48 protein-coding genes and 11 pseudogenes are annotated in these 57,532 nt (G+C 59.6%); 25 read left to right on the forward strand and 34 right to left on the reverse strand.

Features of this window, described 5'->3' with window-relative positions:
• Positions 1–185 precede the first annotated feature (185 nt).
• Together IVA92_RS14790 and IVA92_RS14795 are read right to left on the reverse strand one after the other, a co-directional pair.
• Positions 186–368 (reverse strand): hypothetical protein, encoded by a 183-nt coding sequence (locus IVA92_RS14790; protein WP_247279078.1) that lies wholly within the window; start codon positions 366–368, stop codon positions 186–188.
• 134 nt (positions 369–502) lie between these two features.
• Positions 503–1,024, reverse strand: coding sequence for a thermonuclease family protein (locus IVA92_RS14795; protein WP_247279079.1), 522 nt, complete (start codon positions 1,022–1,024; stop codon positions 503–505).
• Positions 1,025–1,360: 336 nt separating this feature from the next.
• Here IVA92_RS14795 and IVA92_RS14800 point away from each other — a divergent pair, with 336 nt between their 5' ends.
• Positions 1,361–1,627 carry a hypothetical protein gene (locus IVA92_RS14800; RefSeq protein ID WP_247279080.1) on the forward strand — a complete coding sequence of 89 codons (267 nt, stop codon included), beginning with the start codon at positions 1,361–1,363 and terminating at the stop codon, positions 1,625–1,627.
• A 34-nt stretch (positions 1,628–1,661) separates the two neighbouring features.
• Here IVA92_RS14800 and IVA92_RS14805 read toward each other — a convergent pair whose 3' ends face one another.
• Positions 1,662–1,844 (reverse strand): DUF3606 domain-containing protein, encoded by a 183-nt coding sequence (locus IVA92_RS14805; protein ID WP_247279081.1) that lies wholly within the window; start codon positions 1,842–1,844, stop codon positions 1,662–1,664.
• A 108-nt stretch (positions 1,845–1,952) separates the two neighbouring features.
• Between IVA92_RS14805 and ligD (IVA92_RS14810) the strand changes: the two are divergent.
• Positions 1,953–2,864, forward strand: a pseudogene (ligD, locus tag IVA92_RS14810) (non-homologous end-joining DNA ligase).
• 484 nt (positions 2,865–3,348) lie between these two features.
• Here the strand turns inward: ligD (IVA92_RS14810) and IVA92_RS14815 are convergent.
• Positions 3,349–3,549 carry a hypothetical protein gene (locus tag IVA92_RS14815; RefSeq protein ID WP_247279082.1) on the reverse strand — a complete coding sequence of 67 codons (201 nt, stop codon included), beginning with the start codon at positions 3,547–3,549 and terminating at the stop codon, positions 3,349–3,351.
• An 86-nt stretch (positions 3,550–3,635) separates the two neighbouring features.
• Positions 3,636–3,836: pseudogene (locus tag IVA92_RS14820) on the reverse strand (cell envelope biogenesis protein TolA); the annotation flags it as partial.
• 135 nt (positions 3,837–3,971) lie between these two features.
• Between IVA92_RS14820 and ligD (IVA92_RS14825) the strand changes: the two are divergent.
• Positions 3,972–4,912: pseudogene (gene ligD, locus IVA92_RS14825) on the forward strand (non-homologous end-joining DNA ligase).
• 84 nt (positions 4,913–4,996) lie between these two features.
• On the opposite strand, the gene IVA92_RS14830 reads toward ligD (IVA92_RS14825), so the two are convergent.
• The 3 genes and pseudogenes from IVA92_RS14830 to IVA92_RS14840 all read right to left on the reverse strand — a co-directional run bounded on the left by IVA92_RS14830 (position 4,997) and on the right by IVA92_RS14840 (position 6,956).
• Positions 4,997–5,461: a metallophosphoesterase family protein gene (locus tag IVA92_RS14830; protein ID WP_247279083.1), complete on the reverse strand. Its 465-nt coding sequence runs from the start codon at positions 5,459–5,461 to the stop codon at positions 4,997–4,999.
• A pseudogene (locus tag IVA92_RS14835) lies at positions 5,458–5,960 on the reverse strand (NUDIX domain-containing protein). The gene IVA92_RS14830 and the pseudogene IVA92_RS14835 overlap by 4 nt, the downstream one beginning before the upstream one ends.
• Positions 5,961–6,023: 63 nt before the next feature.
• Positions 6,024–6,956 carry a Ku protein gene (locus IVA92_RS14840; protein WP_247279084.1) on the reverse strand — a complete coding sequence of 311 codons (933 nt, stop codon included), beginning with the start codon at positions 6,954–6,956 and terminating at the stop codon, positions 6,024–6,026.
• 141 nt (positions 6,957–7,097) lie between these two features.
• On the opposite strand from IVA92_RS14840, the gene IVA92_RS14845 reads away from it, so the two are divergent.
• Positions 7,098–7,493, forward strand: a complete 396-nt coding sequence (locus tag IVA92_RS14845; RefSeq protein WP_247279085.1) for a hypothetical protein — start codon at positions 7,098–7,100, stop codon at positions 7,491–7,493.
• 45 nt (positions 7,494–7,538) lie between these two features.
• A complete protein-coding gene (locus tag IVA92_RS14850; RefSeq protein ID WP_247279086.1) occupies positions 7,539–7,988 on the forward strand; it encodes a hypothetical protein in 450 nt (149 codons plus the stop codon).
• 251 nt (positions 7,989–8,239) lie between these two features.
• On the opposite strand, the gene IVA92_RS14855 is transcribed toward IVA92_RS14850, so the two are convergent.
• A complete protein-coding gene (locus tag IVA92_RS14855; protein WP_247279087.1) occupies positions 8,240–9,274 on the reverse strand; it encodes an IS110 family transposase in 1,035 nt (344 codons plus the stop codon).
• A 76-nt stretch (positions 9,275–9,350) separates the two neighbouring features.
• Between IVA92_RS14855 and IVA92_RS14860 the strand changes: the two are divergent.
• The 3 genes and pseudogenes from IVA92_RS14860 (at position 9,351) to IVA92_RS14870 (ending at position 11,222) form a co-directional block, all read left to right on the forward strand.
• A pseudogene (locus IVA92_RS14860) lies at positions 9,351–10,065 on the forward strand (SOS response-associated peptidase family protein).
• Positions 10,062–10,199 (forward strand): annotated as a pseudogene (locus tag IVA92_RS14865) (DNA polymerase IV); the annotation flags it as partial. The pseudogenes IVA92_RS14860 and IVA92_RS14865, both read left to right, overlap by 4 nt.
• A gap of 126 nt (positions 10,200–10,325) precedes the next feature.
• On the forward strand, positions 10,326–11,222 hold the full coding sequence (locus tag IVA92_RS14870) for a 3'-5' exonuclease (RefSeq protein WP_247279088.1): 897 nt from the start codon (positions 10,326–10,328) through the stop codon (positions 11,220–11,222).
• 53 nt (positions 11,223–11,275) lie between these two features.
• On the opposite strand, the gene IVA92_RS14875 is transcribed toward IVA92_RS14870, so the two are convergent.
• A complete protein-coding gene (locus IVA92_RS14875) occupies positions 11,276–11,605 on the reverse strand; it encodes a C-terminal helicase domain-containing protein (RefSeq protein ID WP_346658123.1) in 330 nt (109 codons plus the stop codon).
• 253 nt (positions 11,606–11,858) lie between these two features.
• Here IVA92_RS14875 and IVA92_RS14880 point away from each other — a divergent pair, with 253 nt between their 5' ends.
• On the forward strand, positions 11,859–12,056 hold the full coding sequence (locus IVA92_RS14880) for a hypothetical protein (protein ID WP_247279089.1): 198 nt from the start codon (positions 11,859–11,861) through the stop codon (positions 12,054–12,056).
• 740 nt (positions 12,057–12,796) lie between these two features.
• On the opposite strand, the gene IVA92_RS14885 is transcribed toward IVA92_RS14880, so the two are convergent.
• From IVA92_RS14885 to IVA92_RS14900, 4 genes and pseudogenes are all read right to left on the reverse strand, one after another.
• Entirely contained in the window at positions 12,797–14,725 is a 1,929-nt protein-coding gene (locus IVA92_RS14885; protein ID WP_247279090.1) for a hypothetical protein, read from the reverse strand.
• 38 nt (positions 14,726–14,763) lie between these two features.
• Complete coding sequence (locus IVA92_RS14890; protein ID WP_247279091.1) at positions 14,764–16,119, reverse strand: Shedu immune nuclease family protein; 1,356 nt, start codon at positions 16,117–16,119, stop codon at positions 14,764–14,766.
• Between the two features lie 88 nt (positions 16,120–16,207).
• A pseudogene (locus IVA92_RS14895) lies at positions 16,208–16,715 on the reverse strand (type II toxin-antitoxin system YhaV family toxin).
• The gene (locus IVA92_RS14900; RefSeq protein ID WP_247279092.1) at positions 16,712–17,053 is read right to left on the reverse strand and encodes a type II toxin-antitoxin system PrlF family antitoxin; all 342 of its coding nucleotides are present in this window, start codon (positions 17,051–17,053) and stop codon (positions 16,712–16,714) included. Before IVA92_RS14900 ends, IVA92_RS14895 begins: the two are co-directional and overlap by 4 nt.
• A 147-nt stretch (positions 17,054–17,200) precedes the next feature.
• Here IVA92_RS14900 and IVA92_RS14905 point away from each other — a divergent pair, with 147 nt between their 5' ends.
• Positions 17,201–18,919, forward strand: a complete 1,719-nt coding sequence (locus IVA92_RS14905) for an ATP-binding protein (RefSeq protein ID WP_247279093.1) — start codon at positions 17,201–17,203, stop codon at positions 18,917–18,919.
• Positions 18,906–20,324: a UvrD-helicase domain-containing protein gene (locus tag IVA92_RS14910; RefSeq protein WP_247279094.1), complete on the forward strand. Its 1,419-nt coding sequence runs from the start codon at positions 18,906–18,908 to the stop codon at positions 20,322–20,324. Before IVA92_RS14905 ends, IVA92_RS14910 begins: the two co-directional genes overlap by 14 nt.
• Before the next feature lie 6 nt (positions 20,325–20,330).
• Here IVA92_RS14910 and IVA92_RS36030 read toward each other — a convergent pair whose 3' ends face one another.
• The 3 genes from IVA92_RS36030 to IVA92_RS14925 form a co-directional block, all read right to left on the reverse strand.
• Positions 20,331–23,612 (reverse strand): UvrD-helicase domain-containing protein, encoded by a 3,282-nt coding sequence (locus IVA92_RS36030; RefSeq protein WP_247279095.1) that lies wholly within the window; start codon positions 23,610–23,612, stop codon positions 20,331–20,333.
• On the reverse strand, positions 23,609–26,176 hold the full coding sequence (locus IVA92_RS14920; protein ID WP_247279096.1) for a PD-(D/E)XK nuclease family protein: 2,568 nt from the start codon (positions 26,174–26,176) through the stop codon (positions 23,609–23,611). Before IVA92_RS14920 ends, IVA92_RS36030 begins: the two co-directional genes overlap by 4 nt.
• A gap of 480 nt (positions 26,177–26,656) precedes the next feature.
• Positions 26,657–27,190, reverse strand: coding sequence for a hypothetical protein (locus IVA92_RS14925; RefSeq protein ID WP_247279097.1), 534 nt, complete (start codon positions 27,188–27,190; stop codon positions 26,657–26,659).
• Positions 27,191–28,537: 1,347 nt separating this feature from the next.
• Here IVA92_RS14925 and IVA92_RS14930 point away from each other — a divergent pair.
• Together IVA92_RS14930 and IVA92_RS14935 are read left to right on the forward strand one after the other, a co-directional pair.
• Positions 28,538–29,425 carry a hypothetical protein gene (locus tag IVA92_RS14930; RefSeq protein ID WP_247279098.1) on the forward strand — a complete coding sequence of 296 codons (888 nt, stop codon included), beginning with the start codon at positions 28,538–28,540 and terminating at the stop codon, positions 29,423–29,425.
• 613 nt (positions 29,426–30,038) lie between these two features.
• Positions 30,039–30,413, forward strand: a complete 375-nt coding sequence (locus tag IVA92_RS14935) for a recombinase family protein (protein ID WP_247279099.1) — start codon at positions 30,039–30,041, stop codon at positions 30,411–30,413.
• A gap of 392 nt (positions 30,414–30,805) precedes the next feature.
• On the opposite strand, the gene IVA92_RS14940 is transcribed toward IVA92_RS14935, so the two are convergent.
• On the reverse strand, positions 30,806–31,975 hold the full coding sequence (locus IVA92_RS14940) for a recombinase family protein (protein WP_346015603.1): 1,170 nt from the start codon (positions 31,973–31,975) through the stop codon (positions 30,806–30,808).
• Positions 31,976–32,127: 152 nt separating this feature from the next.
• Here IVA92_RS14940 and IVA92_RS14945 point away from each other — a divergent pair, with 152 nt between their 5' ends.
• On the forward strand, positions 32,128–32,493 hold the full coding sequence (locus IVA92_RS14945; RefSeq protein WP_247534250.1) for a helix-turn-helix domain-containing protein: 366 nt from the start codon (positions 32,128–32,130) through the stop codon (positions 32,491–32,493).
• Positions 32,494–32,878: 385 nt separating this feature from the next.
• Positions 32,879–33,142: pseudogene (locus IVA92_RS14950) on the forward strand (hypothetical protein).
• Positions 33,143–33,247: 105 nt separating this feature from the next.
• Here IVA92_RS14950 and IVA92_RS14955 read toward each other — a convergent pair.
• From IVA92_RS14955 to IVA92_RS14975, 5 genes are all read right to left on the reverse strand, one after another.
• The gene (locus tag IVA92_RS14955) at positions 33,248–33,427 is read right to left on the reverse strand and encodes a hypothetical protein (RefSeq protein WP_247279102.1); all 180 of its coding nucleotides are present in this window, start codon (positions 33,425–33,427) and stop codon (positions 33,248–33,250) included.
• Positions 33,428–33,920: 493 nt separating this feature from the next.
• Entirely contained in the window at positions 33,921–35,219 is a 1,299-nt protein-coding gene (locus IVA92_RS14960) for a glycoside hydrolase family 130 protein (protein WP_247279103.1), read from the reverse strand.
• Between the two features lie 47 nt (positions 35,220–35,266).
• Entirely contained in the window at positions 35,267–37,543 is a 2,277-nt protein-coding gene (locus tag IVA92_RS14965; RefSeq protein WP_247279104.1) for a glycosyltransferase family 4 protein, read from the reverse strand.
• Positions 37,531–38,448 carry a class I mannose-6-phosphate isomerase gene (locus IVA92_RS14970; RefSeq protein WP_247279105.1) on the reverse strand — a complete coding sequence of 306 codons (918 nt, stop codon included), beginning with the start codon at positions 38,446–38,448 and terminating at the stop codon, positions 37,531–37,533. The genes IVA92_RS14965 and IVA92_RS14970 overlap by 13 nt, the downstream gene beginning before the upstream one ends.
• Positions 38,449–38,649: 201 nt before the next feature.
• The gene (locus IVA92_RS14975) at positions 38,650–39,588 is read right to left on the reverse strand and encodes a transglutaminase family protein (protein WP_247279106.1); all 939 of its coding nucleotides are present in this window, start codon (positions 39,586–39,588) and stop codon (positions 38,650–38,652) included.
• A gap of 768 nt (positions 39,589–40,356) precedes the next feature.
• Here IVA92_RS14975 and IVA92_RS14980 point away from each other — a divergent pair.
• The 4 genes from IVA92_RS14980 to IVA92_RS14995 all read left to right on the forward strand — a co-directional run bounded on the left by IVA92_RS14980 (position 40,357) and on the right by IVA92_RS14995 (position 41,435).
• Entirely contained in the window at positions 40,357–40,554 is a 198-nt protein-coding gene (locus IVA92_RS14980; protein WP_247279107.1) for a hypothetical protein, read from the forward strand.
• A 47-nt stretch (positions 40,555–40,601) separates the two neighbouring features.
• A complete protein-coding gene (locus IVA92_RS14985; protein WP_247279108.1) occupies positions 40,602–40,844 on the forward strand; it encodes a type VI secretion protein in 243 nt (80 codons plus the stop codon).
• Between the two features lie 106 nt (positions 40,845–40,950).
• A complete protein-coding gene (locus IVA92_RS14990) occupies positions 40,951–41,193 on the forward strand; it encodes a hypothetical protein (RefSeq protein WP_247279109.1) in 243 nt (80 codons plus the stop codon).
• Positions 41,194–41,234: 41 nt separating this feature from the next.
• Positions 41,235–41,435: a hypothetical protein gene (locus IVA92_RS14995; RefSeq protein WP_247279110.1), complete on the forward strand. Its 201-nt coding sequence runs from the start codon at positions 41,235–41,237 to the stop codon at positions 41,433–41,435.
• A gap of 41 nt (positions 41,436–41,476) precedes the next feature.
• Here the strand turns inward: IVA92_RS14995 and IVA92_RS15000 are convergent.
• From IVA92_RS15000 to IVA92_RS15025, 6 genes and pseudogenes are all read right to left on the reverse strand, one after another.
• Positions 41,477–41,596, reverse strand: a pseudogene (locus IVA92_RS15000) (SDR family oxidoreductase); the annotation flags it as partial.
• A gap of 486 nt (positions 41,597–42,082) precedes the next feature.
• Complete coding sequence (locus IVA92_RS15005; protein WP_247279111.1) at positions 42,083–42,454, reverse strand: hypothetical protein; 372 nt, start codon at positions 42,452–42,454, stop codon at positions 42,083–42,085.
• 392 nt (positions 42,455–42,846) lie between these two features.
• Positions 42,847–43,065: a 4-fold beta flower protein gene (locus IVA92_RS15010; protein WP_195785838.1), complete on the reverse strand. Its 219-nt coding sequence runs from the start codon at positions 43,063–43,065 to the stop codon at positions 42,847–42,849.
• A gap of 860 nt (positions 43,066–43,925) precedes the next feature.
• Complete coding sequence (locus IVA92_RS15015; RefSeq protein ID WP_247279123.1) at positions 43,926–44,105, reverse strand: hypothetical protein; 180 nt, start codon at positions 44,103–44,105, stop codon at positions 43,926–43,928.
• Between the two features lie 56 nt (positions 44,106–44,161).
• Positions 44,162–44,473, reverse strand: coding sequence for a hypothetical protein (locus IVA92_RS15020; RefSeq protein ID WP_346658124.1), 312 nt, complete (start codon positions 44,471–44,473; stop codon positions 44,162–44,164).
• Entirely contained in the window at positions 44,466–44,735 is a 270-nt protein-coding gene (locus tag IVA92_RS15025) for a hypothetical protein (RefSeq protein WP_247279112.1), read from the reverse strand. The genes IVA92_RS15020 and IVA92_RS15025 overlap by 8 nt, the downstream gene beginning before the upstream one ends.
• 192 nt (positions 44,736–44,927) lie before the next feature.
• Between IVA92_RS15025 and IVA92_RS15030 the strand changes: the two genes are divergently transcribed.
• A complete protein-coding gene (locus tag IVA92_RS15030) occupies positions 44,928–45,734 on the forward strand; it encodes a transglutaminase family protein (RefSeq protein ID WP_247279113.1) in 807 nt (268 codons plus the stop codon).
• Positions 45,735–46,099: 365 nt separating this feature from the next.
• On the opposite strand, the gene IVA92_RS15035 is transcribed toward IVA92_RS15030, so the two are convergent.
• Positions 46,100–47,296 (reverse strand): IS91 family transposase, encoded by a 1,197-nt coding sequence (locus IVA92_RS15035; RefSeq protein ID WP_247279114.1) that lies wholly within the window; start codon positions 47,294–47,296, stop codon positions 46,100–46,102.
• Positions 47,297–47,306: 10 nt separating this feature from the next.
• Positions 47,307–48,181, reverse strand: a pseudogene (locus tag IVA92_RS15040) (tyrosine-type recombinase/integrase).
• Between the two features lie 61 nt (positions 48,182–48,242).
• On the opposite strand from IVA92_RS15040, the gene IVA92_RS15045 reads away from it, so the two are divergent.
• Positions 48,243–48,668, forward strand: coding sequence for a hypothetical protein (locus tag IVA92_RS15045; RefSeq protein WP_247279115.1), 426 nt, complete (start codon positions 48,243–48,245; stop codon positions 48,666–48,668).
• Between the two features lie 372 nt (positions 48,669–49,040).
• On the opposite strand, the gene IVA92_RS15050 is transcribed toward IVA92_RS15045, so the two are convergent.
• Positions 49,041–49,439, reverse strand: coding sequence for a response regulator (locus IVA92_RS15050; protein ID WP_247279116.1), 399 nt, complete (start codon positions 49,437–49,439; stop codon positions 49,041–49,043).
• 102 nt (positions 49,440–49,541) lie between these two features.
• A pseudogene (locus IVA92_RS15055) lies at positions 49,542–49,788 on the reverse strand (hypothetical protein); the annotation flags it as partial.
• 620 nt (positions 49,789–50,408) lie between these two features.
• Here IVA92_RS15055 and IVA92_RS15060 point away from each other — a divergent pair.
• Positions 50,409–51,593 (forward strand): hypothetical protein, encoded by a 1,185-nt coding sequence (locus IVA92_RS15060; RefSeq protein WP_247279117.1) that lies wholly within the window; start codon positions 50,409–50,411, stop codon positions 51,591–51,593.
• Here IVA92_RS15060 and IVA92_RS15065 read toward each other — a convergent pair.
• Positions 51,571–51,837 (reverse strand): hypothetical protein, encoded by a 267-nt coding sequence (locus IVA92_RS15065; protein ID WP_247279118.1) that lies wholly within the window; start codon positions 51,835–51,837, stop codon positions 51,571–51,573. The genes IVA92_RS15060 and IVA92_RS15065 overlap by 23 nt on opposite strands.
• Before the next feature lie 813 nt (positions 51,838–52,650).
• Here IVA92_RS15065 and IVA92_RS15070 point away from each other — a divergent pair.
• The 3 genes from IVA92_RS15070 to IVA92_RS15080 all read left to right on the forward strand — a co-directional run bounded on the left by IVA92_RS15070 (position 52,651) and on the right by IVA92_RS15080 (position 57,376).
• Complete coding sequence (locus IVA92_RS15070) at positions 52,651–53,976, forward strand: adenylate/guanylate cyclase domain-containing protein (protein WP_247279119.1); 1,326 nt, start codon at positions 52,651–52,653, stop codon at positions 53,974–53,976.
• A gap of 186 nt (positions 53,977–54,162) precedes the next feature.
• Positions 54,163–54,558: a response regulator gene (locus IVA92_RS15075; RefSeq protein WP_346015566.1), complete on the forward strand. Its 396-nt coding sequence runs from the start codon at positions 54,163–54,165 to the stop codon at positions 54,556–54,558.
• 2,596 nt (positions 54,559–57,154) lie between these two features.
• Positions 57,155–57,376 carry a hypothetical protein gene (locus IVA92_RS15080; RefSeq protein WP_247279125.1) on the forward strand — a complete coding sequence of 74 codons (222 nt, stop codon included), beginning with the start codon at positions 57,155–57,157 and terminating at the stop codon, positions 57,374–57,376.
• Positions 57,377–57,532 lie beyond the last annotated feature (156 nt).

Here is a 57,532-nt window from a genome sequence, read left to right on the forward strand (position 1 = left end):
TATGGAAAGCCGTGTGCATTGAAAAGTGCCCGCACGGTTTGGGGGGAGGCGTAGGGACATCCTCGTCGAGGTGTCCCGCGCCTACCCTACCGAGACGCAAAGCGGCTCGGTTCCACGAGAGCCCGATGCGGCGAAAGCCGCACGCGCGCAAGCGGAAGAACTCCGCTTAGACTCGAACCGGCGATCTAGATTTCCTCGCGAGCATGCGTCTGCGCGTCGTAGATCCTGATCTGAAGCAACGGAAAACGCTTCTTTAGTTCTTCGCCAGCCGCCTTGGCGCCGTCTCTGGTTGTAAATTCGGCTTTGAACCGGCCGTCCACTTCAATCGCGTAACCAGAGGTCGGCAATTCACGGGTTGCTGCAACCATTTCATTCCCATTATGCAGTGAGGTGATTGGGAATGATGGGTAGCGTGAGTCGCCCAAACCGCGCCAGAGCCACCTGCCCAACCTGCGATGATAGGCCAATACACGTTGTGGATCGGCATCTCTCCGGAACCGCATCAAGGATGGGCATTTGTGTCATCCGAGCAGGTGGCCGGCTTCCCACTTGCCCGGATGCATGCACGATAGAGCCACGGCTCGACGTAGCTTCCCTTCCAGAGTCCCTGGCCGGTACGCTCAGCCTCGCGCTGAGCCTCGCGATATCTGCCCTTCGAGTATTGAGGCCAATCCAACGCAATGCCACTCCGTACAAGCCATTCAGCGAGATCCCTGCCTGCGACCGAGCAGGTCGCGACGGTCCGGCCATACGGGTCGAGGCTGACTGGAACACAATTGACGGGACGGCGGGCAATGAAGGCGTCAAGGTCGTTCGCCGCCTGCGCACCGCAACGAATTTGCAAGCTGTCTTCGCCGCGGCACAGCTGACTGCTCTCCGGTGCATCGATACCCCAAAGCCGGATACGCGCTCCATGTACTTCCAACGTATCGCCGTCGATCACGCTAGCCTGTCCGACAAAATCGTCGGCCAGCGCCACACCCGACAGAATGGTGAGAATCAAAGCGACAGAGGTTCGAAGCATTCCAATGACGTTGTAGCTATATCAAATCTCGCGGATTGGATTTGGCCAGTTCTCGAGTGGTTTCTGCGTCGGCAGGTTCTCGCCTTAGATGGTAGGCTGGTCAACCGGCGAAGAGGAAAGTTGTGTCCCAATGCGCCGCTTGGGATGAGGCAAAGGCGCTGCAGCACCCTTTGCCAGACGAGGCGCGACAAGGAAGACAAGCTTACAGCCTATGCACAGGGCGGCGGAACGCGTGGAAAAGCACCTGCCCCGACGATTTGGAATCCCTGCTCTGTGTTAGCAGCCGGAACGGATTGAGGGCCGCAAGGATTCGCCCCTCGCGCAGGAGCGATTTTGATGCTGATGACCAAGGAGAGGCGAACGGCGACCCGCACGGTACGCGGGCGGGCGGTGGCCGTGCTGGAGGAGGCAGGCGCGATCCGCGAGTGTGAGTACCACGGCTGGATGCAGGACCGCGCCGATCCATACGCCCGCGAGCGGGCGGTCGAAATCGCCCGCCAGGATCCGCCACCGGGCCTTTCGCCCGAGGCGGCTGCCGGCGCGCTAACCGAGGTCCTGGACTCGATCGGCGATACCTGCCCCGAATGCCCGCCCGAGGTCTAGGCAACGCGCTGGACATTTGAGGCGGGCAAAAAATTTATCGTCCGAGACGCTTCTCGACACGCTTCCGGTTGTTGCCGACCTTTTTGACAGCTTTCTTGACCGCTGACGCCGACCGTCCTGTCTTCTTGGATTCGTACCCCACTTCATACTTTTGGCCGCCGGCCACACGGGCCCGGTCCTGCTTGCGCCCGCGCCCCGTCTTCTTCGCTGCCGCCATCGGCTCCTCCTGTCGGATTGCTAGCAGACCAACGCAGCAAAGGATTCACGGGTTCCGGAACGATTCGACCTGTGTCAGTTTGAATCAGCTGTTGCGTGGAGTGCTTCAGTGGCGTTTCAGCGTCGAAAACCGGCGACCATCGGCGTGAAGGCCCCAATGCCCGGCTTCATCGAACCGTCCTTGGCCACCTCGATCGAGAGGGTGCCGTCCGGAGAACGCTGGATTCACGAAATCCAGTTCGGCGGCTACTGGGTCCAGATCCACTTGGCCAACGAGGCGGCGAAGGTCTTCACGCGCCGCGGCCATGACTGGACCCACCGCTTCAAGAAGGTCGCCCATCACGCGTGGCGGATCAGCGCGAGCTCAGCCGTCATCGACGGCGAGATCGTCGTCCCCGCCGCCGACGGCACCGCGGATTTCTCGGTGCTGCAGAACGAGCTCAAGGGCAAGTCAACGAGCATTGTGCTGGTGGTCTTTGATCTGCTCTACCTGAATGGCCGCGATCTCCGAAAGCTGCCGCTGATCCAGAGGAAAGCCGAGCTCAGGAAAATCGTCGATGGTACCGACGTCCAGTTCAGCGAAAGCTTCGAGATCGAGGGACGCGAGATGTTCGCGCATGCCTGCAAACTCGGTCTGGAAGGCGTCGTCTCGAAGGTGCGAGATGCTCCCTATCCGAAGGGGCGTACAGGCGATTGGGTGAAGAAAACCTGCATCCAGCGCGAGACACTGACGATCGCTGACTCGACGAGGGAAAATGGGACGGCATCGATGTCGATCGCCGCAACGGCGACGATCTGGTCTATGCGGGCAAGCTCGACCACGGATTTGACAAGACGTCCGCCGCTGACCTCCAGAAGAAACTGATGCCGCTGATCCGGAACGCAACCGTACACGAAGCGGATCGCACATAAGGGCATCTGGGTCGAACCAAAGCTGCTCGCCGAGACCGAGTATCGCGCGAAGTCGGCCGAGGGAAAGGTCCGGCACCCGTTCCACCGGGGCCTGCGGGAGGACCTGTGATGGATGCATTCGATCGCCTGGCAGTTTGCCAACAATCCCTTGGAAAGCCAACTGCACGATACCGGCCGAGCTACATCGGGCCGTCATGGAGCTCGCTCCTGAGAAGCGACGGGACCGCGCCGCCGTGAACCAAGCCGCAGTACGCGTACTAGGGTACTCACAGATCTGGGTCGATGTCCGGTCCGCCTCGACACCGCCCGCCTTTGTTCAACCGCATCAAATGCCGCGATGGGACAACAGAGGACGCGCTACAATAACGACGAGGTCGCCAACTGAGACGGTCTTACTTCATGTCGAAATTTGCCGGGGGGCGCCTCTTTAGGCGCCAATAGCCCACCAATGCGCGCCACTCAAATACGCTGATTAAGATGCCGACCAGTGCAGTCCCAATCCCGCACATTGTTAAAATCATTTGGAGCATCGAATCACCGCGTGCCGTGTCGATGTTCCTGAGAGTACCAAAGTGAACAGTCGTTCCGAAGCCTTATTTGGGTGGCTGCAATCCGGGCGACGTCAGCCAGTCGCTTAGATGCGCGCCGGTCTCGGCGATCCTGGCTCGCTTAAGTAAACTCTCACGTTCCGTACCAGCCGGTAACTGGCTCGCCCGTTCTTTAAGCTTATTGGCCTGTTCGGCCATTCGTTCTTCAAGCGAGCGGGTCTGCTTCACTCTGCGGCGCTCTCCCATGGGGCGCTCCCTAGTGTTGAATACGATTTCCAAGCCGCGAAAGGTAAGTTCGGTTCCGGTCGGGTCGTTGAAGATCTGTCGGATCAGGCCGGGCGCCTGAGAACGACGCCGGGCTTTGCCATGGTCGCGGCGACGACGTCCCGATCGTGGCTCTCCCTTGCCGCGCCCTGATGGAAGAGATTGCTATCTGCGCCCCGCGCTTCCAGAGCCGCTTTCATGCAGGGAGCGGCGATCGCCTGACCGACGAAGCCCAGCGAGGTCTGATAGGTCTTCAGTTTTCTGGCCATCGGTCCGATCCGCCCTCCGCGATCGATCGTGCTCACGCCACGACGCCTGCGGAACACGACGCGGCCTCGAAGCGTTCCCTAATCCTTGAAGGACGTCCATGCATTTCGCAACGCGCTCCGAAGGATTGACCTCGAATGAGCCGGACGTCGCCCTTGCCCAAGCGTTTGCAGCCGATGCTCGCCACCGACGCGCCGTTCAACGACCCCGGCTGGGTTTTCGAGGACAAGTATGACGGCTTCCGTATGATCGCAGAAATCCGGCGGGGCAAGCTTGCACTCTACAGCCGCAACGGCAAGATCATCAGCCGCAGCTATATCGAGGTCGCTAAAGCGCTGGAGGGCGTGAAGGGCGACGCCGTGATCGACGGTGAGCTCGTCGCGATCGGAAAGGACCGCGTCTCACATTTCCAGCTGCTTCAAAACGCGCTGCGCCATGAAGCGAAGCTCCTGTATTGCGCCTTCGACCTCATGTTCGAGAACGCAGTGGACTTGCGCAGGCAGCCTCTCCTCGAGCGCAAGAAGCGGCTGAAGGCGATTCTGCCGCGCGACAGGCTGATCGCCTTCAGCACTCACCGCAAAGGAGACGGCACGAAATTCTTCGTCGATGCCGAGCGGAAGGGTTTGGAAGGCCTCATGGCGAAGCGCGCCGACAGCGCGTATACATCAGGAAGCCGAACGGCGGATTGGCTGAAGATCAAGACGGCAAAGCGTCAGGAAGTGGTGATCGCCGGCTTCACGGCACCCAGGCGCACCAGGCCATTCTTCGGCGCCCTGGTCCTCGCCGTGCGGGAAGACGACGCATGGCGCTATATCGGACATGTCGGCACCGGCTTCAGCCACAAAATCCTGGAAGACCTGCATGGCAAGCTCGTGAAGCTGACGGCCCCTAAATCGCCGTTCCCTGCCAAAGTGAAGGACGAGGCCGCCACGACCTGGGTCAGGCCTCGCTCGTTGCCGAGGTCAAGTTCGCGGAGTGGACGAGCAAGGGCGAACTGCGCCAGCCCGTCTACCTCGGGCTCCGGTCCGACAAGCGGGCGAAGGAAGTCGTGCGCGAGCGAGAACGTCCGCGCAAATAACGCTTCCCTTCGAATGTGACCGGCAAACGGAACGAATTAACGCATTCGCCTCCTCCGCTGTGAATTCCCAGCGCGGTGGTGCGCTCACTCGCCTCCAAGGTCGTGGATTTCCGGTCGCATGCCCTGAGAAGTGACATCGAGCGTCGCAAGCGTGATCGGCAGCTTGAAGCGCCGCGGTCCCGCGCTTCCGGGATTCACATAGAGAACGCCACCGACCGTGTCGATCTTCGGCACGTGGGAATGCCCGGAGACGATGACGTCGATGCCCGCGCCAAGATCGTCCTGCAGCGTCTTCAGGTCGTGCAGAACGTAGATCGACTTTCCCGCCAGGCGCACGAGGTTCGTGTCGGGGTATTCGCGGGCCCACTCGCCATTGTCCACGTTTCCGCGGATGGCGGTGACGGGCGCAATCCGGTGGAGCGCGTCGACGATCTCGGGACGCCCGATGTCGCCGGCATGAATGATGTGATCGACGCCCGCCAAGCCTCGTTCCGCCTCGGGCCTTAACAGGCCGTGCGTGTCCGAAATGATTCCAATCCTGAACGTCATTTCTCAGCTCTCTCAACGGCGATCGCCAAAAGACGATCGAGAAGCTGTACCTGAGCGGTCAGCATCTTGGTCCGTGCGAACTCGATATCGAACCATTCCGCGCGGTCGACTTCGGGAAAGCTCTGCCGTCGACCGCTTCGGGGCGGCCATTCGATATCGAAGGTATTGCTGGTCAGCGCGGCCGGGTCAAAATGGCCTTCTCCGGAGAATGCGATGACGCGCTTCCCTCCTCGCTGTCGGACCTCCCCCAACGGCTGGAGCGGACCAATAGAAGCGCTCGGGCCGAGTTCTTCGGCAAACTCGCGCCGCGCGACCTGTTCCGGAGCATCCGCGGCATCGATTTCGCCCTCGGAATGGACCAGGCGCCATTATCCTTATTGCTCCAGAACGGACCGCCGGGATGAACGAGCAGAACCTCGAGCCCGGAAGCGCCCTTGCGGTAGGCGAGAATGCCCGCGCTCAACTTCGATCTCTTGGAAGTCGTTTTCAGCACAGCCATATCGCTCCCCGCCGCGGACACGAAGTAGCGGCCGTCTGGCGTCACTGCATGCTTAACGAGACGCTAGGCCGACTTGCGCTGCGGCTTGGCTGCCGGTTTCTTCGCCGCGGCCTCTTTCGCCGGCTTCTTGCCTGCGATCGGCATCAGCATTTCCTTCTGCCCGGCCGCCGCCTTGCGCGGCTTTTTGCCTGGCTTTTTGGCAGCCTCTGTCGCGGCCGGCGCGTCTCTTCCAATGCTCTTGCGCAGCGCGTCCATCAGGTCGACGACGTTCTCGCCGCGGGGACGCGCCTTCGCGGTGATAGGTTTGCCGGCGCGCTTCTGGTTGATGAGATCGATGAGGGCGGTTTCATACTGGTCTTCGAACTTGTCCGGCTCGAAATGACCTGCCTTCTGATTGACGATGTGCTTGGCGAGATCGAGCATGTCCTTGGTGACTTTGACGTCCTGGATCTCGTCGAAATACTCATCCGCGGACCGGACTTCGTAGGGATAACGCAGCAGCGTCCCCATCAACCCCTTGTCGAGCGGCTCCAGCGCGATGATGTGCTCGCGATTGGTCAGCACCACACGACCGATCGCGATCTTGTTCATTTCGCGGATGGTCTCGCGGATAACGGCGAAGGCGTCGTGCCCGACTTTGCCATCTGGAGTCAGGTAGTAAGGGCGGATCAGATATCTTGGATCAATCTCGGTGCGGTCGACGAACTCGTCGATCTCGATCGTTCGCGTCGATTCCAGCGCGACATTCTCGAGCTCCTCCTTCGTCACCTCGATGAAGGTGTCGGTGTCGACCTTGTAGCCCTTGACGATGTCCTCGTTGTCGACCTCCTCGCCGGTATCAGCGTCCACCTTGGCGTACTTGATGCGGTGGCCGGTCTTCCGGTTGAGCTGGTTGAACGAGACCTTTTCGGATTCCGACGTTGCCGGATAGAGCGCTACTGGACAGGTGACGAGGGAAAGACGCAGGAAGCCTTTCCAGTTAGCGCGGGGGGCCATGGCGGGGAACTCCGATACTGATGCCGGATTCAAGACGATCCACCCAGGTTGGTTCCGACATGGCACCCCTGCCACCTGAATGATTTTTTCTCGTGGGTGCGGACGGACTCGACTTTTGTTCTTGTTATGTTCTAATTCGGAATGACCGATCGACCCGCGAGCTGGCGCATGCCGACCCCGAAGCAGATGGAAAAACTGGCCGCTGAAGCTGCCCGCAGACCGGGCCCCTCCACGGCGGCTCCAGATGCGCCACTCCCGGCCGAATATTGGGAATCCGTCCTGAAAGACCCTCGCGCCGATGAGAGCCGAGCCCGGAAGCGGCAGCGACGTCTTTCCGAGATTCGACGCCACGTGCTGCGCGTCTCGTGCCGCCGCTGCGAGCGGACCGTGGAAATCCAGACCGCTGATGCGGTCCGATTGTATGGCGGCAACGCGCTCTGGAAGGACGTGGCGCACCGGTTGCTCGATAACACCTGTCTGCAGCGCACTGGCAGACATGAAGAAGACGGGTGCTGGCCGGCGTTCGAAACGCCCTAGCCCGTTCCGGAACGCGATCCGATCTCTTTGCGCCTGGATGTCCGGATGGCCCCGAAGTATCACCCCACGCCCCTGTCGGGCGGCGATCGCAAGGCTCTGGCAAAGGAGCTCGGCAAGGCGCGCGCGATGGCCAACATGCTGGCAGCCCAATCGGCGGAGATGCGGGCCAAGGGCGAGGCCATGGTCCAGCAAGCTGACAGGCTGCTTTGCGAAAGCTGGAATGAGCGGATGTGGAGCGACGGCGAACCGATCGATCCGTCGCCCACCATCGATCAGGCTGTGAATGGAGGCTTTCCCTGGCTTGAGATCAGGTGCACGCGCTGCAAGACGCCGAGCGACGTCGACCTCGCAGCTATGAAACATCCGCCGACCACCTTCGTGCATGATCTCGCCAGCCGGCTGCGCTGCCGCAAATGCGCGAAGGCCGGTCGGCGTCCGACCGCGACTCTGCTACAGTTGGCTTGGCAGCCTCGCCACCCCAAAACCGAAGCCTGATTGATGTGCAATCTCTTGTCTGATTGCGGTTGCTGGCACAAGGGTTCAGCTCGTTACCGACAGCCTGCGAGGCTCGCTCTTGTCTACGAGGTCGACGTTCATAGCCGCCTCACGATGGTAGTCCGAAGATCGGGAGCTGCTATCTATTAGGCGCGTGCTGCAGGCACAGAGGTTGCAGCGCAGTCACCCCGACCTCGTCCTCGCAGGACGTCGTCCTGCCTTTTCGGCGGATCCGCTGAATTGCTAATTGATCATGCGGTCGCCTCCTCGCGGGTCCATCGGAACTCGCTTCCATCTGCCCAGATCCGATGCATCACGATCGCTAATTTTCGTGCGACTGCTACGACCGCTCGGCGAAGCCCGCGTCGCTTGGCCACCCTTACACCCCAAGCTTTCAATGCGGAGCAACGCTGGGTGCGGGTTAGAAGTGCAAGCGCGGCCTGATAAAGTATGGTCCTGAGCATCACATCGCCACACCTCGAAATAGCGCCATTCCGATCGGTTGCCCCAGATGCGTATTTGCGTGGCGTAAGGCCAAGATGCGCGCCAACATCGCGGGAGCGTTGAAAGCGATCCGGGTCATCAATGGTTGTTAGAAACGTGGTTGCCGTCAGTGCACCTACGCCCGGTATCGTCATGAGCCGCTGACATGTCGGTTCGCGGCGTACTATTTCAAGTACCATCTTGTGCAAGACGCCGTACTGTTCACGCAGCGCGGCTCGAGCCACAAGCATTGGGCGCAGCATCGCCGCGAGTCGTGGATGGCCATCTGTGAGTTCATTAGTCTGCTGCTCAAACGTCGCTTGAGATATACGACCAGACAGCTTTAAGCCGAAGACGCGTAAGACGCCGCGAATTTCGTTCTCGATATCGATCTGCTTGATCAAAAGCGTCTTGCGATTGTTGAGAAGCATTCGTAGCTCCTGGCTCACGTCACCCTTGATATGAACAACGGTGTACCAGCCGATCCGCATTACCTGTGCAATGGCGCGAGCGTCGTTTCGATCGGTCTTAATCGGCATCGTCTTAGTCACGCCACGCAGTCTTCGGGGATCGATGCAGACTGCGTGTAAGCCGGCAGCACGCAGTTCGCTGTACAGCCAACGAGCGAGACCACCAATCTCAATCCCGATCTTGACAATGGGCAATCCGCTTTCGTTGAGCCAGGCAACAATAGCCTCCGGTTCCGAAAGTGCCTTGACCTCGCGAATGACGACGCCATTCTCGTCCACAACACAGATAGCCGTCTCCTTTAGCGAAACATCCAGACCGACATAGTGCTTCATGTTCCCGCTCCTGCTGCCACCGGCTCGCCGGCTTCCTTCCAGGCTGAGCCTTTCGAGCAGCAACCGCAATCACCCCATCTATTCGATCACGACCAACCAGGCTGCCATTAGTGCGCTGTTTCGCGTCGTAAACCGATACGTCGGCAATCTGGCGCCGATGCCTGGCGTGTTTCCCGACTACAAGGCACCGATCGTGCACAACGGAGCCGAGGGCCGCGAGCTCGCCACGGCGCGATGGGGGATGCCGTCGTCATCGAAGGCACTGATGGACGCCACCAAGAAACGAGCCCAAAAGCTGCAGGCCAAGGGCAAGGCAGTGGATTTCAAGGAATTGCTCAGAATGGAGCCGGACGGCGGCACGACCAACATCCGCAACGTGAAGAGCAAACATTGGACCCGCTGGCTCGGCGTCGAAAATCGCTGCGTCGTGCCATTCAACTCGTTCAGTGAGTTCAACAAGGCCGAAGGCGGCGATATCTGGTTCGCTTGATGAGACCCGTCCCCTCGCTTGCTTCGCCGGCATCTGGACTAACTGGACGTCCGTGCGGAAGGTCAAGGAAGGCGAGACCACGAACGACCTCTACGCGTTCCTCACGACGGAGCCGAACGCCGAAGTTGGCGCCGTCCATCCCAAAGCGATGCCCGTGATCCTGACGACGCCAGACGAAGTCGAGACCTGGATGACGGCCACTCCGACCGAGGCCCTGAAGCTTCAGCGGCCGCTTTCAGACAGGTCACTCAAAATCGTAGCACGCGGCGTCAAGGAAGACCCGGCCGGACAGACAACGTGACCGACGATAAGGACCAGGCAGAGGCCTCGCCCCGTCAGCGCAAGATCATCCATGTGGACATGGATGCCTTCTACGCATCGGTCGAGCAGCGGGACAATCCGGATCTCCGCGGCAAGCCGGTACGCCTCTTAGGAGTATCCTTGTCTTCCCTCCAAGGCGATTACGACTGTCCGCAACTGGATTTCGGGATTTGAAGCGGATTAGAATTGCGACACAGACAATCTGGACACCTCGCCAACGACGTGCGGTCCAACTATTCGATGTCCGACAACGACTTATCTCTGGCCGCCATGGCCGACGTGCTGGCAAAATCGGCAGACTACCGAGTTTTGCGGCGTCTCCGCCCCCGCACCACTTTCGAACCGCCCGATGGCCAAAATACTAAGACTGGTATCCTCCTAGATGTCGAGACCACCGGACTTGACGCGCGAAACGACGAGGTTATCGAGCTCGGAATGGTCAAATTCGACTACCTGGCCGACGGTCGGGTCGCGGGAATCAAGGAGGCCTTTTCATCGTTCAATGAGCCAACAGGAACGATACCGCTTGAGGTAATTGCGCTCACTGGGATCACCGACGGAATGGTGGCAGGACACCGCATAGATGAGACATTGGTCACTTCGTTCGTCGACGAGGCGGTCATCGTGATTGCGCACAACGCGAGCTTCGATCGCAAATTTGCGGAACGCTATTGGCCGATCTTTCAGCGAAAGGCCTGGGGATGTTCCGCGACCGAGATCGAATGGCGCAATCATGGCTTCGAAGTCTCGCGTTTGGGCAATCTATTGAACGGCACGGGCTACTTTCACCAAGCCCATAGAGCCGTGGACGATTGTCATGCTCTCCTCGAAATTCTGGCCTTCGAATGGCCGACCGCGGGCTTGCCGGCGCTCGCCGTCCTGCTGGAACAAGCTCGCAAGAAAACGATTCGCGTGTGGGCCGAGCAATCGCCCTTCGATCTCAAGGATACGCTCAAACGGCGCGGCTATCGTTGGAGCGATGGGAGTGATGGTAGGCCGCGATCGTGGTATGTGGACGCAGACGAAAACAAACTCACGGAAGAGATCGCATTCCTCAAGACTGAAATTTATCTGCGGGACGTCGAGCCGCGCTCACAACTCTTGACGGCATTTGATCGATTTTCCGTACGAGCCTGACAATGGTTTCGATTTGATGATCGACGTTTTTGCGTGGCCATTAGCGACAGACCCTACAAAGCCGACGCCATCTCGGCGTATCGACAGAAGGCATTAGCCAGTTGCATTTGACGAGTGGTCTGACACTCGGCCTCAAACACACGCGGAGAAGCGACCACTATGCAAATGCACTTCGCTCGCGAAACCGCGACGTTCAGCCGGTTGGCGCTGTACAGGAATTCCATGCCGCGCGGCGCATCCGTGTGACTGGAGGTCGCCATAGAATAGATGACGATTGGCGCCTCCTGGCCCTGAAATTTGTCCACGGTGCCGATGCGAGCGCCGGGAAGTCGCTCCTGAAGCTCGAAGACCTGCGCATTGTACGGCGCGATGATCAGTGTCATTCGGCCTGCAATATTGGCTCTCTGACTCATTTCTGATGAAGTTCGCCGGCAACTGTGGTTCTTCAACGGAGAATCGGCGCCATGCGGACAGGCTTTCGAATTTCATCGCTCGTACCGACTGGTTTTGGTGTTTGATAGCGTAAGTGATTCAGAGGATTCGGTTAATCTGGCTGTTCGGTCAGAGGCTGCGGAGGCCCAGTGCCCTTTGTGCGCGACTGCATCGCGCCGAATCCACAGCCGTTACATTCGGCACGTGGCCGATTTGCCATCAGCGGGCAGAAAGGTGCGCCTCCGATTGCTCACGCGGCGTTTCACATGTGAGGTGCCGCATTGCCAAGCGGATCGGCATGAGGAAGGCAAAGGTCCCATCGCGCGCAAAATCGCCATCGTTCTTCACTGCGTCTGGGCCGATGGCACATCCTTCGACTGGGGCCAGCCGAAGCCAATCTGATATTTGCTCGCAAGTCCCTGGTCCGGTCCGCCGGACCGGCGATGTCCCGCTGGGACGGTGGTCGTGGTGACCTCGGTCAATCGGCTGGTGGCGGTTCGCTCGCACTCCGCTGCAAACGTTGAGGCGCCCGATCCGGACATCATCATGAGGCGCTCGCGACCTCGGAAAGGACCATGACCCCAGCTACGACATCAACCCAACTCCGTTCAAGCCGCCAACGACATCGATTGCCACTCCCGCTAGGCAATCGGCTCGCTATCCGCGATCGCTCCGTCTCCGCAACCTGACCAGCTCCGACGGAGCAATCGCTACCACCGTGTCACTGGAAAGAGAGAAAGAATGGTAGCTTGACAACAAACCGCAATTAAGGGCCGATTGACAATGGACACAACTCAAGCCCTGGGACCTGCTACGGGTGCGTCCACTCCGATCGCAAGAGATGGACGTGATTTTCCGTGTTTAGCGTAACGATCCTCGATCTGATGTTCTTGATCGACATGTCACCGCAGCAGCTGGGCCTTCGTGATTGGAAGCCGCGGCGACTGTCCGTAATGAACTTCTCGTTTTTCTGCCGCCAGGGCGCCCATCATCAAATCGCTGAACTTCCAGGCTGGCGAGAACGTTTCACTCGCCCTAACCCTATTTGGCGCCTTGAAGGTTCAAGGCAAATCTCGAAGTTGGCAATGCGATGGCGCGCAATCCAGCAATACTTCTTGAGCTCGATGCAGTGCATATCGACACTACCGCTTGCCGTAACGACGCCTCAAGAGCGCCAAACATTGCCGCATCGTTTGCTCATCCTTTGTGTGGACGGTCGGGGAGACGAAACCGGGCAGCTCTGGATCGCCGGCTGTCATATAGAGGCGAAGCATGTCGGGCCGCGGAAGCAGCTTGGATGCTTCTCGCTCCAGTTCATCCACCCATTGCGTTTTCTTGATCAACTCTGCTTGAAAGCTGCGCAGCAGACGGGTTGCAATTTCGAGATGCCCTCCAGACAGTGCAGCGGCTTCGCGCGGCGACATCCCGCCAAGGTTCGAGTGTGGTGCCTCTAGCCAATTCGAATGGGCATCGCCGATCCACGAGATTGAAAGAGCCGTGATTGTCTCCAGCCGCTCCAAACGCTGAAGTCGCTCTGCTTCCTCCTCCTCGGCCTTGCGCCGGGCGGCCCGGCTGTCGTGGATCGAACGCATCATTTTAAGCGCGCCGCGAACCGGCAGCCCGAGATCATCGGCCTTCTGCTCAGATTCATCTTTGAGAACTGCAAGGGTGGTCGCGAGAGCTCCTTTCAATGCCTGCCAAGCGGCATCGCCCTCGATGGCGATTTGCTTCAGGGATTGCTGGCCATCCGGCGCGTGCTCCATCCAGGATGCGACTTCGAAGCCCCGTCGCTCAACATCGGATCCAAGGAGGGCTATGCTTTCGCCGAGACCTTTCAGAGATGCTAGACGCGCCGCCAGCTGTGCAGCTTCTCGATCGGCACGATCCTGATCAATGCGGCGCTGATGCACTTCAGCGGATCGTCGCTGCGTCTGCTTCCACGCCCAGCCCGTATCTTCGACAACTCCCTCAACAGCAAGAGACCGCAGGAACCTGATCACGGCCCGTTCGGCACCGCCCTTGGGAAGGTTAGCGTCCACCAGAAGCGAGTCATCGTTCTGGCTGCGGCTGGCGAACTCTTCCGCGATCCAACCGCGCGTACGGAATTCGCCGATCACGGAGAATGGGGTGACGCCACCAAAACGTGGCACCATGTCACGGAGAATGCTCGCCTTCCATACCTTGGGATGAACCGTGAAATACCCGTCTCCTCCGGACTGTCCGTCGAGAAGCTCGCCGTCTCCCGCCGCCGCAACAGCTTGGACCTCTGGCGAGTTCTCCCAATCAGACTCTAATGCCCTTCGTCGCGCGGAAGCATAGGCTGCCTCGACCCTATCAATCTGGCTTCGACGTCTCTCCTCTGCCGCAGCTGCTTCCTGTCTCGCTATTCGCTCCAGTTCATCTTTAACCTGAGCGGCCCTGCGATTGTAGATCCATTCGCGCGGAGCCGATGTTAGAATTGCCTCGTTGAGGCCAGCTATCGCCGTGTCTCGTGACAGCGCGGACAGATCAATTTCGACTGCCGAGATGCCCGCACCCGCGATCTTAGCTCGTTTCTCCGGGCCACAGCGATGCGTCACGTAGACCTCTACCTGCATTCGATCATCGCCTTTCTGCAGGATTACGTCCGGGATGGTTTCGCCATCCATGGTCTCCAGCATAGCTGAGTCAAAGACGAAGGGCTTTGCTTGGCGAATTGTCCTGGTGCGTGCGCCGTACGAGGCCTGCACGGGTGGAAGGACAAGGCTTTTTCGGCTATTGAGCAGTTGCTCCGCATAATGGTGAAGCGCCGTCATATTGCCGTGTTTGCAGCTCGGGGCGATACCAGAAGCCCGCTCCGCCGCCGTGAGTGGCGCATGCGCGAAGTGATGAGCGATGTCACGCTCACGCTTTCGCGCAACGAGCTTCCGGCCGCAATTTTTCGCCGGACACTGGCACCCACATGCCGAGCCACGCGACGCCTGCGAAATGTGGATGATCTCCCCATCCCAGCGCTTTCCAAAGGCAAGCCTAACGCCATCACGGGCGAAGAAGGCGTGGTCAATTTTCGACAATGCAGCCAACGGATCCATTGCGTCGCCATCAATGCAGCGAGGTACCTTTTCTTGACTTATCGTTCAGTGGCTTCGTCGCTGGCGAGAAAGTTGCGAAGCTGAACCAGCTTCTGCAAGAGTTCGTCAAACGCATAAATCTGAACGTCCTTCATACTACGGCGGAACAATTCCAAGCACTTCTGCTCGGCTTTTCCTTCCGGGGTTTTCCCCGCAACAACGACGCAATCAACAGAGTAAGATACTATGTCGGCGACATCGCTTGCATCCTTGATCTGTGCTATATTCTTTTGAAACTGATAGCGTTGGTCGAGGACTTGGGCAACCGAACCCACAAGATCGCCCGAAGCCGGATAGACGCCGCCGCGAAATTCCTTTCCAAGCAGCTGAGTGTGCGGCGTCTTGATTTCGACCAAAGCCACATTGTTGGTGCCTTCATTCTTGACCAAAAAATCGGCGATCTTTCCGCCTCTTCCCGTCAGAGCCGTCCCTCCCACATGAGCCTGCCCCAGCACCTCGACGATCGGATAGCCAAACAACATTGATAGTATGAACGGGTTCGAAGCAAACAGCTTCTGCCAAGAGCTCTCGGGCAGCTTCTTGTCGATCATTTCCTGAAACCGCTCGATTAGAACGTCGAGGCTAACGAGTTCGATGTCGCGTTGAAGTCCATAAAGCACATCAGGCGTTTCGGTTGCGATCGTTGGAGCGCTCGAGCGAACTGCAGCGACCATGCCGACCCGATCGCGTTTTGAGAGCTCGGACTTGGAGTAATCGCGACCAACCAGCAAATTGGAGATCGTGTCTTTCTTGAGCGGTCGCCGCTTTTCCGGGAATCGCTCAGGGTCCAGTGTTGTCAACAGGGTATTATGGGATTTGATCGTCCGGTCTATGCGTCCCTCGCGTTGATAACCTCGTGTGATACGCGCCAACGATAAGCGCAGTGTTTCGAATTCGCGGTAAGCGAGATGAAAACACGCGCCGTCGAGGCGGGTCGACCCTCGCTTTGTGATGATCAGGCTTGTGACGTCGTCGAGCTCCTCGATACTGTCAACGATTGAACTATATTCCTTTGGAAATCCAAGGCCGGCTTCGATATTCTTGATGAAGCCGGTAGGTAGCTGGAAGAGCGCATCGTGTATGGCGTGTTCATCCTCGGGTAGCTCGAAATCAAAACCTTCCAAAACGATCTCTTCGAGCTGGCTGTACTTCGCTTCAAAATATCGCTCGGACGGATATGTGATAATCGGTCGAATGATAATTGTTGACCTAGTGGCATCGAACCAAATGACATCCTTGCTGGGCAGCGGGTTCGGGACCGGTTCATCCGGCTTGATAGATTTGTAAATGCCAGGATCGGCTTCGCATTGGACTGCGATGCATCCTGGATGAATCTCGCTTAGACTCAGTTTCACCACGTCCCCCAATTTGTCCGCCGCCTGGCTGAATAGCCTCTATCCCAAGGCTTCAGCCCGCTCGTCGAGCGACGGCAATCCGAAGTTGTTACTTCTGCGATCCAGCTGCGTTCCGAAGACGGTGCTTTGCGTCGGACGCTCGAGCTGATTCGCTAAGTTTCATCCAATCGTCTGAAGGGTTGCCGCGCTTCAGCATCTTCCGAAACACGGCGTAGGCATCATTGGCGCTCTCGTATGCGCGCAGCGTTCGAGTCATCATTGACCCAGGCCAGCACAATGACCTTGGCGTCAGCGGATCGCTGGTAGCGAAAAAACAGTCGAAACTGCTGCAGAAATTTCGCACGGAACCAGTGCTTATATTCATCGCCCAAGGTGGCGCCCTGACGATAGATGTCCCGGGTTGGATCGTCGGGAATATCTTCGAATGCGACCTTCAGCACCGCCGCAAGGAGCTTTGCGGCGCGCTTCTTCTTATAGTCCTTCGGATCCTTTTTGCGCGCTCGCTCAACGTTTTCGATCATCGCCTCGAGTTGATCGAGGAAGAGCGGGTGCGCATAGATTTTCCAACCGTTAATTTCGATGGTGTCATCGCTCACCCTTCGTCATCCGGAAGCGCTGCGTCGAGATCGACTTTGACACCCTTGACCAAGACCTTGCCGCGAGCAACCAGCGACTTCGGCATCGATCGAATTCGTGCGGGCTTATGAGCCATATCACGCGCCAGGAATTCGAGGAACGTGCCGATCACAGGGTCGGCTTCGGCTTCACGCCCCTGCTTCTTCGCGATGACGACAGTGCCGTCAGCGAGGCCACGGAATACGACTTGGTCACGCTTGCCGAGAGCCAGCATCTTACGGATAGCGGCCGGCACAGTCGTCTGGCCGCGCTCGGTGATGGTGGCGGGGATTTCGAGGATTTCAGCCGTCTTGGCCATGACCCGCTCCTTGCATCTCAATATCATCTGATGTAATGCATTTGCATTGTAAGTCAAGTTCATCTCGGCTAGTGCGGGCTGGCCCAAGCGGCGGAATGCTGGCCGTTCGGCGCGTATTCTCTGACGAACGAGCAGAAAGAACGCCCAATGGCGCTAGTCCGTGTGCTTGAGATTGAGAATTTTCGAGCCGTGAAGACGCTTCGCTGGGTACCTGGTCCGGGGATAAATTGCCTGATCGGACCAGGCGATAGCGGCAAGTCGACGATTCTTGATGCCATCGATCTTTGCCTCGGCGCGCGCCGATCACTTTCCTTCACTGACGCCGATTTCCATGCCCTTGATTTCGGCCACGCGATCCGCATTGCGGTGACTCTTGGCGCTCTCGATGACCCTCTGAAGAACATCGACCCGTATGGCGACTTCCTCGTGGGCTTCGATCCGGCCAGCGGGTTGGTGGAAGCGGAACCCGGTGCCGGGCTCGAAACCGCCCTGACGCTCCAGCTCACAGTCCAAGAGGACCTCGAGCCAGAATGGACGCTTGTCTCGCCGCGTGCCCAGGCGTCAGGTCGGGTCCGCAATCTTAACTGGGCAGATCGCACGCGTATCGCGCCGGCCAGGCTTGGCGTCACGGCCGGCATGCATCTGACGTGGCGGAGAGGGTCCGTACTGACCAAGCTGACAGACGGCAAAGCGGACGCATCAAAGGAGCTGACCCGGGCAGCTCGTGGGATGCGCGACGCATTCGACGAAAAGGAACTCAAAGAGCTCGAGGAGCCTCTCAAATTTGTCACGGCAGCGGCAGGAGATATGGGCGTTCCCGTCGGAAAGGCCGTGCAGGCGTTGATCGATGCGGGTTCGGTCACTTTCACCGGCGGCACCATCTCGCTCCATGATGAAGGGGGTGTGCCGCTACGGGCTCTCGGGCTTGGTTCGTCGCGGCTACTGATCGCCGCCCTGCAGCGGAAGGCGGCCGAGAAGGCGACGACGTTTCTGATCGACGAACTGGAATATGGGCTCGAACCGCACCGGATCATTCGCCTGCTCGGTGCGCTGGGCGCCAAGGAACACGTGCCCCCGCTACAGGTTTTTGCCACAAGCCACTCGCCGATTGCCGTGACCGAGCTCAATGCCCACCAGCTTCATATCGTCCGCAGGAACGGCGGGCAGCATACTGTCCGCCGTGCCAGCGACGCCGGGAACGTACAGGGGTCGATCCGCGCCCACGCCCATGCGCTGCTCGCCTCCTCCATCGTGGTGTGCGAGGGCGGAAGCGAAATCGGCTTGATGCGCGGTCTGGATCAGCACTTCACTGCTGCCGGCGAAAAATCGCATGCAGCTTGTGGTGCAACTTTGGTGAACGGCAATGGCGATGAAACCTTCAGCCGCGCCATCGCTCTGCAGTCTCTCGGCTACCGGACGGCGATCCTGCGAGACAGCGACAAGCCCGCCCCACCGGGTGCCGAAGCTGCCTTTGTTGCTGCCGGCGGCAAGGTGTTCGCATGGGGCGGCGGCCGCGCCCTCGAACAGGAACTATTCGCCGCACTGCCGGACGGGCCCGCGAGCCAACTCCTGAATCTTGCCATTGAGGCGAAAGACCGCGCGTTGATTGAAGCGCATGTCAAAACAAATTCCAATGGCACAAAGACGCTCCACGATCTGGAAACCGAGGCGCTCTTTGGCGGCCTCAGCACCGCCAGCCGTACCCTTCTCGGAAATGCAGCGGCGCGCTTTGGATGGCTGAAGACCATTAGCACGATGGAGACAGCGGGACGGACTATCGTCGGTCCAGCCTACGACGAGGCTGATGCCAGTCTCACCACCGTCATGGACGGCGTTCTGGACTGGGTCGCAGATGGCGGCCGCTGAAATCGACCTGCGCACAATAGGCCGTGGGCTGGTGATAGCACCGGCTGGCTGCGGCAAGACCCAGCTCATCAGCGATGCTCTGGCAAGGCACGACGGGCCAAAGCCCATCTTGGTGCTGACACACACCAACGCGGGGGTCGCAGCGCTCCGCGGCCGTCTCGATAGAGCAGGTGTGAAGCCGAGCGCTTACCGGGCTACAACGCTCGACGGCTTCGCGATCCGGCTCATTTCGACGTTTCCTCAGCGAGCCGGGCACGATCCGCGAATCGTAACAGCCGCCCGGCCGAATTATGAAGCCATCCGTGACGCGGCAGCGCGGCTTGTTGCTGCCGGGCATCTTCATGACATTCTCGCCGCCAGTTTCGCGCAACTATTTGTCGATGAGTACCAGGACTGCTCGATCCGCCAGCACGCCCTTGTAACCTGGTTGGCTCAAAGTCTGCCCACAGCCATCGTTGGAGATCCGTTCCAGGCCATCTTTGGATTCGGCGCCGATCCGTTGGCAGATTGGCAGAAAGACGTACTGTCTTTCTTCCCGAAAGCGGGAGAACTCGCCACGCCGTGGAGGTGGAACAACGCAGGCGCGCACGATCTGGGTCAATGGTTGCTATCGATACGACCCGACCTTGCGGCAGGCAAACTTATCGATCTTCGGAACGCACCTGGCAGTGTGCAGTGGGTTCAGCTCGATGGGCGCCAGGACGATGCTCTGCGGCAGGCTGCGGCCGCGGTCGCCGCGACGAGCGACACGAAGGTTTTGATCATCGGCGACAGCACAGATCCTCGGGGACAGCGTCGTTTCGCGCGGCAAGTCGAGGGAGCCGTGACCGTCGAGGCTGTGGACCTGCGCGATCTCACGGATTTTGGCAGTGCCCTCGATGTTGCAAGACCCGAAGCGCTCTCCGCTATTGCTGATTTTGCAGAGAGCTTGATGAGCGCCTTTTCCGCAGACGACCTAGTGCGATCGGTTGCAGCAGCTCGTGCCGGTAATCTGGGGCGGCCCCTGTCCGGTATCGAGCAAGCGGCCATGAGATTTGAAGCGTCGCGGTCGCTTGCAGACGTCGCAGATCTCCTTTCCACTATAAATCGGGCCGGTGGGGTTCGGTGTTACCGTCCTGCAGTGCTGGCAGCCGCACAGCGGGCTCTGCAACTTGCAACCTCTCCCGACGGGCCATCGTTTCGAGAGGCGACGGTGACGATTCGGGAATACTCTCGGCTCATCGGCCGACCGCTCGCCAAGCGTTCCGTCGGAAGCACCCTGCTACTGAAAGGTCTCGAAGCCGACATCTCGGTCGTTCTCAATGCGGGCGCTCTCAACGCCCGCAATCTCTACGTCGCGATGACCCGTGGATCGCGCCGGGTTTTGGTTTGCTCCCCCTCGCCAATTCTCAATCCGCCCTGGTAAGTCTCGCTACGGTGGTTCGACCCAGGACACCTGCGCTGCCGACATATAGACGATAGCGCCTCGCTCGGCCCCTGTGACGCGCAGATAGTCGCGCAGTTGTGCCACATGCGCGCTGTGTGGCGCCGCCGCGGGGTTCACGTCTGACTTCCAGTCGATGACGAGTGCGATGCGCTCTCCATCGATTGCGGCAGCATCCGCACGACCGGCAAGAAAACGCGGCGGATTTGCCGCCCAGAGCGGAACTTCGGGCACCAGTTGCGCGAGGAATGGCACGAGCTCCGGCAGGGCCAATGTGCGCAGCGCCGTCTCGGCCATCTCGATCGCGTCGGGCCCTGCGGCGTCCGTGGAGTCATCGGATTGCAGTTGAGCAAGCAGCTCAGTCGCGCGACGGGTGACCTCTTCACCAAAGCGTTCAAGTTCACCTGTGAGAAGCTCTTCCATAAGCTTGTGCAGGATCGTCCCCCGGAGGGCGCCCGCTCCCACGATCCGGGCCGTCACGTCGGCCGCCGCATCGACTACGAATGCATCAACAAGGTCGGCGCTACGATCAGCATCGCGGTCGCTCGGACGGTTCCATAGGATCGGCGGCGAAGCGGCGGTCAGTCGCTCGCCTTCTGCAGCAAATACCGCCACAGTCTGATTGTTGGCGATGGGCTGCGGAGCGCTCATAATAGGCTCGGGCAACGCGTCCTCTCGGATCTCGGGAAGTCGCTTTTGCCCCAGATCCATTACCCGCGACCACGATCGTGAGGGAGCGCCAGGCAGATCAGGAATCACCAAGAGGTCTCGGGCACGCGTCGTTGCGACATACCAAAGCCGCTCGCGCTGACGCGCCTCGCTAAACTCCTCCTCTTCACGGGCGGCGGCGAGTTCGGGCGGCTCGATCCCTCCGATGATCCAGTGAATTGTATCGTCTGACTGCCTATAGACGAACTGATCCTGGGGCTTGAACTGCGTCGACGAATTCACGGTGATGACCACGGGCCATTCCAGCCCCTTGGCGCTGTGCATGGTGACGATCTCCACCGAGTCTTCGGACGCATCGACCCTTCCTTCCGGATGCCGACGTTTGCTTTGCCATCCGCGCTGAAGATCGAGCGCGAACGCGCGCAGCCCGGCAACGTTGTAGGGTCTGGCGAGTTCGACGATGGCGTCAAGGTTTGCGAGAGCGCGCGCGTTGCGCTGGCCGTGCCGAGCCGCCATGATCACTCTCAGGTTCAGGCGCTCGATTGCGAACGCGACGAGTTGCATCGGCGTGAGTTCGGCGGCAAGGCGATGCAGCGCCTGGAGCTTCAACAGAACATCCTTTCCGAGAGGGTTAATGACCTCGTCCGCAGAAGTTCTCAGCTGGAAGCGCCGACGTCCGTCCTGATCGGGAGATAACGCTGCCGTGATATCAAGAAGGTCTTCGTCGCGTAGTCCGACGATGGGACCCCGCATAAGCGCGCCGAAGGCGAGAGTGTCGAGCGGATCGGAAAGCACACGGACCAGAACGAGGATGTCTTGAAGCTCCTGACGCCGGAACAGCGCGTGACCTGCCTGAGAGGCCACCGCGATACGTTGCGCTTCGAGGGCGCGTTCATAGCGCCAGAGATCAGCGTGGGTCGGCGCAAGCAATGCAATGTCGCCTGCGCGCAGGTAACGTTCCGTCCCATCTGGGCCGAAGATTTTCAAGGCGCCAATCAGGCGCGCGCACAGCTTGGCAACGGCTGCCGCTTCCGCTTCGCGCTGGTCCTCAGCGCTCGCGTCACGCGGAACCTCGATTGTGAGCTTCGCTGCCGCACTTAATGGCAGAGGCGGCAGGGCAAGCGTCGGAGCGAGCGGTACAAAGCCCGGTTGTCCCGCCTTTGCAAGGACGTCCTGAAACACGTGGTTGACGTGCGCGATGACATCCGGACGGGATCTAAAGTTCGCGGTAATAGCAAGCAGGCAGCCGTTTTTGGCTTCGGCAATCGCGGACTTCGCGAGCGCGTAAGACTCAACGTCTGCGCCGCGAAAGCGATAGATCGCCTGTTTGGGGTCTCCCACCAGGAACAGCGCTCCGGGGCGCAAGACTGCACTGCTCCAAGTCGAGGGCTGCGATTGCGCTGCTATGCAGAATACGATCTCCGCCTGCACGGGATCCGTATCCTGGAATTCATCGACAAGCAGGTAGGGATATCGGCTGCCAAGCCAGGCACGAATATCGGGATTCTCGCAAACAAGCGCTCGCGCTTGCCGTAGCAAGTCGTCGAAATCGAGGACGGCCGCTTGGCGTTTGCGCAGGTCGTAAGCCTCGATTACCCCGTTCAGGTGCGCAGCCAGTTTATGCGCCAGGCTTTGGGCAATGCAGCCAATCAGCGCTCGATAGGCTTCGCGAACGGTGGCGAAGTGTTCCGCCGCTTCCTCTGCGCGACGCCTTCCATCCGCCTCGCCGAGACCTTGCTTCCAAGCGCGCGCCCTCTCATAAGGCAGCAAGTCGATACTTTTCTGCCGCATCATGCTGATACGGGGTGGCTGGGTCAGGCGCCACAACGCGGAAAAGGCAGCATCGGCGTGATCGCCCGCGAAGAACGCAGAAAGGCGCTCGAGATCCGCGATGAGGCCCGCAGTCCACGTCTCTCCCGGTCCGGCGGTATGCCAGCGGGAAAATGCAGAGACGGCGTCTGCGAAGGTTTTGTCCGGGCGAGTTGAGAAATCTGGTGCCGGAACAGTCGCGCTGCGATGGTCTCGCCGGAGGATAGCAAGCTCGCGCACACGCTTAACCACCCCCAGCGGGTCGTCCTTTGCAAGAATAGCAATCGGACCGGCCTGTGCGTCGCTCCCGGCCAGCACCTTCTTCAGCCAAGCCGCAAGCACTTCATCAAAAAGGGCATCGGCAATGGCCTCGTCAACGACACGCGAACCAGGATCAAGGCCAGCGTCGATCCCGTGCGCACGAATAATGCCTTGGCAAAAGCCGTGAATCGTCGTGGCAGTAATTTCTCCGATGCGTGGCGCGGCCTCATCCAGGTGTGCGCGCGCGGTTGTACCTAACGGCAGCGATAGAACCCCGATGAGTGCGGGCGGCTGCCGTCCTTGGCGAAGCTCGTCGACAGTCCAGCGTATGCGCGCCTCGAGTTCGCTCGCTGCAGGTTCGGTGAAGGTGATCGCTGCAATCTTGGAAGGATCAATCCCACTCGCGATCATCATCGCGACGCGGGCAGCCATCAACGACGTTTTGCCGGTGCCAGCCGCAGCCTCGACAAGCATGTTGGTTTCAAAATCAGTGAGCGCGCGCCGGCGGGCATCGAGATCAGGCACGCTCACGGGCTACTCCAAAGTTTGTCTAGCGCGCTGTTCGCCTGAGCAAACAGGCGACGCTTTACGCGGCGGTACGAATCGAGGTCCGCTGGCAGGGCGACAGAAAGCGGATCGAAGAATACAGGCGGTGGCCCGGGTGCGATCTGGCCATTACGTTGCAGGTGAACGCCGGCCGCCGTGAATGCGATAGCCTGATCGATGGCCTTCGTAAGCTCTTCGTCGGCGAGGCTTAGCGTCCGGGCCGGGTCGTGCTTTAGGTACGTCAGCTGCGCGCTCACGCTCCGAACCTCAGGAAGAAGGAATCGTACCGCGAGGCCGTAGAAGACGCGCTGGAGTTCAGCACCGCGATCGAATACGACCGGCTTCTTTCGCTCAGGCGCCGTCCCCACCTTATAGTCGGTGATGACCGCTGCGCGGCGCGCTGCATCTTCGTCAAGACGATCAATTCGTCCCCGGAAGGCAATTCCGGTCTGCCCGATTGGGACAGGCGATCGCGTAGTCCACGGATGAGGCCCGTCTCCGGGCTCGCCAAAGGAGAGCTCTGTCCAGCTCTTGCCGCGCGGTTCACCGAGTGCCTCTTTCAGTCCTCGCAGTGCACGCTCGCGAGCCATCTCTACTGTGTGACGCCAGAGAAGGCCCGGTGGAACGGCTCTGGCGAGCGGCCAGCTTTCGGTGAGGTGCGCTGCTTCTCGATCCAAGGCAATGCCAATCTCATCGAGATTTTGTGGTGCACCATTCCGCAGCACCCCCCCGATAAGAGCGTGAACGAGTTCGCCGAACCGGCGATGTTCGAGCGCGAGGGGCTGAGGGTCTAAATTCGGCTCGCGCCAGTGAAGGGCGTATTCCCAGACGAAGCCCAACGGATCGCACAGAAGGCGATGGAGCGACGTTGTGGATTGAACTTGAGCGAGTGCATCGACGAGGAGCGGGTGGTCGGCACGAACCTTCCCGTCATGAGCCGTGTGTTGCTCACCATCCCACCACGCGCGCCAGCAGGCACGACTTGCGCGCACTTGGGGATCCTTGCCCGCGTCGACGGGCCGGGCGTAGAGACGATCGCTTTCGCTGAAGGCGTGCGGGGGTATCGCGCTCCGCCCAACCAGGCGCTCTGTTCGTTTCGGCCACAATGTGCTGGCTGCTTGCAGCGATCCAGTCGCACTCCTGTAGGCGCGTGACAGCGTGTGGTTAGTCGATTGGCCGACGATGATGTCATGCATCATCTGGTCAGCTTCGGCTGCTTCAGCAGACGGAAGTCGCAGTTTCCCAAGCAGGTGCTGGGGTAGCAAGGGATTTTCGTTCGTCCGTCTGGGCCATGCGTTTGCATCCAGTCCAATGAGGCGAGCATATGCGCGCGGGGCCGCGGCCACATGACGGGCCGGTCCCCACGCAATAGAACTTCCCGGGTCGCGTCCGTCGGAAACGCGCAGGGCCTGCAAGGAGAGCTCGATTGCCTGTGGGGGCGCCATTCGCAAAGCATCCCGCCACAGGGTCAATACGGGCCCCTTCAAAAGACGGTGCCCGACTACGTCTGCCGACGCAATCCCACCAGCCAAGTCTTCGAGAATCGGTAGCAATGCCCGGTCCACAAGGTCACCATTCGCCCGCTCGCCTCGAGTCTGCTCCAAAGCGTGCCGCCAAAGCTCCGGACTCGTCAGCGCAGCGCTTCGCCGCAAGCCTTTGGCGCAGTCGCTGGGCAGGTTTTCTTTGGCTGGGCTACGCGGCAATCGGGTAAACAGGAGCCTCACGCGTTCCTGAGACAGCCCGCGTAACAGGATGTCCGCGAGTGCGGCGCAGGCTTGTCCTTCGCGGGTCGCTAGCGCCGGAATACCGTGCGTGAAATGCACGGGCATCCCTGCCTCGCGCGAGAGAACCAGAAATGCATCGTCCCATGCCGCGGGCGAGGCAGCTGAAATGGCGATCTCGTGGGGAGCGGCTTTTCCGTCCGCCACAAGCGCGCGCGCCCAACGCAATGATTCGCGCACTTCGTTTCGCGGATCGGCACAGAGATCTGCAGAGTCGAGCAATGCTGAGCCGGATGGGCGCGTTTGGGTGTCCCCGGAGAACCAGTCGCGCCGGGTGTGCTGCGATGCAATCCATCGCACCGGCACGACATCGCAGAGACCCTGAATGAGTGGATGCCAAACGGCTTGGATATTGGGGATGTCTTGAATAGTGACGGCCCCGACTACTTTTGAAGCGAAACGAAGTCGCGCCAGGGCAGCTTTGACCAAATCGGGAGGCGTCAGCATTCCAGACGGCAGCTCGTCTTGGACGCGGCGTTCGAGCGACACAAAGTCCCTAAAGCGGGCATTGTCGGGCACACAAGCCGGGGCCTCCATGTCCCACCAGTCTCGGAGCGCTGATAGCGCAGCCGCGGGCATCCCCGGCAGTTCGGAAACCTTGCCAATGTCCTCGTATCCGCCCGCCTCGAGCGCCTGCCTGATAGCCAGATACAGGGCCTCGTGCGAGGCTGGCGACACGAAGCCGCCGGCAAGTCGTGCGGCGAGAAGCGGCAGCGTCAGGACCTGCCGACCCGTGGCCCCTTCGCGAGCCGCATCGAGGCGCCGCATTCGCAGCGCTAAAGGCCCATCGACGACTACAGTATGGATTAGCATTTCGCGCCCTATCGCCGGACTGAAGGCAGCGATACCCGATCGCTGCCGAAATCGCGAATCTTAAAGACGACGCAATTTCCGCCGTCTTACGCGTCGTCGCTATCGCGTCAGCCATCTCGTCGACGGTCTTCTTGAAGTGCGCCGGATCGTGCAAGGCGGCCTTCACCGCTTCTGCCCATTCCAATTTTGTCGACATCCACCCGACCATCCTCCCGGCATCGATCCCGCGGTTTTGGGCGAGATAGGGGGACAGGATCTTAGCCGGCACCGAGTCCCGCAGTAAGTCTGCGCTCTCTGGATGGATCATATTAAACACGCGCCAAGCCCGGGAAACGGCAACCAGTTCTCCATCCTCTGCGAGCTTGGACAACAGTTCGAGGATGGGCCCAGGCGGCGTGATTTGTGTCTCCGAACCTTTGCCGATGACGTCTTCCGCTACACGCGTAGGCTGCTCAATTCCGGTTGCGGAGAGCGCCACGGGAGCGCTTCCACTGCCTCGTCACCTCCGACGCCAGCGAAATACTGAGCGCGGTCGGTGAACCCTCTGGCCGCGTGCGCAGCGACCTCGTCCTTGTCCGCCGGCAGGACCCGCAGGATCCCATCTTCGTATTCAAATATGCCGGCCGCCACGAGAGAGGCGAAATCCTTCTCGAACCGGGGATGCTCCGCATCGACACCGAAAAGACTTGCCGTGTCACCGGAAACGACGAGCGCTAAGCTGTCCGGCTCGAGCTGCGGGATCAATCTCTTGCTGCCTTTTCCTCCAAGCAAGAGAGAGACGACCATCGATTCCCGCAACCGCTGTCCCGGACCGGAGCCGGGACGAAGCAGGGCGGACTTGCTTCGGTGAATGACAGACGACGAGAACACATAGGGCACGACGGCGCGGTAGTAATTGTGCGAGAGTCCTTTGCCGTCAATTGTCTCCAGTTTCCCCTCATCCAACCAAAACAATACGGTATCCAGCATGGTTGGGGCAGAAACGCGATCAGCCTGCGGCGAAATGCACCAGGATCGACGGGTCGATCCGACCCTGCCAACGATCTGCTGAGGTCGTGCCAATCTCGAGATCCGCCTGCGATCGCGGCAGCCTTCTGGCAGCGATTAAGCGGAAAAATGATCCCGCTGTCGTCGAACAACGATTTGAGATTCTTGGCGAATTTCTTCGCGCCTTCGAGCGTCGAGAACATGCGAGCGTCCTTCATCTCGGCCGGGTCAAGACGCGCTGCTCATCTCATCGGCCGAAAGAGGGGAATCGGTCGCGAGAGCTGGATCATGGAGTAGTCGTTGGACCAAAAGTCCTTTGCCAAGGCAGCGGCCTAGCCGACGAAGGCGGCATAAGCCGAATCTAGAGCCGTTCGTCGATCTTTTCAAGAATGAGTGTGAATTGTCCCGTGATCTTTGCGCGTCCGGGTTAGGAGAGAGACCACTTGTTCGCGACCTCACTGTAGTCTCAAGGGGGCAGCGCTCCTTGCCTCGGCGTCCTACGCCCGCGACCCTCCGTCGCCTTTTAAGCGCCAATATCGTCCCGATCGCCGTTGCTGTTCTATGATCGCTTTGATTGCAAAGACAGAAATGATACAGAGCTATTCCGCTCCAATATTCCTGGCAATGTCATTTGAAGACTGGGTCCGTTAGCGAGACCTAGCCATTTCTATAGATTACACACATGACAACGAAAAAGCGATCCAAACATCATCTTATCGGTCAGGCCGGGGAGCAGCTTTTGCGCTCCAAGCTTCCGCGACACTGGGTTTTGCGCGGTCACAGTTGCCGGAATGGCAGACCATAGCTCAGTGGCAATGTCGAATTCCGCAGCATGAAAGCGAACAATCCAGATTGGACCGCGCCGCGCACTAACCAGGATTGGCGCGACGACGAATTGATGCTGGCAGTTGCCTGGCTGAAGTCGTTCGTTCCTCGCAAGGAGATGGAGCAGAGGCTAGACGTCGCGAAGACCAATCTTCTTGCTGCCCAAGACCGCATGCGCGCCGGCATAATGGGCCCGTTGTTTGACCCGGTGGATACGACCGCTTGGTACATACTGCAGGCAGAGACCTTTGCCTCCGACCGGGCCCTGTGGGCGCCTGAGGGCACAATGCGGGTTGTGCCCTTCCTTACGCGTATCGGCAAGGAGCTGAAACTTCTTCTCAGCGTGAAGGGGGTCGAAGAGCGGGCGGCTCGCCTGATGTTACAAGAGAGACGCCAAGCGGACAGCAGCATTTTCGAGATGCTCGTCGCCCTTGCCTACCGACGCAGAGGTTGGACACGGGTCGAGTTCATGTCGGAAAGCCCGGGCGCGGACGAACCCCGGACATGCACGTCTTCAGGACGGGAAGCCGCTGGGCGGCAGAGTGCAAGCGCCTGGTGCCTTCAACCTATGCCGCGAACGAGAAGTTGCGGGGCACGCGGCTCGCACAACCCATCCATCAACTATGCCTGGAGCTTGGCGAATCCGTCATTGTCGAGGTGAAGTACCAAGTCGAGCTGCGCGAAATCGCGGACGATTATCTCGTGCGACACGTGCAACAGGCAATCGACAGGCGATCGCTGGCACCTTGGAGGGACGAGGTGGCGACCGGAAGAGTGCGCCCTATAAACTGGACGTTGCTTCGGCGAATTCTCGCAAAGGACTACGTCTATTTTGATGGAAGTCGGATCATCGCACTTCTGGCCGGGCACTACGATCATACGGCCGATCACAGCATGGCAGCCAAATGGCGCCCGGCTCCTTTGAGGCCCACATATGCGGACGCTGTCTACCAAGCCAGCGTGGTCAGCTGGATCAGTGAATCCGATGCTGCCGTACGTCAAAAGGCGCGTCACTTTCGCAGCACCATAGCCAACGCAGAGCGCCAGCTTCCGAGCGATCGTCCGGGGGTAATTCACGTTGGCATCGAGAGCTCGGCTGGGGCGGAAGTTGATTTCGCTCGTCACTTCTTCAACACGATGCAAGCCAGAACATTTGCGCCGGCGACCTCACGCCTCAGATGGGTTTACGCAAACTATTTTGTTCCCGAAGCAACCACGCGAGAGAATGAGACGTGGGCGATCACCGAGACGATGGTGCCGTACAAGATCGGTCATCATCGAACGCGTTTGCCACTGCCCGGCCACATGTTGGTGTCGCCCGAGAACGGAAGTGAAAGCGGGGTACATTGGCATCCCAAAAGCGACGCAGCAGCGAATTCGAACCAGGAATAGACTCAGAACGAATTCTTGCACCGTGATCCGCGCTGAGCGCCACTTGGCTTAGGCAGAGAGCTAGGCGATCGGATCAGCCTTGAGCATTGATATCAACGCTCGTAACAAGTCGAATTCGATCAACCGGCGCATCCGAGACGATGCCGGTGCGAGTCGGTTCATCTTCATTCACACCAGCCGGACTAAGTGGCATCTGGACAACGTGCTCGGCACGTGAATTTCGGTCGCCCAAGCGAGCGCAATGCACCAGCGTTCTGGTGGTAGCTATCTGGTAGCTACAACAATTCACAAGCGTTCAACGATTTCCGCAAGCATTTGATTTTGTTGGTACAGTTGGGTGGGCACCGTAGTTCCGCGACCTTACCCTTGATAAATCTAGCGTTTTTCAAATCGCCAGCGGCCCTTTTGTAGTGCCCTTTTGTATTTTTCTCAACCTCGTTAGCTCGCTTGCATCTTTGGGTCGTAGTTCTCAATCCAGTGCACCAACTCGCTCTCGTCGGAAAAGAGCCTCCGAAGAGCAGCTTCGATCATCGGATTGTCCCCGATTGGAAGCAGCATACGAGGGTCGGTTTTAAGGCCCACGCACGCCTTCCCCAGTGCGAACGCATATGCGATGCTCAGGGCGCGCGGCATCGACCTCATCGCCGCTGACAGTCCCGCCTCGTTCCTAGACGACACACCCACGGCACGTCTGATCCGGCAGGTGCTCGGTGCCGTCTCCGAGTTTGAGAAGGCCATGCTAGTTGCGAAGCTCAAAGGCGCGCGGGATCGCAAGCGTCGTGCCGGCGTGAAGGTTGAAGGCCGGAAGTCCATCGCAGAGCTGCGGCCTGAGACGGTCGAACTCGCACGAAGTCTGGCCCGAGCACGTCCCAAGGGCGGCAAGCGTTCGCTCCGAGAGGTTTCCGCCGCACTCGCCGAAGCCGGGCACATGACCAAGACCGGGAAGCCTTACGCGGCAACAGCGGTCAAGCTCATGTTGGGCAGGTGAGATAGGACGGTCCCATGCTTCTCAGTACGATGCTCAGCGTCTCGCGTGCTGTCGCCTTCAAAGGACCAGTCGCGGCGTCTTTTGTTCAGCGTAGCTGCTTTCTGGCTCGTCGGGCACGAAGCCTGAGAGGCGCGATAAAATCTTTGGGTCCCATGTCAAGCACCGGGCCCCTTTTTGCGCACTCCACCCACTCCGCCTTAAAACTTCCTCGGGTTGAAGGGGCGGCCGCCGCCAAGCTCACGGTAGCGGCGCGCGTGTTTTTTCGGCAGCCCCCTTCGCTCGCTCGTGTTTACCAATGGGTCCTATCGGGACCGAGCAGGTTGTGGGTCGCTTTCCGAGCTTGGCGTCGCCTTTGCACCGCGGCCGCCTGGAAGGCATGTTTGCATGCCGCCTTAGTTTTGGCGTGGGTATCCGTGGCGCATAGCCCTTCCTTCCAATCGAACCAGACCTAGCAATCGATAGGCCTTCGAGAGCTTGCCGAAATGGTGGGCCACCGTAGCCGACCAAGGTAAGTTGGGATCGTCATTGATCAGACGCGCTGACACGGCACCCTCGCGGTCCAAGAGGCGCTTGAGGCCGAGCAACAGGTCGTCCGTACAATATCCCAGTTTCGGGCGCTGTTCGGGATGGCGTCGCTGCCTGCCTACAGTTTTGCCTTCGCGCTTCCGCTGCAAAGCGGCGAGCGTGATTTGCGAATGCGTCTCAAGCGGCAGCTTCGCCAAGGCCTTCGCTTTGGTGAGAGAACCAAATCGTTTCACGAAGTAGTAGGTGCCGGGCGTATCCTTATCCCAGTCCAGAAGATTTTGCGTGACATATCCATGCTTAATATGCACGCGGCGCAACGCCTGCAGCAGATCCGCGTCACTCCAACGTACCCCAAGGATGTATTCATCACCGCCGCCGTCTTTCCTGCGCTTCCACCCGTTCCGCTGTATTTCGCTATGGTTTGGTACAGGCAGCCCTGCCTTGCGCAGCGCATTAGCGAGCGAGCCGAAACGACGACGGACATGCCTTGGACAGGGCAGATCAGGGCTGCGTTCGATAAGCCGATTTGAAATCCGCCCCTTCTCAGCATGGAGTTGCCGCAACCCCATGATGACCGCGCTCTCGCTCCAATATCTTCCGTTGCGCCCAAAGAATATCCTAGTTTTGGGATCGTAACCGGCGATGGAATAGGCCTTCAACAGCGAGCCGAAGTGGCGGTCGACAGCGTCTGAGGACGGGACGCCCTCGGTGCGATTGAGTAGTTTCTGAGAAAGATGCCCGTTCGTCTCAAGCAGTCTCTTGAGCGCGGCGATGATTTTTTCTTTGTCCCAAGGTCGGTTACCGACCGCCAGACGCTCTTGCGCTTTCCGAAATTGTGCTGGCGACACGATGGGTTCGAAGGCCTGATAACGCGTCCACACGGACTTAGGATTTCTTATCAAAGGTCCCTGCAGCTTTTTTGCTGTGACGTTGTAGGTCATGCGCCCAAGGCAAAGTTCGCTGCCGAGTATTCTATGGATGGTTGCTTCCGAAAGTGCTTTGCGCTGTAGTCGGATGCGAGGGCGCCCTAGGCACACTTTCCGTGCTGGGCTCGTCGCCCTCCGCCATCACGGCCGTCGTTCGCGCGGCAGGCACCGCCTCGCGGATTTCCGTCTCGCGGTTTCACGCCGCTTTTAGCCGGAGCCCCGCAATCCGACGTGCGGTCCAGAGCCACATCACGGCGATGCTGGTGCAGCTTCAGCTCGGCGGAGCCTGCAACGCACTGCATCCGGTGGAAGCCCGGATGGCACGCTGGTTGCTAAGTTTTCGCGACCGTATCGACACCGATGTCCTGCCGCTGACTCAGGAAGCGCTATCGGAGATACTCGGCGTGCGACGAACAACGGTGACGCTCCTAATGCGTAATCTGCGTGCGTCAGGAGCGATTCGATCGGATCGGCGAGGCCACATCGAGATCGACCCAATTCGACTCGCAGCAGCGGCGTGTGAATGCCACGGTAAGATACGTCTCGAAGTCGAGAAGATTTTTTCGACGGTTACCGCCCCATCAGGCAACCCTGGCCTTGTTAGATCACGAACGCTCGACCAGCGGTGAGTCGGGCCCTGCCGCGCGACGGCAGCGCGCAGCCCGGCGCAGACGGACGGAAACTGATTCCACTGCTCCGCCGATGCTGTGTACATCGGTGTGGTGGGGCGGATAAGCCGAACTGCTTAGCGGATCCGTCGGCGAGTCGAGCGTAGCGAAACACTTGAGCGCAGTCCGCGGCATCCTAGTGTCTTGCGCCGACTACCGGTGCGCCCGGCGAGGCACCGAGTGCCGATCCCGGCGAGAAGGAAGACCCAGCGCCGGCCACATAGGTTCTGCACAGACCCACGGAACACGTGGACAAGCCCGTGCCCAGCGATCCGTAATCCCTGCCACTTGCTAACCGCCGGGAACGAGCGAGGGGGAAGGATTCGTCCCGGCAGGAGCGATCTATATGCTGATGACGAAGGAAAGACGGCCGGCGATCTGGACCCTAGGCGGCTGCGCGATTTCCGCGCTGCAGGACGCTGGCGCCATCCGCGAGTGCGAGGAGCATGGATGGAAGCGGGACCGTGCCGACCCGCACGCCCGTGACCGAGCCCTGATATCACGAGACAAGATCCGCCGCCCGGCCTGTCTCCCGATCAAGCCGCGGCTGAGATTCGGGACGTGTTGGATCGGCGACACTTGCCCGGAATGTCTTCCGCAAGACCACTGAGTCCCGCGCAGCGTGGACCCTGCTCAACAAGTTCGAACGTGTTCTTGATCGCCGGGGCGAGTCTCCAGTGATCAACGCTGGACGGTCGCCGCAATTTCTCGAATATCATCCGATGAGCCATCGCCCTTTGTGAATATCGAACTTCACCAACCCTTCGTCTCGCATCTTCAACAGGAGGGATTGGCAAGTTTCTTCATTCACGATGTTGACGCGTCTCATGACTTCGTAGACTTTGAGTGGTTTTTCGCGGAGCGCGTTCAGGACATTTTCGCGATCGTTCAGCATGACTAGAATCCTACCGTCAAAAAGCGCGCCAGATCACTGAGAATACGAAAGCTGATCTTCCGTAACGACTCGCTCGATCTTCTCCGATTTGCACTTGATGCGGTATCTAATACGTCCATCTGCCTCGATGGGCATATGTTGAACGATGGTGTAAATCATTGGACGCTCAGTAGCAGCACGTCCTTGTGGCCCTTGTGGCTGATGGCGAACGTCTTCATTCAGCTTGTAGGCGTATGACATGGATCTACCTCTAAACCTACAGCTGCTCTAACGCGGGCCGTACTGTGATGCAATGCAATACATCCTGTTGCCGTTCCGCTTCTGAGCCCTTCACGGACATGCGCCGACGGATGCCGCTTTCTGGAAGAAGCATGACTCTTCTATTTCGAAACCAGATGAGAGCCGCTCCGCCGTTCACGTTGCACCGATCATTTACTGATCCGCGGTTCTCAGTTGGCCATTTGCAATCTCTGCTTTTACAACAAAATATCGTTCATTCCATGGCGTTCATCAGACTGGCGATGTTGATCGTCGCGAAGTTTGAGAATGTGTCCGAGACGGCGTAGGGGAAAATGATCTTGTCGTGATGTCGCAACGCGCCGCATGTGTACACGACGTTTGGGACATATCCCTCACGTTCGGACAGGTCGGGTCGAAGCAAGGGTTCATGCAGGCGCGCAAGTACTTTCGAGGGATCGTTCTTGTCCAGCAACGCTGCCCCGATTGAATATTTCCGAACCGGCCCGACACCGTGGGTCAGCAACAGCCAGCCCTCATCCAGTTCGATCGGCGATCCGCAATTGCCGATCTGCACGAACTCCCACGGGAATTCGGGTTTCAGAAGCGCGTGGCCGCCATCATCCCATGTGTAGAGGTCGTCGGAATAGATTAGATAGAGATTTTCATTGTCTTGCCGGGCGATCATGGCATACCGGCCGCCGATCCTCTGTGGGAAGAGCGCCATGCCCTTGTTACGAGCGGCGCTGCCCTTCAGAGTGGACAGCCTGAACGACACGAAATCGGACGTCTCAATTAGCTCCGACCTGATCGCCCTACCGCTATAGGCGGTGTAGGTCGCGTAGTAGATCTGTCGTTCGCCATCGTTGAACTGCACGAAGCGTGCATCCTCAATGCCATTCGACTGAGATGCGGTAATGGGAAAGATGACCCGTTCGCTGATATCTTCGCCGCTTTGGAAAGCAACCTCGACATCGTATCCGGCGGGCCCCTGCGTCTGCACGAGAATGGTAGGGCTCGAGGCCAGGCGTGTCGTTGGATCGACGCTGACCACGCCGTCTGCCGCGATCATTCCGGACCGAAAGGTCAGCGACGAGATGTGGCCTTCGCCGACGGCACGAAGGCTCAGGATGAAGCGTAACGCACCGGGAGGAGCGCCGGACTGATCGGGATGCGCTACGATACTCGGGTTGAACAAGGCAGACGCTTCGAACGAATACTCGTTGAGAAAATAGGCACCGACCAATTGACGTTGCGTTTGCGTGAACGAGGCGTGGACGACCAACGCATCTTCCATTTCGTCGGCGCGTGCCTCGAAGGCCCGCAGCAAATTGCGGTGCCGGCCGAGGAAATTCTCAAGAACATCTTCGAGTTGGCGGGCTGCCGCATCGGCGCCGAGTGCCAGAACCCGATCGACGATGTGGTTCGCACGGGTCTTGTCCGTCGGGTTGAGATCGCGCGGCTCGGTCGCCGGCTTGAAAGGGCGCACGATGACCCGTGTCGGGTCGGGCCGCAAATAAAGCGCCTGACGGTTCAGGAATGGAGATTGCGACAAAGCATCCTCGGATTGTTTTCAAGGAGAGGGAAAATGATCGAACGCCGTCAGGCAACCAGCGGCGCGGGCTGCACGCGGCTTTCACTCAGGCGGGCGAGTTGCCTGATTTCGCAGAGGCCGAGCAGATACGACACGACTGATTCCCCGCCGCAGTTCTCATTCGCACGGTCCGGATGCAGGCCGTCGCGGCAACTGCCGGTTTCCAGATCGACCAAGGAAGTCGAAAGATCGTTGCTGCCGAGGAACCATGCGAACACACGCGCGGCTTCGGCTTTCCACTCGACATCATGCTCGGCTCGCCACGCCGCGAGACAGGCGGCGATGGTGGCCGTAGCCTCGAGCGGCTGTTGATCGAACGGCCTCGGCTTCCGGCGCGTCTCGCCAAAACCTGCGGTGCCGACGGGCCGGAATTGACCGCTCGCGGCAGTCTGCTGCTTCACCAGCCAGCGCAGCGATCTCAAGCCGGCGTCCCGATAGACGGCACTCTTGGTCGCCATGCCGGTCAGGATGAGGGCTTGCGGCAAACGGGCGTTATCGTAGGCAAGGCCTTCTTCGAACCAAACCCAGTCCTGTGTCTCGACCGCATTGAAGATCGCAATCAACCGATCCGCCAGGCGAAGCCGGAGATCGGCGGCGCCCGCGTCGCCAGGGACGGCGGCACAATAGGCGTCGAGCCCGAGCAGGACGAAAGCCCAGGCACGCGGCGAGCGAAAGGCTTCCACACTCCGAGCAGCCTCGGCGAACAGCGCCGCAGCCCATTTCCGCCGTGACAGATTCGCGTCGGTCAACGCGCACACACCGAGAGCCCATAAGGTCCGGGCATGGCTGTCTTCCGAGCCGCTTTTCTCCAGCCAGCAGCGGTTAAAGCCCATGAAATTGCGAAACCGCTTTGTGTCGGGATTCCACGCGTGCTGGACAAAGCCGGCAAACCGGGCCGTCAACACTTCCGCCAATCGTTCCTCGCCGGGAATGTTGAGCGCACACGCCAGCAGCAGCGCGCGAGCGTTATCGTCGACACAATAGCCATGGGAGCGATCCGGCACGCAATGTACGGCGTGTTGGAACAATCCGGTGTCGTCGCACATCGACAGGAAATGACCGATGCGCATTTCCGGTGGCGCGCGGCTATCGCGCAGCAGCGTGCTGGTGTCCGAGCGCACGATTGGCTTTAAACGATGCTTGCGACCGGCATTGTCGAACGTCGACACGTAACGTTCGGCTGTCCGTTCCCACGTCATGGGACGGCTGCTCGAATAGGCGCGCTTACGCATAGCCTGCCGCAACACCGCGTTGGTCAGCAGCTTCGCGATTTCATGGCCAGTGGCCGCCGTATCTCCAAACGGAACCAGAATACCACGGCCGTCGGCCAGCAGCTCGCGCGCATGCCAGTATGGCGTGGAGACGACCGCCTTTCCCAAGCCAAAACTGTAAGCCAGCGTGCCCGACGTCATCTGAGCTTCGTTTAGATACGGCGTCACATAGACATCGCACATCGAAATAAAATCGAGCAGCGTCGGCTGGTCGACGAACTGGTCAAGAAACACGACGTGCTTGTCGATACCGAGCTTACGGACACGCGCCACGAGGCTGTCGCGATAGGCCTCGCCTTGGTCGCGTATCAGGTTCGGATGGGTCGCGCCGAGCACGACATAGACCGCATCCGGACGGCTTTTCAGGATCGCCGGCATGGCGTCGATCATGACTTCGATGCCCTTGTTGTGCGACAGAAGGCCGAAAGTAAGAATGACCGACCGGCCGCTGAAACCTCGCCTAGCCTTGGCCTCGTCCGGTTCAACGAACGCGAATTCCGGAATTCCGTGCGCTATGACCTCGATCTTTTCGTCGGCCACCTGATAAACGGTTCTCAGCAATTCGCGGCCCTTTTCGGCCATCACCACGATCTTGGACGATATGTCGGAAATCCGGACGATGACTTCGCGTTGCACCTTGGTCGGCTCGGCAAGCACGGTATGGAGTGTGGTCACGACTGGCATATTCAGGCGCGACAGCAGGGCCAGGATGTGACTGCCGGAGTCGCCGCCGAAAATGCCAAACTCATGCTGAAGCGAAACAACGTCGAACCGGCTGCGGTTCAAGAACTCTGCCGCACGAATATAGTCCTCCGGCCGGTCGTCGTTAATCTGAAATCCAACTGCAGAAGGATAGTCATAGGCTTGGCCGTGGTCGGTCATCGCGACGACGACCGTTTCCAGATCAGGCCGCGAGGCAGCGACAGCGTGCTGAAGATCGGTAGTGAACGTGGCTATGCCACATCGGCGAGGTAGCGAATTGCCGATGAATGCGACCCGATTTAGCGCCACCACGTTTGCAGTTCCTCCGTTTTCGGCCGGGGATGCCCGGGCATGTCTGGGTAGTGCTCAACGAGTGCAACTGAATCTGCATCTGGGCCTGGATAGGCGAGAAGCGCCGTCAGGCCGTCGGGGCCGGCCTCGATCCTAAGCTGATCCGCCTCGATAAAGACGGCCTGACCGGCGGACATTGTCGCTGCTGCGATCTGGCCTTGCCCTTTAATCAAGACAATCCACGCCTCGTTTCGGGCATCGAGAGTCCAGACCGAGCCGGCGACAAGATCGATCTTTTCAAGGAAGAAATGGGCACTGGTGACGAGGGCCGTTCGCGTCTCATTTAGTTTTCGCGAAGGCCATTGACGCGGTGCTGGCGCCGCCTTTGCCGCGGCAACGGCATTGTCGGGATGCAGCTCACGCTGCCGCCCATAGTCGAAAAGGCGGAAACTGGCGTCGCTGTGCTGCTGGATTTCGGCAAGAACGATGCCCGCGCCGATCGCATGAATAGTGCCGGCGGGAACAAAAATAGCGTCGCCGCAGTGAACCGGACGCCACTGCACGAGGTCACCGATCGAGCCATCAGTAATGGCGGTTCGCAGTTCCGCCGATGACAGCCAACGCTTCAATCCGATGGCAACCCGGGCACCGGGCGCGGCCGAAAGAATGTACCACGCCTCGGTCTTGCCATTGGCTAGACCGATCGATCGGGCGAACGTATCGTCGGGATGAACCTGAATGGACAGCGGCTCGGTCGTGAAGAGCAGTTTGAGCAGCAGCACGCTTTCCGAAGAAGTCGCGCCCGCGCGCCGAAACCATAATTCGCCGATTGGATCGTCACTAGCGGCGATGTCGCTCCAGGGAAGCAAGTTGCGGCTCCCCCACGGCTTGCGTCGGGCCTCTACAATGGCGCGCTCGATCGACACTCGGTCTCCCTGGCCTATGCGGCGCAAGCCGTACCACTCGCATTCAGGCGCCGCTCTCTCTTCGAGAAGGAGGGCCGCGTGGGCTTGGCCTCGGTGATGTGGTTGCGCTAATGGCGTTCGCTGCCAACGCCGTTTACGGCGGCTCGCATGGCAGCTCAGTTCCGCAAGCCAGTTCTGCGAAGGATGATGTCCAGATTGGCATCATCGTTCGACGGGCGACGAAATCGTCACCGACTGTGCACTCTTTCCTGCTGGATAGATATGACTATCTTCGGTCATTGAGGTGACCAATACCTTCACATCCATGTTCAGAAAGCTGTCAGTGCTGCCAAAGAAGCTCCCTGACACCGGCGTGCACTGGCTGATATCGCGAGCGACCGCAACGGGGATCAGATTGCGGCCTCCGACGCTGCGGTTGGTTGGGTCGAAGGTGATCCAGCCCGCTCCGGGAACAAAAACCTCGGCCCAGGCGTGAGTTGAGCCTGCTTCGGCCGAACCCAGCAGGTCCTGGTTCGGATCGTGCAGATAACCCGACACGACGCGCGTACCGAAGCCGAGCTTGCGTGCGGCTTCTGCGAACAACACCGCGAAGTCGCGGCACGAGCCCCAGCCACGATCGAGCGTCTCGTTGGGCGACTGGGTGCCCTCGACTTCACGGCTCTGATACTGGATGCGTTGCGCGACACCGGCATTCAGGTCCTTGAGCAGGGCAAGGGTATCGGTCGGACTGCTGCGGATGAAACCTCTCGCCCAGTTTTGCAACCGCTCGGCTGGATCAGGATATTGAGCGATAGTCAGCGCTCCGAGGTCGGTCCATTCGTCGGCGGAGTAGCGGAATGGATAGGAGATCGCCGAAGCGGCGATGGCGAAAACCGGCCAATCAGCCGTGTCGAGCGAGATATTCGCCACGCTGTCGATGATGAGCATATCGGTCATGGCCGTGAACGTGGCCACAGCGACCGCATTGCCGAAGACGTCATGTGCCCATGCCGGCACCGCTACCGGCGTTATCGTCAGGTTCTGCGATACGAGACGAAGGTCGCGACTTTCGCGTGGACGAAGCATCAAGCGGTGTGGTGCAAGGCTCACCAACCCGCGGAAACGATAGGTAGTTCTGTGTTGAATTCGAAGCGCAACCAACGGGAGCTCCAATATCCACGCCTACGAGCAGTCCGAGACAGACTAGGCGATCTCGGCGCACGGCGCACTTGTAACTGCGGAACTCAGGCTCATATTGCTGTTATGGCCAAATCCCCAGTTCGCTTGCTTGACGTCGCCGTGTCGCTATCCGGTCAGGGACGTTGGAAGTGGAACGTTTCAGACGGTGCAACGGAGATCGCGTCGGGGTTCGAAATTACGCGGGAGGCTGCTCAGATTCAGGGTGATTCAGCCCTGTTCGCGCTGCTGTCCATCAACCGACGATAAAACGGGCTGAGTATGGCAAACAGCGGACTCCTGCGCGCGAACTATTGCCTCCCGCCAACGGTCGCGCGGAGGTGAGGTAAGTCTTTCTAGCGTAGAAGAGCTAGCGGAGAGATTTCGGCCGGACCTCGACGGTGCTCCGGCCTCCGGGTCGCGCGGCGCGCGTCTTGCGCGCCGAGGCTCGAAGCCGATTCCGTTCATTAGCGACAATCTACTCTCAAGTTCCGGTGCGCCACGGCGGGCGCATCGATTGCTGGAATCCACCGACGGCGGCCGCGTTTTAAAGCTCGCTATTCCCACTGGGGAAGCGTAGGGTTGCGACATCACCGCCCTTCCCACGGCTTCGACCGGTGACTGAGGGTGACGAGCGCTCCCGCCGAAGAGGAGGAGCGCGCATGTCGCGTTTTCGTCTGGCCGACTGGATCGTGCCGCCCGTGATCGTTCCGCTCTTTCTTCTGCTCCTGGTATTCGCAGCGGCCATCCTGCATGGATAGGGCCACACAGCTGCAATTCCTGGTCAGCAGGGACCATCAATCGGGCCGCGTCAATTTTGGCCACGATACAACCGCTGCGGCCTTGAAGAAGGCGAACGAGCTCCTGGATAGGGGGTATTCGGACGTGCGGATTTGCACGCCGCGAGGCCGCATCCTGCTGTCCGATGAGTTCGATCAGCTCGAAGCATGAGGCCGCATTAACCTCATGATTGTTGGTCGGAAAGGCACATGATGAAGATGTCTCTTGCGGTGTTTGCGCTCTGCACTTTTGCGCAAAACGCTCTTGCCCGGGAGCTCGACTGCCGCACGATCGAGAACACCAGCGGACGTCTCGCCTGTTATGACGCCGCTTTTCCTCCGAAAATCAAGGCGCCTGTGACGGTCGAGAGCGACGCATCGCGAGCGGCATACAAGGACCCATTCGCCGCCGAAGAGGCCCTAACCGCAGCGAAGCTGAAGAATATCTGTCGCGACTGCTGAGATTGCGGCACCGCAGTAGTGGGAGTGCGAGACAGGGAGGGCGGCGAAGCGAGCCGTTGCGGTCGTTGGCGTCATCCCGCGTTTGTCAGCAGTCAAAGGAACCTTTATGGCCCGCGAAACAATCTATATCGTGCAGGCATTCAACGCCGGCAAGGGCGGACATCTGAAGCCGGACTCTCCGATAGCCTGCAAAACGGAAAGTGCCGCGCTCCGAACGGCGGAGCGGCTCGCGTTGAGCAAGCTTGCTGTCGTTGCGTTCTCGTCGAGTGGCGATCCCGAAATGGGCGACTATGACGATGAGCCTACAGTCATCTTTCGCAAGGGTGAGCTACCGGCGGCCTTCAATTGAAGGCTTCGGTTCGGATCAAAGCGACAAGAAGGCGAATATTGATGAGCGCTCGACTTGAAACACTGAAGACAGCCCGTAGTCGCATGATCGAGGATAGGGACGCGCATGCGACCGTGCTGGCCGCTCCCTTCGATCGCGACAAGGCCGAGCGTGCACGCAACAAATTCGTCGAGCTACAAACACTCATCGACGCCTTGGACCGCGCGATAAGCGGAGAGATGTCCAGCCCGTCAGGAAGTTAAGCCACGCCCAGGTCTCGTCGCGGGCGTTCGACTCGTCCGCCCTAGAACTGATACCGCCGCAAACCGCCATTCACCGGAATCACCGTGCCGGTTATGTACCGCGCCACCGGTGACGCCAGACACATCGCAAGCGCGGCGAGATCTTCCGGCTCGCCCCAATGATGGGAATGGTTCGCGATCGGAAGTGAAGCGCGTCCATTGCGGTCATTGTCGGCTCATTGGCCCTCAGCCGAACTGACTACGAGGGGCCGCATAGGCCGCTCTCAGAGGAGAACCGGACCTGACAAACAGAACGACCGGACTGCCGCTTGTGACCGCAAGCGAACATTCTCGGAGCGGGCACCGATGTACGCTATCGGAAGCAAGCCGATGGGTCGCCGCCTGCGTAGCCTTCCAGACAAACGAGGCGGCGGATTCACTTGCCGGCGTGGACGTGCCCGTGTGGTTCCCAATGAAAAACCGCGCGAGGCGTCAACGATTGAGTGTCAGAGTCGGGGCCACGGTTGCGGAATTGTCGTTTTGAAAGCCAATGAGCAGCACATAACCGCCGAATAGGATGACGGCCAACAAGCCATATACAAGGTAGGAAGGCCGTCCGGACCCGAGAGCGCTCATTTCGCTGGACCCTTTCTTGGCGAAGCGACCGCTCAGCTCTTTGTGGCCGTCTTTGAGAGTTCAGCTTCTACGCCGACTGCGCACGCCCTGGCGATTGAATAGTCCATACTCGTGGAGGCAACGGTCTTCACAAATTCGCCGATGACGTTGTCCCTTGAATAGGAGCCCGCCGCCTTGAACTTGGCGACGGCGCCGTCGGCCGCTGTGAACTGAGCGACGCATATCGGGACCAGGACAGACATCCGACCGTTGGTCTCCGCCATTGTGGTCATGGTTTGGGCGGTACCGCCGGTGACCCAGCCGCCCCAGGAAAATCCGATCGTTATCGCCGCAACAGCGCCGAAAGCGATTCCCTGGAGGAAGCGAGTCCGCGCCTCACCTTGCAAAATGTCGGGCATTCTCATGATGGTCTCCTTTTTTTGCGCACAAGCGGGCTCGGAGCCGCAGACGCCGCTTGCGTCCGCGCTTGGCAAAACATCCAGCTGTGTGAGATTGCGCCTTCCGATGGCACGCTAGCTGCCGCTACGACGACGAACAGCGACTTCGGAAGTCACCGCTTCATGGACAGCTTCAAGGCGAACACCTGCCACCTTGCCATTCAACGATAGTCTGTTGGCCTGATGCTGTACAGCACCTTCTTAGTTCCAGTCCAAAGGTAGCAGTGCCGTCGTCTCTGAGCGCGGTCTCAGGCCGTGATTGCAGCTCTCAGCGGCTTGGTCCCGACGACGTTCATGACCGCCTCCAGATTATGGGCCAGGCAGAGAGCTGTCTCGGCGATCACCATTGTGGCAGGGTCTTAAGGACTGACTCTGGCGGAGAATAGCTTGTCAGTGGAACGATCGAGCCGCTTATCGGAGCCTTGCGTCCCGTTCAGATGGCCGACCAACTCGCCGGAAAGTCGATAGATATTGATCCCTTTTAGATGATAAAGTTCTTGGCCGTTAAGGCTGAAGATGGTCGCGCCATCCACCACCCCAACGCGGGTGCCATTGCTATTAAAAATATTGCCGCTCATGACTGACCTCCCAGAGGCCCCGGAACCAAGTTGCACTTGTTGTAACCAGATAGCGAGACAATTCGGACGCCACACCGGGCACTTGGGAAAATCCAGACGACCATCGCCATAGCCAACGGAGGCAATTTAGCTCGGGATGCTAATTCGACCGTGAGAAGCTGTGTGACACCGGCAATTTAAGGAGACCTGTTACATCGCAATCGACGCAGCGGAATTTGCGTCCTCCCGTTTTCACGAGCACAAATCGCATAGGCCTGCTGCACTTCGGGCAGATGGGAGGCGGGGTATTCTTGGGCATAGGATCTCCCTTTCACCAAGGCGGGAGCTCAACACTGTCAGTCACCGACAACAGCCAAAAGCGCGAAACGGTGATAAAGCACCCTGCGCCTTTTAACGGTCCAGTAACGAGTCAATTCCGAGCAATCGACACGGTATTCAAGCACTCCGCCATTTTTTAGATCGGCGCAATCACGGTTTCGATCCGCAGGATCAGAATTGCGCGGCTGGCGGCTTCTCACACGAACGATCAACATTGATTGGCATCGACAGTAGCGCAGCGATATTCGATCTCATCTTTACCGATATCCATCATTGGCACCAAAGCGGACACGGCGGTTATGGTGATGCTGCTGATAGCGTTCGTCGAGATTGGCATCTGTATCGGCTAACCACGCTTTACGGACCTTCTTGGCGCGCTCGGGCAACGTCCCTTGTCTCAAACAATAGCAAGAGGCGATCAACGGCCTTTCACTTCCCTAGCGCCGTTCAGCATAAAAAACAGCAGGCCCATCTGTTCGTCCTCATATCCCCGGATGTTGCCGCGCGCGAGCATCAAACCTTTCTCCCGAAACAGAGCGGACTTAGGTCTTCTTTTTCGCTGTCGGCGGATTGATTTCAGCGATCCTGCGCAAGCAGTCGGCTTCGGAAGAATGCGGGCCCGAGACGAAGGTTCCACTGACTTTGGTCGAGTACCAGCCGGATTCCACACCGAGACGAAGCGATTCTTCTGTCATGACGTGACGAGGCGAGAGTTTTTGCATCATGGTGCTTTCGGTTAGGCCGTTCCATCGTAGCAGGAACGGGCAGGATGAAGTGCTCACTTGAGCCAAACACTGGTTTGTTCAGGTTTCTTCCCCGAAAGTCGGGTAAGGTCCGCAAGCACCGCGGACACCAGGTCGCGGTGATGGGTGTCGGCCGCCGGCAGGCCGGCGGAGCACGTAACGCGCCTTGGCCACCGCCTCGAGCCACGAGGTGGCCGGTGCGGCGAGGATCTCGATTTGACAACGCCCCGCTTGTCACGCAGCAGCTTCGCATCGGCCTCGAGTTCGGCGATTACGCGACGGATATCGGCGGCTTTCTGCGCCGCCATGCCGCGATGTTTGTCGAACTCGATCGGGCTCTCAGTCACGCGGCGCACTCGCATCGATGCGTTGCGCGTCGGACAGATCGATCGAACTGATCGAGATCATCTCCATCGCGGATCGTTGCGGCGGCGCGCCGGGCACCATGATCATGGTGGCGACCCGCCGGAAGCACGGAAACGAAAGGCCTTCGATCATCTCCTCGTCGGTGATGATTTCGTAAGCTCCCGATGCGAGCTGCCGGTCGATACCCTTGATGCGGAAGGGATGCCTGAAATGAACCGTTTCCCGTCGCGTGCGCGTGGTCATGCCGGCAGCCCGGCGAATCTGCGCGCGAAGTCATGAGGTTTTGCGGACATCGTCGCAGCGTGCGCGCTTTTGCGGCAATTAGCTATCGTTTTTTCCGCTGCCGGCCGCATTTGACCGAATAACCCGGCCGAAGCCTTGTACTGGTTCGTTTCGTAGCCATTTCAATTGTAAGGAGCCTGAAAGGCATTTCGAATGAAGATTCGCGTCGGATTCGAAATGCTCTACGATTTTCCGCAACCGACGCCGATGATCATGGTGCTGGGCACACACTTCACGCGCGCGTCCGATGTGATCGTGCCGGACTTCCTCACTACCGACCCCGCCATCGAGATCGGACCCTATCGCGACATGTTCGGCAACTGGTGCAGCCGCATGGTTGCGCCCGCCGGTCGTGTGCGTCTTGCGGCCGATGGCGTCGTTCGCGACAGCGGCCTGCCCGATCCGGTGTTTGCTTCTGCAGTTCAGCATGCGGTCGAGGACCTGCCCGCGGATACCCTGGTCTATCTGCTCGGCAGCCGCTATTGCGAAACCGAGCGGCTTTCGGAAATCGCTTGGCAATTGTTCGAGAAAACACCGCCGGGCTGGGCACGGGTCCAGGCGATCTGCGATTTCGTGCACCGTCACATCGCGTTCGGATACGAGCATGCGCGCGCCAGCAAGACGGCGTGGGAGGCTTACGCGGAAGGCAAGGGCGTCTGCCGCGATTACGCCCATCTCGCCGTCGCGTTCTGCCGCTGCATGAACATTCCCGCGCGCTATTGCACGGGCTATCTCAGCGACATCGGCACGCCAAAGCCTTGGGCCGCGGGCGATTTCGCCGGCTGGTTCGAAGCCTATCTCGGCGGCCACTGGCGCACCTTCGATCCGCGCAACAACGTGCCGAGGATCGGCCGCATCCTGATCGCGCAGGGCCGCGACGCCTCCGATGTGCCGATCACCCAGACGTTCGGGCCAAACACACTGGTCAGCTTCAAGGTCTGGACCGAAGAGATCGTGTGACGAAGGATGATCTCACTTCCGAGATTGTGAAGGGTTTCGGATGCCGGCCGCTTGAGAGACTGCGCGGCAAGTTCGGCGGCCGGCGTCCGAAAGCCTCCAAGGGAGGAAACCGCGCTTGGGGAACGTAGAGCAGTGCGGCAGGCGCTATGGTGATTTGAGTGCCGCGGGCGAGCTGTCTGATTTGGATCGAGCCGATGCAACGAGTCGTACGACGGTGAAGCGGCTGACTAATAAGCGGCGGGTGGTATCGAACGCGGTAGATTGTCGGACGATTTGCGGCGGGTGGAGGATATCTGGGTGCGCTCTGCCGTGGCCGTTCGAGAGCCGGCGAGCGCGAGGGGCAGATCTGCGGGATTGTGACGCGGTCATGAGGTGTCGATCCTGATGACGCTGGTTGGGGCTGTCGGCCGATGCCGCGGCGTTGCACCGCGGGCGAAGACCTCGATGATGATCATGTGACCGCCGCAGCATGGACAAGTCGGCTTGCTTGGATCGGCGGCCGCGGTGGGCTGGGCTTCAGGTTTTGCAACGGCGAGCAGCTCCCGCGCGCGTGCGACGTTGGCGGCGCACGCGCTTTTGGCGAACAGGCCGTAGTGGCGGATGCGGTGCAAGCCTTTTGGCAGCACATGGATGAGGAAGCGGCGGATGAACTCGAAGGTCCCGAGCGTCATGCGCTTGTACCGATTGTGGCCCTCGATCCGGTAATCCTTCCACTTGAAGGTGACGCCCTGCTCGTCGACGGCGATCAAGCGGCTGTTGGCGATTGCGACGCGATGGGTGTAGCGCGACAGATAGGCCAGCACCGCCTCGGGTCCGCCGAACGGGCGCTTGCTATAGACCACCCATTCGCTTCTGCGCAGCGGCGCCAGATGGGTCGCGAAGGCCTGCGTGTCGGCAAGCAGGGCATGATCGCCGAAGAAGTTGAGGCGGCCGACGGCGTACGCCGCCATGAGCTTCTCCAGGAACAGCCGGCGGAACAGGCGGGAGAGCACGCGCACGGGGAGAAAGAATCCCGGCCGGCAGGACACCCAGCGCTCGCCGTCGGGCGAGATGCCGCCGCCCGGCACGATCATGTGCACATGGGGATGATGGGTGAGCGCCGAGCCCCAGGTATGCAGCACGGAGGTGACGCCGACGCGGGCCCCGAGATGCTTGGGGTCGGCGGCGATGGTGATCAGCGTCTCGGCCGAGACCTTGAACAGGAGATCGTAGACCACGGCCTTGTTCTGGTAGGCGATGTTGGCGATGACCGCAGGCAGCGTGAACACCACGTGATAGTACGGCACCGGCAACAGGTCGGCTTCGCGGTCGGCAAGCCAGTCCTTCGCCGCGGCGCCCTGGCACTTTGGGCAATGCCGATTGCGGCAGGAGTTGTAGGCGATCGTCGCGTAGGCGCAGTCCGCGCAACGCGCGACATGGCCGCCGAGCGCTGCCGTGCGGCAACGCTCAATCGCCGACATCACCTTGGGCTGGTCGAGGCTGACATGGCCGGCATGGGCTCGACGCCATGCCGGACCATGGCTGCGGAAGACATCCGCAACCTCCAAGGCCGGGCGCGACACGCGCGCCGCGTCAGCCGGGCGGCCGGATCTCCTTGAGCTTGAGCGCGATGTGCTCCAGCGGGCTCATGACCTCGCTGATCGTCTTGGTAGCGACGCGGGTATAGAGCGCCGTGGTGTCGAGCTTGGCGTGACCGAGCAGCACCTGGATGACGCGGACATCGATGTTCTGCTCGAGCAGGTGGGTGGCGAAGCTATGCCGCAGGGTGTGCAGCGAGATGCGCTTGTTGATCTCCGCCATCTGCGCAGCGGCGTGACAGGCGCGATTGAGCTGGCGCGTGGTCATCGGCTGGGCCGGATCGCGGCCCGGGAACAGCCAGCCCTGTGGACGCGCCGCCTTCCACCAGGCCCGCAGCAGGTCGAGTGAACAGGCGAAGGCATAACGTTGCGGTCCTTGCCGCCCTTGCCCTGCTCGACGCGGATGATCATCCGCTTGCTGTCGATGTCGGGGACCTTGAGCGAAACCACTTCGGTCGCGCGCAGCCCGGCGCCATAGGCCACGCTCAGCGCGGCCTTGTACTTCAGTCCCGGCGCGGCATCGAGCAGCCGCGCCACTTCCTCGGGGCTGAGCACCACCGGCAGCTTGCGCGGCTCGTGAATGACATGGGTGTGCTCGACGATCTCGTGGCGCTTGAGCGTGACCCGGAAGAAGAACCGCAGCGTCGATACCGTCTGATTGATGGTCGGCACACCGACGCCGCTCGCCGCCGGATGCAGCTGGTAGCGGCGCACGTCCTCGAAGCTCGCCGTATCCGGGGATCGCCCGAGAAACGCAGCGACGTTCTTGACCCTTTGCACATAGTCATGTTGGGTCTTCGGCGCGAGCTTGCGGATCGTCATGTCTTCGATCATGCGCCGGCGCAACGGGCTTACTGCCTCGTCGGTCATGGGGATGCTCCTGTTTTGAGGTGAAGGTTGCGAACCCCTCATCTCAAGACAGGACGCGCTGTTGCGCTATGGGCTTGGCTGCGCTGCCAGCCCCAGCGCCTTACCGCGCGAGCGGTTTAGTCCTGTGACCCTCAACGGACATGCGGGCGTTGTCCCTCAGGAGGCGCATTTCAAGTCAGCCAGCACACTGGCTGCTCTGCCGAAAGTGCTACTCACGGCCGGTGCCGACGCTGCATCACAACGGGACACATGTGTGTTTGCCGCCTTTGAATTTTACGCCATACAGATGCTCGTCTCTCCACACAACTTCGCACCTCAGAGTACTCTTGAAGCCGTCAACCGACAGGTCAAGCTCATCGGCGAAAATGCGGACCGGAGAGCTAAGGCAGGCTCCTTCTTCGCTGAGATTTCTCACAACACATGGATGAACTCCACGAATGTCGCGAAAGCGGAGCAGCGCGGGTTGATTCACTGGAAGCCGTTTTGAGGCACGACGTTCTAACATCGGGATACTTCCCCGAGGGCCGTTCATCTTTTTCCTTCCGTGCTGATTTCGAGTGGCTTCCTGGCATGTGTGCGTTGTACTCGGCAGGCCAGCGCCGGTTCATAACGGCATGTTACGGAATGGCAACCGGGAATGATGTTAAAGGGTCAGATAATAAGCGCTGGCGCTATCGTTCCGACTCACGACCACCCATGTATTTTCTCTCAAATGGGGTCGGCTACTTGCTAGTTCTTCAGCAAGTCTTTGAGCCGCACGGAAGGCATCTATTTCGTGCTCAAAGACGAGGCCGCCGGGATCATTGACGTTTTCTGTACCGCAAAGGCCGAAGAAGAATCGCGCCATCTGAGCACCAAGCTAGCCGAAGGGTTCGTCTGGTGCTTTGGGACTCAAGCAGCCGTTGAGGAGGTGGGAAACTGCCGTCACGAGCTGCACGGGCGCGAACGGTTTCTGAAGCATTATGCTGTTTGGAACCCCCTGAACCAGCCATTCGTCAGCGGCCACGCCGGACATATAGACCACGGGGAAGCTCGGATTGACCTCACGTGCTGCGCGCGCTACCTCCCAGCCGTTGAACCTTCCCAGCAGATTGATGTCAGTCACGAGGCCGCGGTATGTAACGAGCCCCCCTTTAAGGAGGGTCACGGCTTCCTCGCCGGTACTTGCGACAGAGGTCTCGAAGCCTCCCTCGTTCAGCGCATCCTCAACAAGGCTCTGGATCGCGTCGTCATCCTCGATGACAAGGATGGATGGCATTTCCGTCAAGGCTTCCCCCAGTACTCATACTTTCGCTGGATGTTACAAAGTGCACAGAAGCAAAAGGTTCCACAAGCCTGGGAAAATTAGGCAGGCGGGATGTTAGAGCAGGCGCAATGTCTGTCTGATTAAGCCGAATTTCGTCGCATTGGACGTTTGGCGAAGGAAGCTGACCTCCAATTCCGTGCCATTCACTCGGTCAAGCTGGCATCGGGCGATAGGCAAGCCCCGTCGCGGAGAGCAGAAGAAAGAATTCTTTCAAGGCTAGCCCCTCAATCATTGCTTCAACTTGAAGGGTGGCACCGACGTCCGACACATCTTTGAGGCTGCCCGAACGACGCCAGGTGCCATGCCCCTTGAAAGAGTGGCTATCGCATTATGCGGCAACGCATCCTGAGCGCACTCTAATATCCGACACGCCCGGTTGGCGGTCTCTTCAGGAGAGGCAGCAATGTCTAAGCGCTTCTCGACTGCAGCGGTGGCGCTAATTAGTACAGCGCAACTGGATCAGTACTTAACCAACGGTCGATACGTCGACGCAACCATGGCTATGCTGCGGCAAATCAGGCACGCGTTCGGGTTTTGATAGCCCGCACGCGACAAGCCGCCTCAGGCCGGCCTTACCAAAGCGTTTGTTGTTTGAGCGGTTCGGGGGCTTTGGCTCTATCCCCCGTCGAGTCGCCACGGGCTTTTGCGCTTGCATCATCAATCGACTTCTTCAAATCCAGTTATTCTTGACCCAGTCCATCGATGTTTCTAGCGCCGTAAATCGGCCGTTCGAGTACCACGCCACGGCTACCAGTGCGCCTAAGAGTCCTAGGAAATACTCCCAGCCGATATGAACTGTTATTCCCTCCATATGCCCCTAAGCTAAGCGCGTGAGGCGTTCCGGCCAAGGCTCGTGAATGTGCCAGACGAGGCACAGCCTCGCGCCTCGTCCCACTCGCTGAGATCTGCGATCGTCGGCGCATGAACGATGCCAGTGTAGGTCGCAACGATCGTGGGCGCGTGGTGCCGACAGTTTCCGATGTGCTCCAAGACGGTACCCTGATCGAGCTCGTGTACCGACCAGAGGAGCGGACTACGCTCCTCGGTACGTATTCTGCAGGGCGTTGGACACTTGGGAGGTCCGTCGACGTGGCAGGACAACGGCTTGTCCCATTCTCCCCAAACAATAATCTCATCAAGAATGAGGTGGTTCTGCTTCCTTCAGAGCCCCGGATATACGAAAGCGAGCCGAGCCTCATCTCCGAGATCGCGGGCTTTATCCACCGATATGCCGACCTTACTCCCATATTCGAGCAGGTTGCCTGTCACTATGTGCTCCTGAGCTGGCTGTATGACGCCTTCAACGAATTGCCGAATCTCCGGCTTCGGGGAGACTTCGGTACAGGCAAGACCCGATCACTCCTGACGATTGGATCGCTCTGCTACAAGCCATTCTTTGCGAGCGGAGCCTCGACCGTCTCGCCGATCTTCCACACGCTCGACGCGTTTCGAGGGACGCTGATCTTTGACGAAGCGGATTTCCGGTTCAGCGACGAGCGATCGGAAATCGTCAAGATCCTCAACAATGGCAACATGCGTGGCTTTCCGGTGTTGCGCACCGTGATGAATGGTCAGCGCGAGTTCAATCCGCGGGCGTTCCATGTGTTCGGCCCAAAGATCGTAGCCACACGAGGACGGTACGAGGACAGGGCGCTGGAAAGCCGCTTCATTACGGAGGAGACAGGCGGGCGGCCGCTACGCGCTGACATCCCGATCAATCTGCCTGAGACGTTCAAAGAGGAAGCACGCGAGCTGCGTAACAAACTGCTGCTGTATCGTTTTCATAGGAGGCACCAGGTCAAGCTCGATCCTAGCCTTGTAGATCCGAAACTCGAGCCGCGGGTGAACCAAATCATACTGCCACTGCTAAGTGTCGTTGGCGATGCAGCACTTCGCGACGAGCTCAAAGAGGCGGCACAGCGTACCCAGCTCTCGATGATTGCTGAACGCGGTCTTCTGATGGAGGCTCAAGTGCTAGAAATCGTTACCGAACTAATGTGGATTTCCAGGCGGCCCGTTCTTGCTGTCGGAGAGATTGTCGCAAGGCAAGAGAAAAGCCCGGACGGTGGTCCGGGCCAATTTGTTAGTCGTTATCGTGATGAATGACGGTTTTCTCTTGGCTGCCGTCCTCATTCTCTTTTTTAATGACGGTCGTTCTATCGGTTTCCCGGGGCTCCTGTTCTTTGATGACCGTCGTCTGGTCCCGATCAACGGGCCGGCGCTCGCGAGACTCTCCGACCGTGACGCCTCCGCCCACCGGACCGGCCTGAACACCAACACCAACTTCGTCCGCAATGGCGGGTGTCGCGATCGCACTCACGATCGCCGCAGCAAACAGGTACTTGCGCATCCTATTCTCCTGTTAAGTGTGGAGTTGGAGAATGTCTGCGTGCGACCATTCGTTCCCAGAACAATCGGCGTGAAGCTGCTCATTGTTCACGCTACTTCCCGCCTCGGGTAGTGAGGCCTTGGATCGCACGGAAGGATTAGGGTTCGTCGAATTCTGCGAGGCCTCTTCCAAGGATCACTTGCGCCGTCTCTCGGACTGGCTGAGTGGCATCGGACCTGAAGTTCTGGGTGGGCGGGGCAGATCGTGACGATGGTCGCCGACGCCGGCTTTCGCAACGCACGGATGTGCCAAACGGAAGCAGGCTTACCTCCTGAAAATCAATTTCACGGAAAAGAAGGCCCGCTCATACGGGGCACTACGCTCGCTTCTCCCGGAGAGTCGGGATTGTCATATAGATCGATGCCTGCGGATTGCCCCTTGCTTGGCAGACGTATCGAAGCCGGCGCGCTGCTCCCAATGGCGGGCATGGAGAAGAAGACCAACACCGCCCCAGCGACGGCGATCAGCATCGACCAGCTGCGCCTCATGTGCGCCTCCGTCGGAGCTCGCAACACCGATACCGCACTGGCGGTCAGTTTGCGATGCTCGTTTACGCTAGGCCTTTCGTCGGATCTGGTTCCTCCCAGAACCGTCGGCAGCCGAGTCCAGACCGGACGTGGTGGCGACACGACCGAATCGACGCGAATGACCCCAAGGCGGACAAGGCCGGGACTAATGCTGAGGTGCTTTAGACGCCGGAGCAGAGGGGCAGAAGCTTCGGGGGTTGATCTCAGCTATTTAGGAGGCAACAATGGGGAGGCCCAAGGTTCGCCAATGACTGGATTCAAGCTGCCCGAGACGCGGTATGCCCTGAGCGGCGACGTCAGCATCGCCTATCAAGTGACGGGCGACGGGCCGATAGACCTGATTTTGGTTCCCGGCTTCATCTCACACATCGAATTTCAGCACGAGTTGCCAGGATACACCGCTTTTCTGCGGCGGCTCGCGAGCTTCGCTCGGGTCGTGACCTTCGACAAGCGCGGACAGGGCATGTCGGACCGGATGTCGGGGGCGCCGTCGCTAGAGGTGCGCATGGACGATGTCCGCGCCGTCATGGACACGATCGGCTCTAAGCGCGCGGCACTGGTCGGGTTCTCCGAAGGTGGTTGTATGAGTATCCTGTTCGCCGCGACATACCCTGAGCGCGTGTCGCACCTCATTCTGACCGGATGTTTCAGCCGATCCGCCGACCGCCTCTCGGATGAGGCGTGGGAGGCACGTTTCGAGCAGATCCTGAGGCTGTGGGGTACCGGCGAACTGACCAAAACCATCGCTCCCAGCGAGGCGGTCGATCCAGCTGTGATCGCGCAATATGCCAAGTGGGAACGGTTGGCGAGTAGTCCCGGCGCGCTGCGAACACTCCTACGGCTCAACCGCCAGATCGACGTCAGCGCGATCCTGCCGACGCTGCAGGTGCCGACCCTTGTGTTGCACAGCAAGGCCGATCTCCAAGTGCCGGTCGACCTCGGCCGAAAGCTTGCCGCCGCGATCTCGGGCGTCAAATACATCGAATATCCCATTGGCGACCACGCGGTCTGGACCGCCAACAATGAGACGGTGCCCGGAGATATCGAGGAGTTCGTCACTGGCCGCCGCGATCACGGCGCGGTTGAGTTTGAGCGCGTGCTAACGACTGTGCTATTCACCGATATTGTTGGCTCCACACGCAGCGCGACTGCGATGGGCGACGAGCGCTGGCTTCAGCTGCTCGGCAATCACAATCAGATTGCAAGAGAGATCGTCGGTAAACACCGCGGCAATCTGGTGAAGAGCACTGGCGATGGGGTTCTCGCGACCTTCGACGGTCCTGGACGAGCGGTGCGCTGCGCGCTGGCCTTTGGCTCGGCGGCGAAACAGATCGGGCTATCCGTCCGCGCCGGCCTGCACACGGGGGAAATTGAGATCAGAGGGAGCGACATTGGTGGTGTCGCCGTGCACGCGGCCGCGCGCGTGATGTCGCATTGCGGCTCCGACGAAGTTCTGGTGTCGCGCGTCGTCACCGACCTCGTCGCGGGAGCCGGACTTAAGTTCGCCGAGCGCGGTTCTTACGAACTGAAAGGCCTGCCCGGAAAGTGGGATCTGTTCGCGGCCAGCGGATAGTCATCGAACCGAAAGCCCCTTTGCTCCTTAGCAGGCAAAGTTGCTGGGTGCCGCAGGCGTCAGCTCCTGGCCCGACGGCGAAATTCGGTTCGTAGTTCACACGGCGCCAGTGAAACGGCGCTGTTGACCCTAGGCGCACTTTGACGCTGCCCTGCGCTCCCTTCGGGCCGGGCCGGGGAGACAATCGTGGCAGACCTGTCTCTTGCAATTCTCGTAGTTGAAGACGAGCAGCTCATGTGGGAGCTCGTCGAGGACGCTCTGGTTGACGGCGGTTTTGAAGCAGAAGTGGCAGCCACCGGTGAGGAAGCAGTAACGCTGCTCCAGGGTACAAACAGCAAATATCGAGCGGTCGTCACCGATATTAACCTGCCCGGCACTGTGGACGGCTGGGAGGTGGCACGTTGCGCCAGGGCCATCGACCCTAATTTCCCCATTGTCTACATGTCGGGAGCCAGCACCGACAAATGGCCAGTTCACGGCGTTCCAAATAGCCTTTTGCTTGCTAAACCGTTTGCACCGGCCCAGTTGGTGACAGCCATCTCTAATCTTCTTAATGCAACTCCCGTCCCTCCGACGGAGTAAGGGCGTCCTTAAGGGAGCGCCGCCCGCGGGCTAGACTCCCAATTTTGATGCGTTCTAAAGTGCCCGTCGGGACGGCGGCACAGACCAGAGCGCAAGGTGCAAGAATACAGAGCATATGTCGTCGACGAAGACGGTCACATTGCCAGCCGGATCGACCTCGTTTGTGAAAATGAGGACAGCGCGCGAACGCGCCAACAGCTCGTGGGTGGTCACGCCGTAGAGCTGCAAGGCGACCGGAAGATAGATCGCTTGGACCCGCTGTCGCATTGAGGGTCCAACAGGTGCCAGATTCTCGAGAGTGACGGGCCGCGTCGCGACCTCGCCCCTGCCGTGATCTGCGACGGTCACGATCTCCAATGTATTGGCATGGCGCAATTGCATGCTCGGGTCCGTTGTGGTCCCCGATGATCATGCCGGGAACTAAACCAACCCTTAACAGCCGATGCGCTCGGCACGAATAAGAGAGCCGTGGATTGCGAAGGGCCGCCCAAGCGATAGGAGCGCCCCTGCTAGGCGGCCGCCCTCGGTCACTTCGCCATGGCTACGCCAAGGTAGAGGGGAGGGCTGAATCCATCCCAGATGGCTGAGAACTTGATCGCTGCTTTCGAAGTCAGGTGAGTTTTAATCTTAGAAGCTTGAAACTAGGCGGTTTCTGGTGGGGTTTGTTTTGAGACAGCAAAGAAGAAACGCTGTTTACTGAGGAGGGAAACATGAACGAGCTGAACCGGTCATTGGGCAGGAACGCTCTTCTAGGCGCTAGCGTTGCTGCCGGTCTTCTTGCGCTCTCCAGTGCGGGCGCCTCCGCCGCTATTGCGTGTAGGGGAGACGTTTGTTGGCGTGTTCATACGCCCTATGTCTACCCGCCGTCTCCGACAATAGTCATCCATCCTGACTATTGGAGGCCCCCGACTCCGACAATCGTCATTCGCGAGCACTGGCGCCCGGTCGAGCGCTTCACGCGGGAGTACATCGTGCGGGAGTATGGCGGCTTCGACGATCCCGAATGGTAGCCAAGTGGCCATAAGGGCGATTGGAAGCCGTGCCTGTAGGCTTCGGGAGGCGCTCCAAATGAGCGCTGACCCTACTCGCAATGCCTGGACGGCGACCTGGGCGCCTGCTTCTGATGGTCCTGCGAGTTGTTTTAAGCTCGAGCCGCATTCTGCGGCGTGCTGTTGCGCCAAGAGAGTCGACCGGGCCTGGCCAGCCTCGGGGCTGATTCCTGGGCCAGTCTACTCGCATCCATTGCGGGCGGATGCTCTCTCTAACATCGGCGGCACGCCTTCGTTCGATGTAGCTGCCCGCTCGGATCGGCGACCGTTCCAATCGCGCACGTGGTGCTCGCGGCCGGTGGATGGTACCGCCTCCGGATCTCGCAACCGCAGTTGACTTCAATAATCTCGAAGCAGCGCAGTCACCGCTCCGGCTACGACAGTAAACCTGCCACATATTATTCAGCCTCGACGACGCTAAGGACGTCAGTCCAAGAGCCGCATAACATCGGGATGACGCTTGGCGGGGAGCACCCGCGTGTGCGAGGCGCTAACCCAAGATCTGAGATAGATCTGAACCAACGCCCGGGTTTGACCAACAAATATTTTGAACCTGTAATAAGCTCCGCGTTTTAAGCGCTCGGCCGAAGCTCGAGCGAATTGATACGCCCCGGTGCGGAGCTTAGTTGGAGGGCTGCTCAGCTACCAGGCCGTCTGAGTGGAGTTGCTCATGAGTACCGAGCGGAATCCCGACCCTGTGATCCTGTTGTTCGCGATTGCCGTGATAGTCGCCGCCTTCGCGGCATTCGTCACCACGTTTGAGCGGGTTGGGAGCACCACAGCTAGTGGCGAGGCTCCCTCGGGTACGACGGGGTTGGGCAAGCCTCGGCCGCCGCTTGAGCGAACACCCGGCCAATCAGTAGGGAAGTAAGCGCCACACGCGTGCCGGCGCGGGTGCCCATCCTTGTCCTGCAGCATCCCCGTCTTGTCTAAATCGACTGAACCTTCAAACGAAGCTAACCGAAACGCGAAGCGAAAGGGATGCGCAACGACTACCCTCTCTGGCCTTCACGTTCACGCTGCCGTCTTGGGGCTTGTATGGTCCTACCTCCGATTGCATACTCTTCCCGTTGTCGCCTGCATATTGTTTCAATAGTCATTGTTCGAGGCTGTAATGAGTAATCGAGGTCAGGTTTACAACTACTCGGCTGTTCTGCATGAACGGGTCGAGGGGCTTATCGCACTGTTTGGGGAACTGCAGACGCTCCGGCGACGCCTGCGAGCCGCTAACGCGAGAAGGATTGGGCGGCACCGAAGGTCGCGCGGAGAAGGAGAGTCCTTCGGCGGCGATAGCTACCGTTCAATGCAACGATCGCGTCCCCGACATTGACACGAAGCCGCATCGGGTCGCTTCACGAGCACCTGCATCTGCAGCTATTGCCCGCAAGACCGAAGCATCGGAGCAACAGTTTCCCGGCACCTTGACCAGTGCGCCATTCTTAATTTGCGTCGTGTGCGCGACTCAGACCTGCTCTCTGTACCAAGCAGACAGAACGAGGGGGCGGGGAATGATTGTACGCGCGGGGGCTATTGTTGCCTTGCTGCTGATGCCCCTGGGGTCCGAAGCCTTCGCCTCGCGTCATCACAGGCCCACAACGCGCATATCTTGCAGCGAGGTCAGATACTACGTCGCGAAATATTCGGCGAAGGTGGCCGAGATGTACGCTCGTAATCACGGCGCTACCGACGCACAGATCGAACGGGCGCGACGCTGCTTGGCCTCCAACGAGACTGCCGAATCCGGCCGACCACGTGTTTACGCTGATTGAATTGAAGCAGGGCATCGCTGAGCGCGACGGGTGACCCGCCGTGGCCACTGAGAGCGGCCTCGGCATAACCGAGGCCACTCGCACCAGATTTCATCAGAACAACTTGTCGCTCACTTCCGCGCGAAATGATGCGGTCTTGAACGTGGCCTAGCCGTC

This window comes from Bradyrhizobium sp. 154, assembly GCF_023073875.1.
Classification (GTDB): domain Bacteria; phylum Pseudomonadota; class Alphaproteobacteria; order Rhizobiales; family Xanthobacteraceae; genus Bradyrhizobium.

Excerpts from the sequence above, each read along its gene's own strand:
- IVA92_RS14790 (WP_247279078.1), bottom strand. The coding sequence starts at position 368 with ATGGTTGCAGCAACCCGTGAATTGCCGACCTCTGGTTACGCGATTGAA.
- IVA92_RS14795 (WP_247279079.1), bottom strand. The coding sequence starts at position 1,024 with ATGCTTCGAACCTCTGTCGCTTTGATTCTCACCATTCTGTCGGGTGTG.
- IVA92_RS14800 (WP_247279080.1), top strand. The coding sequence starts at position 1,361 with ATGCTGATGACCAAGGAGAGGCGAACGGCGACCCGCACGGTACGCGGG.
- IVA92_RS14805 (WP_247279081.1), bottom strand. The coding sequence starts at position 1,844 with ATGGCGGCAGCGAAGAAGACGGGGCGCGGGCGCAAGCAGGACCGGGCC.
- IVA92_RS14815 (WP_247279082.1), bottom strand. The coding sequence starts at position 3,549 with ATGGGAGAGCGCCGCAGAGTGAAGCAGACCCGCTCGCTTGAAGAACGA.
- IVA92_RS14830 (WP_247279083.1), bottom strand. The coding sequence starts at position 5,461 with ATGACGTTCAGGATTGGAATCATTTCGGACACGCACGGCCTGTTAAGG.
- IVA92_RS14840 (WP_247279084.1), bottom strand. The coding sequence starts at position 6,956 with ATGGCCCCCCGCGCTAACTGGAAAGGCTTCCTGCGTCTTTCCCTCGTC.
- IVA92_RS14845 (WP_247279085.1), top strand. The coding sequence starts at position 7,098 with ATGACCGATCGACCCGCGAGCTGGCGCATGCCGACCCCGAAGCAGATG.
- IVA92_RS14850 (WP_247279086.1), top strand. The coding sequence starts at position 7,539 with ATGGCCCCGAAGTATCACCCCACGCCCCTGTCGGGCGGCGATCGCAAG.
- IVA92_RS14855 (WP_247279087.1), bottom strand. The coding sequence starts at position 9,274 with ATGAAGCACTATGTCGGTCTGGATGTTTCGCTAAAGGAGACGGCTATC.
- IVA92_RS14870 (WP_247279088.1), top strand. The coding sequence starts at position 10,326 with ATGTCCGACAACGACTTATCTCTGGCCGCCATGGCCGACGTGCTGGCA.
- IVA92_RS14875 (WP_346658123.1), bottom strand. The coding sequence starts at position 11,605 with ATGACACTGATCATCGCGCCGTACAATGCGCAGGTCTTCGAGCTTCAG.
- IVA92_RS14885 (WP_247279090.1), bottom strand. The coding sequence starts at position 14,725 with ATGGATCCGTTGGCTGCATTGTCGAAAATTGACCACGCCTTCTTCGCC.
- IVA92_RS14900 (WP_247279092.1), bottom strand. The coding sequence starts at position 17,053 with ATGGCCAAGACGGCTGAAATCCTCGAAATCCCCGCCACCATCACCGAG.
- IVA92_RS14905 (WP_247279093.1), top strand. The coding sequence starts at position 17,201 with ATGGCGCTAGTCCGTGTGCTTGAGATTGAGAATTTTCGAGCCGTGAAG.
- IVA92_RS14910 (WP_247279094.1), top strand. The coding sequence starts at position 18,906 with ATGGCGGCCGCTGAAATCGACCTGCGCACAATAGGCCGTGGGCTGGTG.
- IVA92_RS14920 (WP_247279096.1), bottom strand. The coding sequence starts at position 26,176 with ATGCGGCGCCTCGATGCGGCTCGCGAAGGGGCCACGGGTCGGCAGGTC.
- IVA92_RS14925 (WP_247279097.1), bottom strand. The coding sequence starts at position 27,190 with ATGCTGGATACCGTATTGTTTTGGTTGGATGAGGGGAAACTGGAGACA.
- IVA92_RS14930 (WP_247279098.1), top strand. The coding sequence starts at position 28,538 with ATGCACGTCTTCAGGACGGGAAGCCGCTGGGCGGCAGAGTGCAAGCGC.
- IVA92_RS14935 (WP_247279099.1), top strand. The coding sequence starts at position 30,039 with ATGCTCAGGGCGCGCGGCATCGACCTCATCGCCGCTGACAGTCCCGCC.
- IVA92_RS14955 (WP_247279102.1), bottom strand. The coding sequence starts at position 33,427 with ATGCTGAACGATCGCGAAAATGTCCTGAACGCGCTCCGCGAAAAACCA.
- IVA92_RS14980 (WP_247279107.1), top strand. The coding sequence starts at position 40,357 with ATGGATAGGGCCACACAGCTGCAATTCCTGGTCAGCAGGGACCATCAA.
- IVA92_RS14985 (WP_247279108.1), top strand. The coding sequence starts at position 40,602 with ATGTCTCTTGCGGTGTTTGCGCTCTGCACTTTTGCGCAAAACGCTCTT.
- IVA92_RS14990 (WP_247279109.1), top strand. The coding sequence starts at position 40,951 with ATGGCCCGCGAAACAATCTATATCGTGCAGGCATTCAACGCCGGCAAG.
- IVA92_RS14995 (WP_247279110.1), top strand. The coding sequence starts at position 41,235 with ATGAGCGCTCGACTTGAAACACTGAAGACAGCCCGTAGTCGCATGATC.
- IVA92_RS15005 (WP_247279111.1), bottom strand. The coding sequence starts at position 42,454 with ATGAGAATGCCCGACATTTTGCAAGGTGAGGCGCGGACTCGCTTCCTC.
- IVA92_RS15010 (WP_195785838.1), bottom strand. The coding sequence starts at position 43,065 with ATGAGCGGCAATATTTTTAATAGCAATGGCACCCGCGTTGGGGTGGTG.
- IVA92_RS15015 (WP_247279123.1), bottom strand. The coding sequence starts at position 44,105 with ATGCAAAAACTCTCGCCTCGTCACGTCATGACAGAAGAATCGCTTCGT.
- IVA92_RS15025 (WP_247279112.1), bottom strand. The coding sequence starts at position 44,735 with ATGACCACGCGCACGCGACGGGAAACGGTTCATTTCAGGCATCCCTTC.
- IVA92_RS15030 (WP_247279113.1), top strand. The coding sequence starts at position 44,928 with ATGAAGATTCGCGTCGGATTCGAAATGCTCTACGATTTTCCGCAACCG.
- IVA92_RS15050 (WP_247279116.1), bottom strand. The coding sequence starts at position 49,439 with ATGCCATCCATCCTTGTCATCGAGGATGACGACGCGATCCAGAGCCTT.
- IVA92_RS15060 (WP_247279117.1), top strand. The coding sequence starts at position 50,409 with ATGAACGATGCCAGTGTAGGTCGCAACGATCGTGGGCGCGTGGTGCCG.
- IVA92_RS15065 (WP_247279118.1), bottom strand. The coding sequence starts at position 51,837 with ATGCGCAAGTACCTGTTTGCTGCGGCGATCGTGAGTGCGATCGCGACA.
- IVA92_RS15070 (WP_247279119.1), top strand. The coding sequence starts at position 52,651 with ATGACTGGATTCAAGCTGCCCGAGACGCGGTATGCCCTGAGCGGCGAC.
- IVA92_RS15080 (WP_247279125.1), top strand. The coding sequence starts at position 57,155 with ATGCCCCTGGGGTCCGAAGCCTTCGCCTCGCGTCATCACAGGCCCACA.